Raw genomic sequence first — 57,671 nt, 5'->3', positions numbered from 1 at the left:
GATTAATGTATATATTACAATTATCTGTAAGTAACTGATAAAAAATACAAAATTTTTATTATGCAAAGGAGATGTAAAAAATTGTTTGAAGAATTAAAAACATTTGTTGCTGTTGTTGAATATAAAAACTTCACCAAAGCTGGTGAATACCTAAATTTATCACAACCAAGTGTAAGTAAACATATTAAAAACTTAGAAAATTACTTTAAGGTTGTACTTATAAATAGATCTATTAAACAGAAAACTATTTTTATTACAGAAAGTGGACAAATATTATATAAAAGAGCCAAGGAAATACTAAATCTTTTAAGTGTTACATATCACGATGTAAATCAGGTTTCAGATGCTATAACTGGGCGTTTAAAGATTGGCGCAAGTTTAACTATTGGAGAATATATTCTTCCTAATTTTCTTGCACTATTTTCTCAAAAGTATCCTGATATAGATGTAGAAATTTTCATAGAAAATACATCCATTGTATCTTCTCATGTTAAGGATTATATTTTAGATATTGGACTTATTGAAGGGACTTGTTCTTCTCCCTCATTTATGCAAGAATATTTTTTTGAAGATAAGATGGTTTTAGCACTTCCGTATAATAGCCCTTTATTAAAAGATTTTAGTTTTGATAAGCTTCAAAATCAAAAATGGATAGTTAGAGAAGATGGTTCTGGAACTAGAGATTATTTAGATATGTTTTTAAGCATTAAGGAAATTATTCCAAAAAGTATGATGGTCTTTGGAAGTAATTATGCTGTCAAAGAATCAGTTAGAAATAATTTAGGAATTACAATAGTATCTAATCTCGTAACAAGCTTACCTGTTTTAAACAACGAACTGTCTGTCATAGAACTTGGAAGCAACTATAACAGACATTTTTCATATATCTTTCCAAAAGATATAACTTTATCAAAAGCAGCAAGTATTTTCATTGAAGAGTTAAAAGTATTTAGTAATTTAAATAGCATAAAAGATTAATATAATTTAAAGCTAACAATAAATTATAAGTTTTTTGAGAATGTTTATAGATTTGTGTAAATATATTTTTTCTTACTCAATATTACTGGAAATTTCTAATTCCAGTAATATTTTTATTCTCAAAATATTAAGTAAGTAATTATTTATAAATTTTTTGTTTCTTTCCTATTCATATTTAATTATTGTTTAAATAAACTTTTCATAAAGAACTGGATAGTATTTTCAATCATGTAACATTATTCAATAACTATATTTTTTAATGTTTCCATTATGTTTTTTTTATATAATCCACCATGACTAAAAACTATTTCCTCTATATCATAGTTACTTAATTTTTTAATAGCTTTTATCAATTCTTGCTTATCACTATGCATTACATCAACTGGTCTAAGTTTACCATCTCTTATATCTAATAAATCTCCAGCAATAAGTACTTTAGATTTTTTTAAATAAAGACATATATGACCCCTAGTATGACCTCCTGTGTGTATAACCTCTACTTCTTCACTTAAATTTAAAACTTCATGATTGTTTAAAGATACATCTACTGTAGTATATGATGACTTAAATCCAAATTTCATAGCATTTAACATATCAAGCATTTTATCATTAAGACTATCTATTTCTTGTTCTAACATGCAAAGTTTAAATGGGGTTTCTTCCCCTGTTATATAGTTGACTTCACTTTTGTATGCATATACCTTTATATCATTTTTAGATTTTTCTCTTAAATATTTTATATTTCCTATATGGTCTATATCATGGTGAGTTATTACTATATTTTTTAATTTATTAAAACTTGTATTACTATTATTAAGAGCATCAATTATTAAATCTCCTTGACCAGGAAGTCCAGTATCAACAAGAGTTACCTCATCTTCTGTATAGATTACTGGAATATATATAACTTTATCTTTGCCTAATATACTTGATGGAATTTCTAAAATATCTAATCCTTTTTTTAAATTCATAATATTTCTCCTTATAAGTATTGAGCTAGAGGTAAATTTAATCAAAAAAATTAAAAAACATAGATTGTCCTCTAGTTACATTATATTTATAAAAAACTATTAAAACCTAGTATATCACTGAAATAGAGAGATTACTCGACTTGATTTTTTTGTTATTTTATGATATAGTATTTAATATAAAAATAAGTAATCCCAATAGTTGTAGCTATTAAAAATATTTTTTAATTCGCATTTGATATATTATAAGATGGATAGTTCTAAAATTAAATTAACATTGAATTTCAAACCACTCTTAGTCATATTTGGGTGTTTTTTATTTTAGATAAAAGATAATTTTTATTTTAGACATCAAATATGTTGTTGGGAATCCTAACATCTGACAGAACCCTACTCCAAAAGCAAGAGGTTTAGAACCAATGATTTTCCAACCTGGAAGCACCTTCATCATAATGAATATATCAATAATAGAAACTGCAAACATACCTACAATTGGTACAAAAAGACTGATTAAACCTGTCAAAGAAACTTTTGCTAAAGAAGGAATAACAGCTGCGAACACAACCAGGTTGATAAAACCTTTGATTTTTCCTTTTTCTAAGATGTCTTTTGGTACAATACCAATACGAGTTACAAGAACACCAACAACAAGACATACAATAGAATAGTTCACATGGATAACCTCTGAAAACTCATATCCTAAATAAGAGAATATAGCTATAAGAAATATACAAATATTTGTAGAATAATATTTATCATATTTCTCACAGAATACTTGTTTTACTTTTGCTTCATGATACTCTACTAAAAGACAGTTTGCTTCCATTTTTATCAATTATGTCTACTAAAAAAGCTGTAGATAAATTTGTTTTGCACAGATTTACTTACAGCCTCAATTTTTTCTAAAAATTTTCTAAAATCTACTTTCAATTACTTTTATCATATAAAAAAAAGTCTGATTTATAGGAGTTGGTATGTTATACTTTCTTCCAAGCTCACAAATATTCTTAGAGAACATATCTACTTCTGTAAGTCTATGAGCCTCTACATCCTGAAGCATTGATGTTCTACCTTCTCTTGAATGTTCTAGTATTCTATGTAATGAATTTTCTACATCATCTTCCGTAAGGCATATACCTTTTACTTGAGCTATATCAACCACTTCTCTCATTGCAGATTTTGCTAACTCTCTTAGATATTCAGAATCTTGAAATACTCCATAAGAAGCGCCAAGTATAGCTGAAGTTTGATTCACCCCAATATTAACCATGTATTTCCACCACATGTCTCGTTGAATATTTTTTGATAATACATATTCTATATTTACACTATCAAAAACTTCAGTTATTATATCTGTTTTTCTATCTTCACTATTATCTTTATTTCCAAATACAATTATTCCATCTGTAGTATGTATAATATTATTTTCTATTTTTTTTGCATCTATATTTGTTACATATGAATATACCATTTTTTCAATTCCAAATCTTTCTCCTATTATCTCTTCACTATTAACTCCATTTAGTAAAGACATTAGTACTGTATCTTTTCCAACTAATCCATCTAACTCTTCTATATTTTCTTTTAGGTTATTATATTTTAAACCTATAATTATAAAATCAGCTTCTTGTTTATATTCATCTTTAGTTATATAATCGAAGTCATATCTTTTTCCATTTATTATAAAACCCTCTTCTAAATATCTTTTTTTTCTTTTTTGGTCACAAAGAATTTTAAAATCATATTTAGAATTTAAAAATTGTTCTGCAAAGGTAGCTCCAACAGCACCAACACCAAAAAATACAACCTTTTTTTGATTTTTCTTTAATTGATTACTCATACCGAAACCCTCCCCAATATATATAATAATTTTTTATCTTATAATTATATTGTACTGCTACCAGCTACTGTTTTGTAAATATATTTTTAACAAAAAACAGCTAGCTTTTTAAATGAAAGCTAGCTGTTTATTATATCTTATTTATATATTTAAATTGATATTTATTTAGTAAAAAAATTTGTATTTACTAAAATAATGTTAAATTTAATTAATTGGTTATTACATTCCTAATTCTTTAAATTCTCTACTTCCAGGTTTAACAACTGGTAATTTTCCTTCTTTACATAAAGGACATTCATCAGCTTCATAAACTTGAATATCAAGTTTTATTGCACTATATATAGGCATACCTATGTCATGATTAGTTCTATCAGCTATACAAGCGACACCTATAACTTCGCCACCTAACGCTTCTAATACTCTTTTTGTTTCCATAGTTGACTTACCAGTAGTAACAACATCTTCAGCAATTATTATCTTTGCACCTTTTTTAACTTCAAATCCTCTTCTTAACTCCATTGTATTATCTTTTCTCTCAGTGAATATAGCTTCTTTTCCTAATTGTCTTCCTAGCTCATAAGAAACTACTACTCCACCCATAGCTGGACCAACTACTAAGTCTATATCTAAATCTTTTATTTGTTCAACAACTGTATTTAATACCTCAGCTGCATACTCTGGAAATCTTAATAGCTTTGCACATTGCACATATCTGTTACTGTGCTTTCCTGAAGATAATAAAAAATGTCCTTCTAATAATGCATCACTTTTCTTTAATATATCTACTACATCTACTTTACTCATATTATTTTTTCCTCCATGTTAAATATTATAAAATTATATTTATTTTAATTTATATTCTTTGCTTTAATTGTACTTATTTGTCATACCTGTAACCTATATAATTCCTCTTATTTCTTCTAAATTCTTTATTCCTTCTCTATCCATAAATTCATTGATTCCATCTATTATCTCAAGCCCAATTTTAGGATTCATGAAATTTGCAGTTCCAACTTGAATACAAGTAGCTCCTGCCATTATAAATTCTATCGCATCTGTAGCTTTAGTTATTCCACCCATTCCCATTACTGGTATATTTACATTTTTACAAACTTCATGTACCATTCTAAGAGCTATAGGCTTTATAGCTGGTCCAGATAATCCAGCATATACATTTTCAAATACTGGCTTTCTATTTTTTATATCAATTGCCATTGCTTTAAAAGTATTAACTAAAGATACTCCATCAGCACCTTCTTCTTCACAAACTTTTGCCATACCCACAATATCTTCAGCATTAGGTGATAATTTTATTACTAGAGGTAGTTTAGTTGCGTTTCTTACCTCACGAACAACTTCTCTTGCCACTTCATTTTTTATACCAAAAGCCATTCCTCCTGCTTTGACATTTGGACAAGATATGTTCAATTCAATAATATCTATAGGTTTATCATTTAACAGCTTAACCCCAAGTAGATAATCTTCTAATGTTCCACCTCCAACATTAGCAATTCTAACTAAATCTAACTCACTGAAGAAAGGAAGTTCACTGTCTATAAATCCTTGAACTCCAGGATTTTCAAGTCCAACACTGTTCATCATACCTGATGGCGTCTCATGAACTCTCATACCATTGTTACCAGGTTTTTTATTTAAAGTAAGACCTTTACTACTTATACCACCAAGTTTTTGTATATCATAAATTTCATTATATTCTCTTCCAAATCCAAAAGTCCCAGACGCCATTATTACTGGATTTTTAAAATCAATATTTCCAAATTTTACGTTTAAATTAGCCATTAAAAATCACGTCCTCTCCCCAAAATACTGGACCGTCTTTGCAAGTTTTTTTATTTCCTTTAGTAGTCTTACATGTACATACTAAACACGCTCCTACTCCACATGCCATATGATTTTCAAGTGACACCATAATCCTTGTTTTAGTACCTTCTACCATTTTAACCAATTTTTCCATCATTGGAGTTGGCCCACATGTTAATATATAGTCATATTTTTCTACATCAATTATGTCTGTTACAAACTTATTTCCTACTGTTGTATATACCTCATTGCAAACTTCTCTATATTCATTTTCTAATATAACATCTTCTCTAAATCCAAGATAAGCATCGCAGTCTTTTATGTTTTTAGCAACTAAATATAATGGTGCTATACCGATTCCACCACCTACTAGAGCTACTTTTCCATCAACTTTACTATATCCATTTCCATAAGGACCCTCTAGTTTTATAGTATCGTTTACTTTTAAATTACTAATAATTTGAGTTCCTTCTCCTACTACTTTATAAAGAAAAGTTATACCTTCTTCATCTATATCATGTATACTTATAGGTCTTGAAAGGACTGGATAAGTATCCCATGCTCTTAGCATATAAAATTGCCCCATCTTACCTTCAAAAGCGCCTTTTACTTTCATTCTATACATATCTTCACCTATGTATATATTTTCTAGAATTTTATACATCCCAAAATCTCCTTTACTTCACTATTATATAATGTAACTACTAACCTTCATTTACACCTAGAAGCTTTATTATTAATGCCATTCTAACGAACATTCCATATTTAGCTTGCTTAAAATAAACAGCTCTATCATCTGTATCTACATCAACATCTATTTCATTTACTCTTGGTAGTGGATGCATTACTAACATACTTTCAGATGCTTTTTCTAATTTAGCTTTATTTAAAATATAATAGTTTTTTAGTCTTTCGTATTCTGATTTATCTTCAAATCTTTCTTGTTGAATTCTAGTCATATATAAAACATCCAAACTTCCTATAACATCATCTAAATTATTAGTTTCATAGTAAGCATGTCCCTTTATAGCTTCTTTTATATAGTCTGGCATTTTTAGTTCTTCAGGTGCTATAAATACAAACTTAGTATTTTTGTATCTCGCCATAGCCTTAACTAAAGAATGTACAGTTCTTCCATATTTTAAATCACCACATAATCCTATTGTGTGATTTTCTAAAGTTCCTTTTAATGATTTTATAGTAAGTAAATCTGTAAGTGTTTGGGTTGGATGCTGATTTCCGCCATCTCCTGCATTTATAAATGGTACTTCTGTAAATTTTGATGCTTCTGTAGCTGCACCTGATTGAGGGTGTCTCATAGCTATTATATCAACATAACTAGATACTATCCTCATCGTATCACCTAAAGTTTCACCCTTTGATGCAGATGATGAATTTGGCTCTGAAAAACCTACGACACGACCTCCTAGTCTGTTCATAGCAGATTCAAAACTTAATCTTGTTCTTGTTGATGGTTCATAAAATAATGTAGCTAATAGTTTACCTTCACATATATGAGAATATTTTGACAGATTGTCAATTATTTTTTGAGCTAATTCTAATATTTCATCTATTTCTTCTATAGAAAAGTCTTCTGGTTGGATTAAATTTCTTGATTTTAACATCTTTCGTCCTCCTTTTTTAGCCTCTCTGAACTAAAATTAAAAGTATTTTTGTACTGTTAGTAGCTTATCACCTTTACCTTATCCTGTCAAGGTATTGCGCAAATAATCATTATCTGGAAAGAATACTATTTAATAGTAATATTAATATAAGTCCACATCAAAATTTAAGATAATACAAAAACACTCTATATTGCATTTAACATATAATCATTTTATATTTCCTGATTAAATTAAATATAATATAGAGCATTTGTATTTATGTATTTATCAATTTGTTATAGTACAAATCGATTATAAGATTCTTTTTGCTGTAACAAATCTCGCTGTATAGTATGCTGAATTTATACTAGTTACACGGACTGTTTTTCCTGTTGATGGTGAATGTATCATATTACCTCCACCTACATATATACCAACATGACTAACAGAACCAGAACCATTAGTTGTAAAGAATACTAAGTCTCCTGGCTGTAAATTTGCCTTACTTACAGTTTGTCCATAATTAGATTGTGCCTTAGATGTTCTTGGTATCTTCTTTCCTACTGCATTTCTGTATACATATTGTGTGAATCCTGAACAGTCAAAAGTATTTGGCCCTTCTGCTCCCCAAACATATGGGCAACCTTGCTTAGAATAAGCCAAATTAAGTACAGCTTGAACTGCATTAGAGTTAGCTGTTGGCACATTTGAATTATTATTTTGTTGATTATTATTTGTGTTGTTTTGTTGAGTGTTATTTGTGTTTGTAGAATCTCCATTTTGAGTAACATTTTGGTCTACTTGCGGTTCTTCTATTACTGGAGCTTTATCAGTTACATAAGATGATTTTACATATCCTTCTGTTTCTCCATCTTTAACTTTCAACCAATCTCCATTTTCCTCTAAAACCAATAAAGAGCTTCCTTTTTCTAGCTCTCCAATTACTTCTGAATTTTCACTTTTATCTTTTCTTAAGTTTACTTTATCAGCGTTAGTATATCCTACCCCTTCAGATATATCTACATATCTAGTAGCTAACCAACCTTCGCCATCTTCAACTTTAACTTTAACCCATTCTCCTTGAATTCCTAGAACTGTAAATTCGTCTCCAGAATAAGCTATATTTTGAACTTGACCTTCTTCTCTTATCTTTATAGCTACTCCATCTTTTATTCTTGCAACTTTATATTTTACTTCTTTATATTCGCCTAAATTTAATTCAGTATTTGTTTTATCATCTTTATTTTGAGATGAATCATTTATTTCATCTGCATTTACAATTGAACTTACTGATAATGCCATAACTGATGCAAATACTGGTATTAATATCTTTTTCTTCACGATAAACCTCCTAAAATTTTCCCATAATTATCTTATGATTCTATTTTGTAGGTGAAGAGTACCTAAGGATAAAATACTAATACACAATACATTAATAAAAGCTCTATCTGTAACTTTTTTGTAAACCTCTTTATATAACTTTTATAGTATCATTATATTAATAAATAATAATTAATTAGTTTATCCAATATGTCACCTAAATATACATTATTTACTTCATTATATAATATGAGTTTGTAAAAGTAAAGAATTTTGTACCTTTTGAAGCTAAAGTACGCATAAATATTGTTTTATGTGTTTTTTTGTGCGTTTTTATGCATCGTATATTTTTTAATAAAACTTCTATAAAGTTAGAAATATAGTGAATTTTTTAACTTATTCTAAGTAAAAAGTCACCTTTATAAAAGTGACTTTTAGATTATAATTTTTTTAAATTTGATTATGGTTCTACTAGTATATCATAAAATTCTACAACAATCTCCATTCTGTCAGAATCTTTAGGAGTTAATCCTATACTTTCACAGTTTTCTTTATGTTCTCTTCTCATACTTTCAGGAGCATCTGCATATGTAAATGGTATGGTTGAAACTGTCATAGAAAAAATGTTTCCTGTAACTTTTACATCTTTAGGCAATATATTCAAATCAATGATACTAGTTAAGCTAATCTTTAAAAAAGTAATAGAAGATAATAAGCATAAAATTAATGCTATTAAAATACCATTTTTATATTTTTCATTAAACATATTCATTACTCTTTTTCTAATATCAGATTGTTTATGTAATCCAGCCACAAATTTATTTGAAGTATTTGAACCTCTTCTCATTGCATTTATAATTGTTAAAGCATAGTCTTGTTTTTCTTCTTCACTACGGTTCTTTAAAACTCTCTCATCACAATAAAGTTCACAGTCTAAATCTATATGTTTATCCATTATATATACAAATGGATTAAACCAATATACTATTTTCAAAAATATCATTACATACTTTAGACAAAGGTCTTTACTCTTAAAATGCATAAGCTCATGCCTAAAAATCCAGTCGAGTTCTTTTAAATTATAGTCATGTGGTGGTAAAAGTACACATGAATCAAAAAATGCTGGTGTTTCAACTTCATAAGAATATTTTAATTTTATATCTTTTGTTATATCAAATTCTTTTAATATATCTTTATAAAGATTTATTATTTCTTTATCCTCAACATCATAGGATAAATCATTTATTAAATTTTTAAGTTTTATGTATTTAAATATAGTATAAATTAAATATATTACTACAGTTATAAGCCAAGTATATAATAAAATATTATTCTTTAAATTTGAAATATTATTAAAGCCTTCTAAATTTATATTATTAATATTGATATTTTCTTTGTTTCTCAAGATGTTTATTGTAAATGTATAGTATGTAAAAGGTAACAACAACTTAATAACTATTATCATCCATATGTAATAATTAAATTTTTTACTAAATCTTTTGAATACATTTTTCTTAAAAATCAATATCAGAAAAATACTTAAGCTACTTACTATAGTAGTTCTAAAAATCCCATTTAGAATTAAGTTAGTCATTAATTCTCACCCATCTTATTTTTTAATATTTTATATTTAAGTTTAATTATTTGTTAAATTTTTCATAAAATGTTTTTAAATTTTCAATTTAAATGTTTATTTAATAAAATTATTTTAATATTTATATACATTTAATAGCATATTAAATATATATTATTTCTTGTTTTTATTAGATATTCTTTACTCTTTAATATATCTATTTCTTATTGTTTTGAATTATCATAAGTTATAATAATAAATAATCTTTGTTTAATTATAACTTAGCAAGAATTAGCTCACAATTTTCATTAGTTAATTAAAATAATTATCTATAAATTTTATTTTTAATATTTTATCATAATATTATAAATAACAGTTGAAAAATGTCTTAAATAATTTTGATTCATCTAATTTTTAATGCTTGTACACAATACAATTTTTTTATACCTTGGATAATTATATTTTATTATTTGATATGGATAAATTCCTATACCCATATCATAATTGAGTATCTATAAGAAGGTTTAATTGATGACTCTAGACAATTTAACTATTGCATTAATACATCATTATATTGTATGGGAGTATCTATAATATCAGAATCTTTAGGAATCATGCCCAATGCTTCACAATTTTTTTTATATCTTTCTCTAACTTTTTCAGGAGCATCTGCATATGTAAATGGTAAAGTTAAAACTACTGTACTACCAATAATTTGTGTTTCTTCCATATTTTTAGGTAATACATTTAAATTAACAATACTGGTTGAACTAATTTTCAGAAAAGTAATAGAAGATAATAAGCATAAAGTTAATGCCATTAGAATACCATTTTTATATTTTTCATTAAACATATTCATTACTCTTTTTCTAATATCAGATTGTTTATGTAATCCAGCCACAAATTTATTTGAAATGTTTGAACCTCTTCTCATTGCATTTATAATTGTTAGAGCATAATCTTGTTTTTCTTCTTCACTACGATTCTTTAAAACTCTTTCATCACAATAAAGTTCACAATCTAAATCTATATGTTTGTCCATTATATATACAAATGGATTAAACCAATATACTATTTTCAAAAATATCATTACATACTTTAGACAAAGGTCTTTACTCCTGAAATGCATAAGTTCATGCCTAAAAATCCAATCAAGTTCTTTTAGCTTATAGTCATGTGGTGGTAAAAGTACACATGAATCAAAAAATGCTGGTGTTTCAACTTCATAAGAATATTTTAATTTTATATCTTTTGTTATATTAAATTCTTTTAATATATCTTTATAAAGATTTATTACTTCTTCATCCTCAACATCATAGGATAAATCATTTATTAAGTTTTTAAGTTTTATGTATTTAAAGATATTATAAATTAAATATATTACTACAGTTATAAGCCAAGCATACAATAAGATGCTATTCTTTAAAGTTGAAATATTATTGAATCCCTCTAAATTAATATTATTAATATTGATATTTTCTTTGCTTCTCAAGATGTTTATTGTAAAGGTATAGTATGTAAAGGGCAATAACAGCTTAATAACAACTATCATCCATATGTAATAATTAAATTTTTTACTAAATCTTTTAAATACATTTTTCTTGAAAATCAATATCAGAAGAATACTTAAACTACTTACTATAACAGTTCTAAAAATACCATTTAGAATTGAATTAACCATATATTTTCACCTAACTTATTTATTAGTATTTTGTATTTGAATTTAATTAGCTCTCTAAGTTCTTTCTATGACTTTTTATGTAATAATAAATGTCCATCTTACTTCAATGTGTATTGATTCTATATAAACATGGAGATTTAACTAAAGTTAAACTAGTTTTTGATTTCCTTTACAAAACCTCTTTTATTTAAATCATATTTATTTTAGAAATATATTTATTTTTATTTAATATTTTTTCAATTAAGTTTATAAAACTATTTTTATTTAATTATAGCTTATTCATAATTAGCACGTCAATTGACAAGAATTAGTTTAAGTCATAAATATAGACTCTATCTAAAACCCATTAATATTACATTGTAAATGTTTTGAAAGTAAATAATTTTAATTGCATCAACTTTAGTTTTATTGCTTCTAATTGTATTTAATTTTTTTCATAAGTTACACTAATATGTTCTACAAAATAAAAAATGACCCAAATCACTTTGAGTCATATAACTTTTAAGGACTGTACATAGTACAGCCCTTTTTATATATTAAATAATTATATCCTATTATTTATTAAGAGTAAATTCTAGTACCATCCTCTTAATTTCATAGCTTCAGCAACTCTCTTAATTGAATGCATATAAGCAGCTTCTCTCATTGTAACATTGTACTCTTCTTTGATTTTCCAAATAGATTCAAATGCTTTAACCATAGCTACTTCTTCTTTTTGCTCTACTTCTTCTTCTGACCAGTAGTATCCATATAAGTTTTGTACCCACTCGAAGTAAGAAACTGTAACTCCACCAGCATTAGTTAATATGTCTGGAGTAAGAACTATTCCTCTTTCAGCAAATACTTCATCAGCCTCTGGAGTAGTTGGTCCATTAGCAGCTTCACAAACTAATTTAGCTTTTATAGATTCAGCAACTTCTTTAGTTATAGAGTTTTCTAATGCAGCTGGTATTACTATATCAACATCTGAAGCCCAGAACTCTTCTAAAGATATTCTCTTAGCTCCTGGGAAGTTTAATAAGTTACCATGCTCTTTCATATGATCTAACATAGCTTGACCATCTAAACCATTTTCATTGTATATAGCATAAGAACCTTCTGATTTACACCATTCAGCCATAGCTACAACAGTACCACCAAGTTTTTCACAGTTAAGAACTGTGTAAGAACCAACGTTTCCTATACCTTGAACAGCTAATTTAGCTTTTTTCATATCTATTCCTAATTTAGCAGCAGCTTCTCTTGCAGTTACAGCAACACCAAATCCAGTAGCAGCTGTTCTTCCTAAAGAACCACCAAATTCAACTGGTTTACCAGTTAAAACACCTATAGCACTTTGTCCAGTTAATTTATTATATTCATCAACCATCCAAGACATTATTTGTCCATTAGTGTTTACGTCTGGTGCAGGAACGTCAACTTTTTCACCTATTAATTTATATATTCCATCTATGTATCCTCTACTTAATCTTTCTAATTCACCTTGAGATAAAGTTGATGGATCTACTATTATTCCACCTTTACCTCCACCATATGGTATACCTGTTACAGAACATTTGAAAGTCATCCATATAGATAAAGCTTTTACTTCGTCTCTTGAAACATTTGGATGGAATCTTATTCCACCTTTTGTTGGCCCTACTGCATCATTATGTTGTGATCTAAATCCTTTAAAAGTTTTTATAGAACCGTCATCCATTTTTACTGGAATTGAAACCTCAATAACTCTCATAGGTTCTTTTAATAATTCATAAACTGCTGGTTCCATACCTAATTTATCACATGCATTTTTTACTTGAGATTGCGCCATCTCGAAGACATTTACATCTTTTCCTGACATTTGAAAGCCCCCTTATAAATACGTTATAATTATGTATACTCCATTTAGAAAAACCATTTCCTAAATTTACAGTTTAATTATAGCACACTTTATTGCAAATTAGTATATCATTTTTTCAGTTTATTTTTTAACATGGGAGGAAGTTTATTTTTTTAATTTTATGAATGTTAATATCTATTTTTTGTACATTAACTAAAGTCATTCTCTCAATAGACTTTTTTATTATCTGTTGCATACTTTCAATTTTTTTTATAATTTCTAAATCATTGATATTTATACTTACAAAAATATTCATAAAATTATTGCAATTCTCTATATTGATTTTATTTATTCTATCAATGCTTCCAAAGTTGTACACTTCATATTCAATTATTTGTTTAATTACATCTGCATCAATATAAACTTTGCCAATATAACTAAAAGTAGGTCTTATAATTGTCTTTTCTAAAACGACCATATTTATATTATTTCCTTTTCTAAAAAGCCTTTTTAATGGATTTATACTAAGACCACTTGTCATATTTTTTATTTCAACTGCTGGAACAGGAATTACATGATTTCCTTCTTTTCTAGATTGTTTTGCTATTGCTATTTCATATTTAGTACTTATATCTTGAATATTTATAAATTTATAAACTTTTCCGATTGATAATCTATCTACAATCTGATTAATCATTTTTTTTGAAGTTCCTATAACAAGAATCTTATTTATATTTTCCTTCTCTATTACCTCTCTAACCTTCTGCCGATGTTCTAAATTATAAAAAATAGCTCTTTTAACTGCCTCAACAGTAGTCTTTGCTTGTTTTGCTGATATACCTGCTAAAACTTTATTTCTATATATTAAAATACCATCATCAATTATATAATCTATGTCATTTTCATATGCAAACTCTAGTGCCTTATAACTTTTTCCTGTACCACTTGACCCAACTAAAGCATATACTTCCATTTGATATCTCCTTTATTAAATAGTTTCAGACTAATTGCTTCAAAACTTTATTATTAATTAAAGTTATTATATCACTACTAATTGAATATTATATCCAATACTAAAATTTATAAAATAAATAAAATACTAAAAGATAAGATTCCTTTATAAAGTAAAAAGTTGATTCAACGAAAAATCAACAAAAAAAATTTTACTTTTTAAAAAAAAGGAATATAATATACTTTAAAGCAAGGAAAACTTACTGGATTTACATTAAAAGGAGCTGGTAATATGAACATTACAAAAAATTTTTTAAAAGACTATTTAGAAAAATTTAATGAAACACCATTTCTAGTTAGGCTTAAAGATGGGGAAGAATTTCTAGTTGGAGATAGCTCTCCTCAATTTAAAGTTATTGTAAATAATGATATTAGCAAATCTGAATTATTAAAAAGTACATCTTTAGCACTTGGAGAGGCCTATATAAATAGAGACATTGAAATTGAAGGAGATTTATTTTTAACCTTAAACCTACTTCTAAAACAAATAGACAAATTTAGTATTGATAACTCAGCTGTAAAACATTTGCTACATTCATCTAATTCGATGAGACATCAAAAGAAGGAAATACACGCTCATTATGACATTGGAAATGATTTTTATAGTTTATGGCTAGACAAAACACTTAGTTATTCTTGTGCATATTTTAAATATGATAATGATAATCTTTACGAGGCTCAGGTTAATAAAGTTCATCACATATTAACTAAACTAAATTTAGAAGAAGGTATGAGTCTTCTTGATATTGGTTGTGGATGGGGATTTCTATTAATAGAAGCTGCAAAAAAATATAAAATTCATGGTGTGGGAATTACACTTAGCGAAGAACAATTTAAAGAGTTTAATACTAGAATTAAAGAAGAGAATCTTCAAGATTACCTTGAAGTAAAACTTATGGACTATCGAGAACTTAAAGAATCAAACCTTACATTTGATAGAGTTGTTAGCGTTGGTATGCTTGAACATGTTGGCAGAGAAAACTATGAACTTTTTATTAAAAATGTAAATGCTGTCCTAAAAGATAGTGGATTATTTTTGCTTCACTATATAAGTGGCTTAAAAGAATCTTATGGAGACCCTTGGATAAAAAAATATATTTTCCCAGGTGGAGTTATCCCTAGCTTAAGAGAAATGATACATATTTGTAGCGATTATAACTATCATACTATAGATGTTGAAAGTTTAAGATTACATTATGTAAAAACTTTATTATCTTGGCATGAAAATTTCTATGATAATCTTCCTAAGATTAAAGAAATGTTTGATGATAAATTTATAAGAATGTGGGATTTATATCTTTGTTCTTGTGCTGCTGCTTTTAATACTGGCATTATAGATATACATCAAATACTTTTCACTAAAGGCATAAAAAATGATTTACCTCTAACTAGAGATTACATGTATTCTTGTTCAAAATAGATATTTTTATAAATTAATCAAATTTTGAACTTAATTATAAAAATAGAGCTATCTTTAAGTAAAGATTTTTATAAAGTAAAAATTCTCTATATTAAAATAGCTCTATTTATTATATTCTTATAAGCTTCTATTCAGCTATGTATTATACACTATAACAAAACTCTCCATTTTCTTTTATGTTAAAGAAGTCTGCATAACACACATCAAATATCCTATTTTCTAAATCAGATATTTCAACCTTATTTTTTATCAAATAAGTTAATACACCTACATATGAAATATCTCCTTGTATAACTGCTCCATAGATTATATTATCTTTAAAAATAAACTTTTTATAACAATCATTTCCATGTCTAGTTAATACTTTATAACTATCATCTACAGGTGTATTCATGCCTATAGAAATGGTTGGTATATCCATAAAATTCATACTATTTTTAAAAGCAAATTCATCTTCTACCTTTTTATCTTTTCCAACCATATTGTGTGCAGCTATAATTCCTTGTTTTACAGCTATAGGCCAGATAGCATTTTTACCTACAACATCCCCTGCTGCATAGATATCTTTTTGCGTTGTTTGGCATCTATCATCTATTATTATGCCTCTATCATATTCTATTCCTGTTTCATCTAAAAAGTCAGCATTAGGTTTCACTCCTGTAGCTACGATTACCATGTCTGCATCAAGAATTTCTCCATTTGAAAATGCAACGCCTTTAACATCTTTACTATCATCTAAAACAATTTCTTGTATTGATGCACTTGGATAAAATTTTACGCCTTTTTCTTTAAATTTATTTTCGTATACTGATGCTGTATATTCATCTAATTGTCTATCTAGAATATATTTTTCCATAAAGGCCACTGAAATATCCAGCTGTTCATATTTAAATAGACCAATTAAAGCATCTATTCCAACTAATCCTGCCCCTATTATAACAACTTTCTTTGATTTTTCTGCCTTCTCTTTTATTTTATAAATATCATCTATGTTTCTTACAGAGTATACAAAATTTCCTTCTCTTAAATTCTTTATAGGAGGAATAGCAGAAGATGCACCTGTAGCTATTAAAAGCTTATCATAATTTACAGCGATGTCTTCCATTTGAACTAGTTTTTTATCTGTATCTATTCCTTTAACCGTTTTACCTGAAATCCAGTTTATGTTGTTTTTCTCCATAAAGTCTTCATCAACAAAGTTTATTTGCTTTAAAGTTCTGTGTTCAGATATAACATGATGTAGCATACATCTTGAGTATATATTTTCATCTTTAGAAATTACCACTATATTAGAATCTTTATCTAATTCTCTCAATGTTTTTGCTGCATTTATACCAGCAGCACTAGCCCCTAACACTACATAATTCATCATTTTCCTCCTTCTGTAATTCAATTGCACCACTTGGACAATTAGCTACACATCTAGGATATTCTTCATCTTTACATAAATCACATTTAAGTATGTTTTGCTTGCTTCTATCATCTGGTTTTAATAATCCATATGGACAAGACATTACACACATATAACATGAACCACATTTTTCTTCATCATATGAAACGATTCCACTCTGACTATCTTTATGCATTGCACCACTCATACATGCTAAAGCACATTCTGGCTCATCACAGTGTCTGCAAAGAATTGGAACTGGATTATTATGTTTGCTATCTAGTTCTATATGCCCTCTACTATCATTATCTACATTTTCTAAATCAAGAGTATACATGTTATAATCTTTATTATGCTTTAACATACAAGCTAATACACAACTTTTACAGCCTGTACATAAATCTTTATTTATAAAAATTCTATGCATTACATTCCACATCCTTTAACCCTAAATTTTTTCTTCTGTCTATTATTATTTGTTCTAATTGATCAGCTGAAGATTTAGGATCTGGATTCACTATAACATGTCCTCCTGTTAAGTCTTTTAATTTTTCTGTTAATACCTCTGTTACTAACTTTCCTCCTGTTATAAATGGAGGTAATGCTAAATGAAGAGGTAAACCAAGAGCAAGTCCAAAAGCTCCATCAGCTAATGCTTGTTCTTCCAACCATTGTGGAGCTGAAAGCACTAATGGTAATTGTGGTAAATCTATTCCAAGCTCAGCCGCTAACTCTGTTGCTACTATTTCAAGTCTACCTATAGCTAAACATGGCCCGAAATTTAATACTGGTGGTATTCCTAAAGTCTTACATACTTCTTTTAAGTTTTCCCCTGCTAATTCTTCTGCTCCAGGTGACATAAGACCAACATTTTCTAATCCTCCAGTAGAACATCCTGCTGAAAGTACTATAATATCTTTTTTAATTAACTCCTTAGTCAATTCAACAGTATTTATATCATGACCTCCTGCTGTCATATTTGAACATCCTACAACAGCTGCAACCCCTTTAATTTTTCCTTCTGCAATTAAATTAATAAGAGGTTTCCATGAATCTCCTAAAAATGCTTTTAAATTCTTTTCACTTACACCAGTTAAAGACTGCTCAAATCCATGGTCTTTTGGTATATCTATTTCAACACTTCCTCTTCTCTCCTTATAAGATTCTAGTGATTTTTGTATTAATGAATTACTAAGTTCATCTAAATTACTTCTATCTAATTCTATATATTCTGCATTTGCTTTTTTAGCAACATCATCTAAGCAAACCATTTTTACTTTATACTTATCTGCTATTGGCTCAAGTCCAGGTATAGTACAGTTAAATTCAGAAAGAACTATATCTATTGCTCCAGTTGATAAAACAGCTTCACTTGTAAAGTTATTACCCGCATGACCAGCAAATACTTCTTGATAATGTTCTCCTCTTAATTGTAAGTCTTGACCAACACATGTACATCCTACTAACTTAAATCCTTTTGCCCCAACAGATTGAGCTAACTTTATAACATCTTCATCTTTTAATCTATCTTGGAAATTTGCAAATGTTGAATGTTGATGACCTGTTATCATTATATTTATGTAGTCTGGATCTATTACATTAAATCCTACAGGAGCCATTCTTATAACTGGTTCTCCTAACATAACATCATTTAAAAGATTCGTTAGAGTAAGACCATATAACCCTGTTGATATTCCTAAATTTAAACAGTTAACTAACATGTCTACTGGGTCACTGTTTAAGTTTGTTGATGATTTTACTATTGCATCAAATACTTCTGATTTTGCACCACCAGGCATTATGCCTAACTCTTTCCATTTTTTTACTCTAGGTGCATAAGCTATTTTTTCTACTAATTCCATCTTGTCATCTCTTGATTTATATAAATCATTTATAACTTTATCAGCTACTTTTATACATTTATCGTATTTTTCATCACTTTCTATTCCAAACATCTCTGCTAATTGATTTAATGTTTTTTCTCCCTTAATAACACCTTTAGTTATTCCAACATTTTTTAAATTCTTAGCTGTATTTTCTACCACATGTAAATAACAAGCTGCTCCTGATGCTACTGCTCTTAAAAAGTTTCTTGCTACTATAGTATCTGCATCTGCTCCACATACACCTCTTGGTGATTTTGGAGTTACTCTACATGGTCCATTTGAACAGAGTCTACAACAGACTCCTTGAAGTCCAAAACCACATTTAACCTTTTGATCTTCTGTTCTATGAAATGCTGTTTCAACATCCTTTGAAGCTACAAAACTTTCTAATTTCTTGTCCGCACTTTCGCACATTTTACAAGTGTTACAAGCCATTACAAATTCCCCCTTATATTTTTATATTAAAAAAGTAGATTTGATAGTATTATAGCAATTGACTATAATTTAACTATTAAAATCTACTTATTTAATACCACGTTTTCCCAACTTTAAAACAAAATATAAATTATTAAAATAAATATATATATTTATTTTTTTTTACACTTTTAATTATTTAAATCTTTACTTATTTTTTCTAGCTTATTTAAAACTCTACCTTTCTCACTTCCATCTAGTACTTTTGGTTGATAATTATTCCTAGAACTACTAGATGTTATTGCTGTTGGTATTATATTTGGCTCTTTAATTGAAGATAGTTTATTATCTGAGAAGGTAAAAGTTTGTTGATATATATAGCTATCTGTATCAGAAGGATTCTTATTTCCTCCAAAACAAAAATTTCCTAAACTGTAAGCTATATACTTATCTTTATACTTTTCTATACCTTGAACTACATGAGGATGAGAACCTATAACCAGGTCTGCACCCTTATCTATTGCATAATGAGCAAAATCTTTTTGTTTTTTATCTGGATAATATTCCAGTTCTATTCCCCAGTGAAAATAAACCATAACAACATCTGACTTCTCTTTTATGGCTTTAATATCATCTTCCATTTGTTTTAAGTTTTTTTCATTGTATTCAGTTGACAATCCATTATATCCCAATAAACCTACTTTAATTCCATTAACATCTATTACTGCGTCTTTACCTAAACCAAAATAATTTATCTTATTTTCATCCAGTATGAACTTTGTATCTTTCATACCTTCCTCAAAATAATCCTCTGAATGGTTATTTGCAACACTTACTGCTTCTACACTTCCAGACTTCAAAATGTTTATATATTCTGGTTTGCCTTTAAATGCAAACTTCTTCTCTTTCGCCTTTGATGCATTAGTAAGAGGACCTTCTAAATTAACTACTGTTAAATCATCTTTTTCAAATATAGATTTTACATTTTTAAGAAAATAATCATTATCTTTTCCTTGTCTTTCAAATTCATGGTCGAAACTACCATAGTATGATGAACCTTTATAGTTTCCCATAGTTACATCACCAGCAAAACTTATAGTTATATCTTGTTTTACAGGCTCTCTTTTTTGTTCTTCAACCTGACTTTGATTATTATTAGAATCTTTTTTAATGTTATTTTCCTTCTCAGAATTATTAGAACACCCTACTACAAATAACAATAAACTCATAATACATATGTAAACTAACTTATTTTTCATGTTAAATCTCCTTTAAAGCAACAAATTCTTAATAAAATATACTCTTTTAAAAGTATAACATTTTTAAATGTACTCCATACATAACTTTTAAACTTTAATTTTATTTTTAAGGTAAACTTCTCTAAGATAAATAAAAATATAAGCAGATTAAACTTTATTGTAAAACTTTAAAATAAGAATATCATAATAAAGTTTTTGTTGTAGAATTAATTTAATTGTTATATTCAATAATATTTGTTATAATGTTATTGAATTACAATACATATAAAAGGGAGGATTTCAAAATGGCATATAAAATTACTGACGCTTGTATAAGCTGTGGTGCTTGTGAGGCTGAATGCCCTGTTAGCTGTATATCAGCTGGAGACGACGCATATGTTATAGATGCTGGTTCTTGTATAGACTGTGGTTCTTGTGCAGGAGCTTGTCCTGTAGATGCACCTCAACCAGAATAATAATTGGTTATTCATAAAGAGACTGGCTTAATTTGATTTTATCAATATTAATCAGTCTCTTTTATTTATAGCTTAATTGTATTTTATATTTTAGAATGATACTCTGATATATAAATAAATCAGTTTTAAATTATTCGTTAAATATGACTCATTTCTAAGCTATTAATTTTAATATCACCTATATACCATATTCTATTTTCACAAGTTATATCTTGTTTTGCATCAAAAAAATTCAAATATAATCTATGAATATTACTATAAGTTTCTTTACATATGTTTATTTCTCAAGTCCACAGGATTCTTATTTTCTACTTTTCTATAAATAGCATATAATATGGAGTTAAATATAAATCTAATATTTTTAAAAACTATTTTATATATTCAATACTCTTATACTTTATTTCTAAAAATATACACCGTACTCTCATTACTCAAAACCTGATTTTTTATTATTTTAAAATATTTTTTAGTTTATTTGTTTTAGTTTTTTCAATAAAAAGGCATTGAACAGATATGTTATTATTTAAATATGTGTATTATCACAAGCTTATCTATTACAGGATGCTTATTTTGTATACTAAAAAGAGAGGCTCTATTGCATGATCTTTAAAACCATTTTGGAGCACTCTCTTCTTTATCCAATACCACATTCATATTCTTGTTCATTTAAAAAACTATAATAATATTTTCCAGTATTTATAAGTTCCTCATGAGTTCCCTCCTCTACAGATTTTCCGTCCTTGATGACATATATCTTGTCTACATTTTTTATTGTCGATAGTCTATGTGCTATAATTATAGTTGTTTTATTTTTCAAAAACTCATTTATATTTTTTAATATATCTCTTTGTGATATATTGTCCAATGCTGATGTTGCTTCATCAAATATCAATATTTTAGAATTGCTTAGCAACGCTCTTGCAATAGATATTTTCTGTTTCTGTCCCCCAGATAGTTTTACACCTTTCTCTCCAACTATAGTTTCAAAACTATTCTCAAGGTTGCTTATAAAATCATACACATCGATTTTTTTACAGATATACTCTACATCGTTTTTAGATATATTTTTATTCCCTAAAGTTAAATTGTTGAAAATTGTATCATCAAATAATAGTAAGTCTTGAGTTATAACAGATATCTGTTTTCTTATATCCACTAAATTATAATCCTTTAAATCAACATCATCTACTTTTATACTTCCTTTATCAATATCCCAAAGTCTAAATATCAACCTAGCTATTGTAGATTTACCACATCCGCTAGATCCAACTAATGCAGTTGTTTTTCCATTTTTAAACTCTAAAGTTAGATTATCTATAGTCTTAATCTCATTATCATAGGAAAATTCAACATTCTTAAATTCGATATTGCCTACAAAATTTTCTTTACACCTATTTCCATTATTATTTTGTTTTATAATTACTGGTTCATCCAATGCATTAAATATCCTATCTATGGAGACTGATGCCTGTTGAATTCTAGTATTAGACTTAATTATACTTGTGCAAGGCATAATCAGCATACTTGTATATTGTTGAAATGCAATAAGTTCCCCTATACTCATTTCCCCCTTTATTATTTTTATTCCTCCATAACAATAAATTGATATTGTTATTAAACTGCTCAATATCATTGCTATTGAAATATTTGTTGAAATTATTGTATTGAGCCTTATCCATTTATCTACTATTCCTTTTTCTTTTTTTACATATGTTCTAAAAAACTTTAATACTGATTTTGATATCACTATATTCATCATATTAGAAACATATTCTTGAACTAAGTTTGACACATCTCCTGAATCTGTTCTTATTTCTTTTGTCTTAAGTGCTATTTTTTTTGTAAATTTCGATTGACTAAATATTATTACTATCTGAATTACTAAAACTATAAGTAATAAATCAAATCTAATATTAACTAAAAATACTAATGCCGAAAAAGCTGTTATAACATTTACAATCAAAGAAAATATCATTTCTATCCCAAAATTCTCAACTATAAATATGTCATTTTCTAATATGGTTAATATATTTCCAGATTTTATATTTGTGTAATAGTTGCCAGATAGTTTTGATAGATGTTTTAGTAGCTTTAATTTTAGATTTATTGTTATTCTTTTTTTCATCTTTGAATATATATATTGTAGAGCTATTTCAGATAATGCCACGGTTATCTTTATTACAGAAAATACTATAACAAGCTTTATCAGCAATTCTACATTCCCTAGTTGTATAGCATCATCTAATATAATTTTTATCACTTGAGGAATTACTAAATCCAAAGCAGATATTGTCAATACGATAATAAATGCCATCATAATAACAACTCTATTATTTTTAAAAACCATTCTTAGAAATTTCTTTATATTTTTTTTATTTTTCAAAAGTTTACCTCCCAAGCATCTAAACATAACAAAACTTCATAAATAAAATATTATTCACACTTGTCCATTTATATTTAACTCAACAAGTTTTGTTAGAGTATGTACTGACACAAAGTCATATCTTGAGACATTTATGTATTCAATTTTTATATTAAATTTCTCTTCCATTTTTCTTATTACACTGAAACAATTATGATCATTTAAACCAACTCTATTACTAAACAAATTATAATCATATATATCTTCACTCTTATTATCTATTTTTAATACTTCTTTCAAAGTTTCCTTTACACTTTTTAAAATATAATTATTACTGTCATATGGTTCAACTTTATTATCATAATATCTTTTACTTGATAATAAGTCACTCTCAGACCATCTATTTTTTAATGCTAAAGATTCAAGTTCTTCATTCAAACCTTCCAATTCTATTTTGGGATATTTTGACATAACCTTAGCTATTTTTCCTGTTAATCTAGCTGTAGCTTGGCTGTTGCTTTTCCCAAATAATTGATATGAGTTATTTAAACTACAACTTAAATAAGAATTGTTGTCTATTACACATTGTATGTCATAATCCTTATTGTACCAAAATGAATCCTTATTCTCTAAGATAAATCCTTTTACTCCTATTACATTATCAAATATACATGGATAACTTGATTTATATCTATTTGCAAGTGAGCTTACTATTATTTTCCCATTTAAAAATAATTCTTTACATATACTATATAAATCACTTTGAAATTTATTTTCCTTTATTGATAAGCTTAAATTTATCAACCTTATATCTGTTTTCAATATAAATTTTAATGCTTCTTCAAGAACTTGTATATTGCTTCTTCCTTGACTATCCAATATTTTAATTGCAAATATATCTATATCTTTAAATTCTTTTTTTATTAGAGATGCACAAGCACTCCCATGACCATTATCATCACTGTATTCATCTCCAATTAATATATTTTTATCATTTAATATAAATGACCTTCCTCCAATTATATTTTCTTTTAAATAGTCATGTTTAATATCTATTCCAGTATCTAATATTGCTACTTTCACTCTGCTCATTGTAAAATCACCTATTCTTTTATTTTCCCATCAATTATAGAAATAACTCTATCTGAAATTTTGGCAATATTATTATCATGAGTTACAAGAAGTAATGTTTTATTAAGCCTTTTAGTAGACATCTTTAAAAGATCTATAACTATATCGCTATTTTTACTGTCTAGATTTCCTGTAGGTTCATCTGCTAATATAATGCTTGGAGATGTAGATAATGCTCGTCCTATAGCAACTCTTTGCTGTTGACCCCCAGATAACTGACTTGGAAGGGATTTCCTCTTATCTTTAAGCCCAAGCATATCTATTAATTCGTTTATATAATTCTCATCAACTTTTTCTTTTCCCATTAACAGTGGAAGTTTAATATTTTCTTCAACTGTAAGTATTGGGATTAGATTATACTGTTGAAATACAAAACCAATTTTTTTCCTTCTATATTCTGACATAGTTATATCTGAAAATATATTTATATCCTTATTATCAACAATTATTTTTCCAGAAGTAGCTCTCTCAATACCTCCTAATAAATAAAGCAATGTGCTTTTTCCACTTCCACTTGGACCCATTATTGATACAAATTCGCCTTTATCAATTTCAATATTTATATTTCTTAGAACTTCAACTCTTGATTCCTTTCTCCCATATATCTTGCACAAGTCTATTGTTTTTAATATATTCATTTTTCCTCCTGTAACTTTATTCTACTCCATTTATACATTCAACCACACGTTTGCTTTTAATTTGCTTGAATTGCAAATGAGCAGTTACAGCTCCTATAATTATATTTACTGCTGTAATTAATATATAATCCCAATATAGTAGGCTAAATTCTATTCCTAAACTTGATACTCCACTATTGAGATATATTCTTTTCTGCAAAATACATGATAATATAACGGTAACTAAACTTGACAATACTCCATAAGATATACCTTCATATACTATCATTTTATTTAAAATCTTTTGATTTGCTCCTATTGCTATTAATATTCCAAATTCATTGATTCTTGAGATTATGCTATATCCTATATTATTTATCACATTTATAATAGTAATTATAAAAATTATAAATACTATTCCTGTATTATAAATTTTGATTTTTTTATTTAATATCTCAACATCTTGTTTCTGCTTCACTATATTTGTCAATATTATTCTTTTAGCATTTGATTTTGATATGATTTTTGATATTTTATCTTCTATATTTTTATCATCTGCGCCTCTATCTAAGTTGATATTAACAGAATAATAATCATTTATACCTGTGCTAGCTTTAAATGTTTCCTGGTCGACAATAACATCCACGCTATTACTAGTTGTATTATACGCTTCATGCATATAATCATATGATACTATAGCTCCAACTTTAAATTGTTTATATACATATTCTGAATCGTAATCAGTTAATTTATAATACTTATCATCTATAATATTATCTTTCCTAAATTTTATACTAATTTCGTCACCAGGTTTTATATCTACAACACTTTTTCCATTTACTTGTGGAACAGGATTTTTTCCATTTATTTGAGGGATATATACAATAGCCAAATTATTTTCTTTAATTTTATTTATATCTATATTTCCTTCTATAATATAATCTTTCAATCTATTAAGAGCATTATCATTATATCCTCTAAAGTTGTTCTTTAAAATAGTCTCTTTTATTAATTTATCATTCATCAAATACTCTTTTTTAGGAGTATCTTTATTATAATAATTTAAATCATTAAAATAATCTTTATTCAAAATTTTTATATTATTCATTATTAACTTTGAATATGTAACTTGAGATGACTCTATATTTTTTACACCTTCAATTTTTTCTATCTCTTCTAAAATACTTTCATTTATTCCACTACTCTTATTATCATTGTATATATTCATCATAAAATCAGAATTCATATGTAAATTAGAAAAATAAACTGGATATCTCTTCTCTTTTAGATACCCATTATAGTTCAATAGAACAAACATAGTTCCACAAATACACATAGAAAGGATTATCATAAAAAAAGTTTTTTTATTTCTAAATATATTTTTAAGAGAAATTGCCTTAGAAAATTCTACAAACCTATTAAAGAAACTAAAACTAACAAAATTTCTTTCAAATACATTATCATTGCTTCTTTTTATCAAACTTATAATAGTATTGTTCATAATATTCCTACAAGTTAAAAAAGCTATTAATATTATAATAACTCCAATTGATAAGATTGATAAAATTATTATGTCTGCTGGAAAAATCAAACCTATTTTTATGATTTCACCATTTAATATAAATTTTGTATTTATATTTTCACCTAATTTATAAAAAATTTTAGCTCCTAAATATCCTGTTATTATACCTATAGGTATCGAAATAAAATATAAAATTCTTAGTTCTTGTAATATAACTTTAAACATGCCATTTCTATTAGTTCCTATTGCTCTTAATACACCATATTCTCCCATTCTGTTATATATAGATATATTGAATATTCCATATATAACAATTCCACATATTAAACTTACTACTAAAACTATTTTAAACTTATTATAAATTTCTTTATTTTCTGATGTTTCTAAACCTATTAAATCATTATGAGGTCTGATATTTTCCTTAGGGATGGAATTTTCTTTTGCTATTTTATTTATTTCATTGTTTATATCAATATTATTTTTAAATGCTATATATGTATTTATTTTATCCATATTATACAAATCAAGTGGTAACATTAGTTCCATATTAGCAATTGCCTTATGACTCTCTCTATCTTTAATAATACCAACTATCTTGAATTTTTCTTTTTTAAATCCTTTTTTATCATCTTTAACTTTCAACTCAATTTCTTGATTAATGTCAGGTTTAATACTTAAATTTTTCAATACCCAACTTTCAGCAATCATTTCATTTTTTTTATTTGGAAATCTTCCTTTTATTATTTCGGAGTCGCTTTTTATATAATCTTCGTTTACTAAAGTGAGCTCAACTAATTGCTTTTCTTCTTTTGATGTTGAAGCATTGTATACTTTCAAACCCATGTTAGCTATATTAGCTTTATCTTCAATCCTTTTAATCTGTTTTTTATTCAAATCACTAAATATTACATGATAAATTCCTTGAGTATACCTCATATTTTGTATTTCTGCATATCTTGTTGTCTCTAATAAACTTCCGATACCAACAATGAGAGCTATAGAAAGTATCATGCTTAGTACTATTGATATAGATCTTTTTCTATACATTTTTATATATTTTTTACTTAAATTAAAACAATCTTTATTCATTCAGCATCATGTCCTCCTTATGTCTCATATAATTAATATCATTTTGCATTTGATAAAAGTAATCATCTTATATAAAGATGATTACTTTTGTCATTTAAAATTTAATTTTACCAATATTGACTTCCAAAATATGCTGGTTTATCGTCAGCTGTACAGTCATCCCAACAAGGTGCATAATAATTACCATCTGGATCTGCTTGTGTTGAGCAATCTCTACTTTGAGATAAAACTTCTACCTCTTGTTTGTCCTGTATTTTTTCTACCTTTAACATATACATTTCCCCCTTTTATAAATTTATAATTTATCTTAAAATACTATGTGTATTTCAAAATCATAGCTATCAAATTTATCTATATAAAGATATTTTTTATATTAAATTTATATCTCATTTTCTCCATAGCACATTGCATAGGAGGTGGTAAAAGATAATCTCCTGTAATTATTTTATTAATTATCTTACATCTAGCTCCATCACAGTACTGGTATAAATCGCATCCATTACACTCTGGATTTATCTTTTTAGAATAGCTCAATATTTTTTCTAGTTTATTTTCGTCCATCCCATCCTTCAAATTCCCTATACAAAATTCATTAATACCAACTGATAAAATACAAGGATATAAGTTTCCATCAGGATCTATATCAAAGCCTGACCTTCCTCCAACACAACAGCTTTTTTTAAAGTGTAAATCTTTATCAAGTATACTGACCACTACATTTTCTTTGTGTTCTAAATATTCTTTCAATTTTTTAACTTGAGCTTGTAATATATATAATGATTCCTCATCCCAATTTTTATCAAATAAATTTGGAGCTGGCACTATACATTTAAAGCCACCTTCAATCAGAAATTTAACATCTTCATATAAAGTTCTAACACTTTTACTATCAAATGTAGTTCTTATTCTCATATTAGGAATATATTTAAGTATTTCATTTGCATTTCTTAATACTATATGATGAGTTCCATTCCCATTTTTAAACTGTCTGTTCATATCATGTGTTTCCCTAGCTCCATCAATGCTGAAAGTTATATTTTTAATATCTTTTATAATAAACTCTTTTATTTTTCTATTCATAATTGTTCCATTTGTAGTAGTTGCAAATGAAATATTTATACGGTTTTCATCCACTTGTCTTCTAAAACAATTTACTATATATTCAATTATTTCAAATGCTAAAAATGGTTCTCCTCCATGTATTGAAACTATTAATTCATTTGTATTTAATTTTTTAATGTAGTTCAACGTATAATTTATAGCCTTATCAATAACATTTTTAGACATGTATTTTTTAGCTTTATCCTGGCCCTCATAGCAATAATTACACTTCAAATTACAGTCATTAGTTACCCAAAATTTAACTATCACAACAAACCTTCTCTCCCCAAATTTCTTCAAATAATATTGGTCTGATTTTTTTACACCTTTTTTCAAAAACTCTTTCATTCTTAATTATTCTTTTAAATTCAGACATACAAGACCAGCAAAATAAACTAACTTCACAATTAATACAGTTTGATTGACTAATGTTATACAATTTGCTATTATCATATTTATTAGTTGTATCTTCTAAATTTTTGATTTCATTTAAATTACCTAGTCTATATTCTGACTTCATAAAAGATGGACAAGGATATATATCTCCATTGTATGTTATGAAAACTTCTCTTTTAGCTGCAGCGCAACTGAAAAATTTAATAGGTCTTCTGCTTTCTCTCTTTAAAAATTTGTCTGGAATCTTAAATTCTGAATCATTAGTTGTCAAAAATATTTCCTTACTATCTTTACCTCTTCCAATACTCATAAATCTTCTTATAATAGCTTTTGTTTTTAGTTTATCGCTTAATTCTCTGAACTTCTCTTCTATGTATTCATTTTTATCACCTGTTACTATAGATAAACTTATTTGATGAAATCCATTGTTTTGTAGAAGTTTTACACTTTCAATAACCTTGTTAAAAATACCTTTTCCTCTTATAATTGAACATGTTTTTTCATCATATCCATCTAAACTTATATCAATTTGAGATGCACATTCAGCTAATATTTCTACATTTTCATTATTTATAAGAGTCCCATTAGTTGATATTATTATTTTTCCTTTGTAATGATCTTTTAAATATTTTAATAGTTCTATGAAATCATTTCTAATCATAGGCTCCCCACCACTTAACATTATTCTTTCTGGATTCCATAAAATTAATTTGTCTAATATATCTTTCAATTCAGAAGTTGTTAAGTCTTCCTTTGTACTATTTTTCATACTATCTGCATCTATTCCACAATGGATACAATTTAAATTACATTTATGTGTCATCTCAACTGAAGCTATTTTATTAGTGAACTCTGGTTTATTTTTTCCATCATCAAGTATTCCCATAAAAATTAGCTTTTTATATAGATTTTCAATATAATTCTTGTCCTCATCATCATACAGATTTAATTTTAATTCTTCTAATGAGATTTTATTCTCTATAGATGAATCCAATATATTGAAAACTTCTTGTGATATCCTTATCCATTGACCAGTTTTTGTATTCCCTAATACAACTTTATTGTTATATATAATTTTTTTACTATACTGACTAAATTCATATGTCATAATATCACCCTTTCAATAATTTAAAATTTTTTAAACTTATAAATGTTTGTTGGTACTTTTGATTGATATAATGTCTAAGCACAAGTTGAATTTGCTGATAGAAATATAATTTTGCCACTGCTAATTTACCAATATTTCTTATATATCATATTTGATAATTTTTTCATACTTTAAAATTCTCCACATTACTTTAAATGCCTAAGATTAACATTATAAAAATCCACATTATTGCTGATGATATATAAAAAGAATATTTATAAATTCGCTTTATATTTATACCTACAATAATAAAAAATAAAGATACAACCAATACATAAGTGCAAATTTTACAATTCTCATCGTTTATTGAGTTATTATAAAGCAAAATAGATGTTATCTTTTCAGCACATAATTTAATATTTTTTCTTCTCAATTAAATTATTTTTATGCTTAAAAGATAACATCTATTATTAACTATTTCAATATCTATGCCCTAACAGGTCAATTTAAAGCCCCAACAGGTATTTTTCTACATATTTTTTAACAGATTTTTCTACACTGTTTATACCTATTCCATGTGCAAACTCTTTTTTTTATTTCTTTTTGTATACTATCATCATCTATTTTTTTACATGCTTCTATTGCATTGTCACTTATATTAGAAATATTAAACTAACAATAATTCTCATAAATAATTTTATATTTATAGAAGTACTTATAACATTTGACATGTTCACATAATTAAAAATAGCGCACAAAGACATAAGTATTAAAAAGGAAATTAGTACAAACATTTTGTTTTTCTAATGTAAAAAATTTCATCTAATAAAAATTTAAATACCAAACATTCTATTACTATTGTCAAAATATCTATTGTATTGTCAGAATAAGTCATTCTCTAACATAGCGTCTCCTCCAATACATAAGATAACTTATCTTTTAATTTCTTTAATTATGCTTACTTACAGGTATATTATCACTATAAATTGAAATCACACCTTTTTTTAAATACTCAATCTGCTTTAGATTGACTAAAAAGCTTTTATGACATCTAAAAAAATTATGAGTTTCTAATTCTAGCTCCATTTTCCAATACTTTTCCTAATCTTGTAGTCCTTATATCTAGTATGTATTGTTAAATTTTTTCTATCAATTTCTATGTATGTGTTATATCATTAATAAAAATTTTATTTATTTCTCCATTATTTGTAACTACTATAAATTTTTGCAAATTCTCTCTTATCTTTTTAAGACAATTTAAAAGATAAGTCTCTAGTTCATCATCACATATAACTATTTTATACATAAAAAGTTTCTCTCCCCTTATTTCAATCTATAAACTAATCTTAATAATAATTATGCACAAATTATATATACTTTTTTAAATTTAAGTTATTCTATATCATAAATATTTTTCAAAACAAAAATGCTATCTAATAACGTTAAAAATTTAAGTATCCATTTAAATTTTTTGCTTAATGTTAAAAATATAGCATCTTATCTTTTATACATAATTTTAAATTTTTTTATTAATCTTCTTCATAAAACCTTTCATATTTACTAAAACAATCAAGACATACTTTTTTTGTATTTTGAATTCTTATATATTGCTCAGGTGCAAACTCTCCACACACTTCACATTTAAGAGACTTAAATATTCTTGCCTTTTCTGGAAGTCTTAATTTTGTGTCTGTAATTTCAAATATATCTTCAAATTCACTTTCCAATAAGTATTTTTTATACCCTTCTCTATCCATATCAAATGGTTTTGACTTTACATATATTCTTATAGACTTTCCATTTTCCCTATTAAAAAAATGGTATACTGATTTCCCTGTCATTCTAAGCAGCAAATTCCCTTTACCCATTGTACAACTTAATACAACTTGTATACCATCTATTCCACATGCATCATTTTCAGAAATACATACAATTTCCTCATCTCCTGATTGTTTACATCCTAAATATTCTCTTGCTGCAAGTGCCGCTTTAAATCCTATAGCTAAACCTGGACATTCATGACCATGAAATTCAATTGCTTTTTTCCATAATTCCTCCACAAAACTCACGCTCCCTAATATTATTTATTTGCATACATTATTTAAACTTTTATCCTAATATTTTAAAAAGCCAGATGATTTAATATTAAATCTTCTGACTTTCTCAATACTCTTCATAGTTACTTATTATTAATATGTTTAAGTTGTCTACTTTCCTTCTTTCATCAAATATGATAAAGTAAATAAGCTTTCTGTTAGGTTTACATTTTCAACTATAACACCTTTCGGAACTTCTAAATCTAATGGTGCAAAATTCCATACACCTTTTATTCCAGCTTTTACAACTCTATTAATAACTTCTTGTGCTCCATTTTTAGGTATACATAATACAGCAATATCTATATCATTGTTTTTTATAAACTCTTCTAAAGTGTCTGAATCTAACACTTCAAATTCTCTTATCTTTAAACCTATCATTCTAGGATTTGCATCAAATAAAGCTTTTATCTCGAACCCAGCTTTTCTAAATCCTGCATAATTGGCTATAGCTTGTCCTAAGTTACCTGCTCCTACAAGAACTGCATTATATGGTCGGTCTAATCCAAGTATTTTACCTATCTCAGTATGAAGGGCCTCTACATTATAACCATACCCTTGTTGTCCAAATCCACCAAAGTTGTTCAAATCTTGTCTTATTTGAGAAGCAGTAAAACCTATTATATCACTCAATTCTTTAGAAGATATTCTTTGTATATCCCTATCTAATAAGTCTCCAAGATATCTATGATATTTTGGGAGCCTTCTTATAACTGCCATTGATATATTTTTATTTCCCAACATTTTCACCTCCTAAAAGTGTCCTCTTTTTTGTTTGATTCACAATAAAATATTTCTTTTTCAAAACTAATACATATAACCTTGATTATATTATATCAAAACATTATAATTTTAGATAGTTCAAGGAGGTAGAAATTTATGATTGTTTTGTCATGTAACAACTTAAATAAAAGTTTTGGTATAGATTCTATATTGGAAAATATTAGTTTTACAGTAAATGAAGGCGATAAAATTGGTATAATTGGCATTAATGGTACTGGAAAAACTACTTTATTTAAAATAATATCAGGAATTTATGGCTATGATAGTGGAGATATTTACACTTCTAAAGATTGTGAAATCGGATATTTAGAACAAAATACCAATTTTTATTCGGATAATACCATTTTAGAAGAAGTGTTGGAAGTTTTTAAAGATTTGATAGATATGGAGTCCTATTTAAGAGAATTGGAAGTTAAAATATCTGAGGAAAGCACAAAAACAAACTCTCCAATTTTAGAAAAAATCATGGATGAATATTCACATAAGTTGGAATTATTTTCAGATTTAAATGGATATGGATATAAGTCTGAAGCTAAGGGAGTTTTAAAAGGATTAGGATTTAGTGACAATGATATGGATAAACCAATAAGTATACTTTCTGGTGGTGAAAAAACTAGGGTTCTTTTAGGAAAATTACTTCTTAAAAAACCAACTTTATTATTACTTGACGAGCCTACTAACCACTTAGATTCTGAAGCAATAGAATGGTTAGAAGTATTTTTAAAACAATACAAAGGTACTGTTATGCTAATATCTCATGATAGATATTTCTTAGACCAAGCTGTAAATAGAATTTTTGAAATTCACAATAAAAGACTTAGAGTATATAATGGTAACTATTCTAAATTTGTTGAACTGTCTAAAATAGAAAAAGAACTAGAACTAAAAAAATTCGAAGACCAACAAAAAGAAATAAAAAAACAAGAAGAATCTATTGAAAGACTAAAGGCGTATGGTCGGGAAAAGCACCTAAAACGTGCAAGAAGCAAAGAAAAAGCATTGGATAAAGTGGATGTTTTAGATAAGCCAGAAGCTTATAGAAAAAAAGCTCGTATACAATTTACTCCATCTGTTCAAAGTGGGAATGATGTCCTTCAAATTAGAGACGTCTCTATGGGATATGGAAAAAGAATACTTTTTAAAGATTTAAACTTAGACATATATAGAGGAGAGAAAGTTGCTCTCATAGGTGCAAATGGCATTGGTAAGTCTACATTATTTAAAATAATAACTAATGAGCTACAACCTATTAATGGTAATATTAAATTTGGAACTAATGTCCATGTTTCTTACTTCCATCAGGAACAAAAAACTCTTAATTTGGATAACACTATAATTGATGAAATTTGGGAAAACAATAATCATCTTACTCAAACCACTTTAAGAAATATGTTAGGAGCATTTTTATTTGTTGATGAAGAAGTTTTCAAGAAAATTTCTACATTAAGTGGTGGAGAAAGAGCTAGAGTGGCTATACTTAAACTTATATTATCAAATGCAAATTTCTTATTGTTAGATGAGCCTACTAACCATCTAGATATTGATTCTAAAGAGGTTCTTGAGGAAGCATTAACTAATTATGATGGTACTATATTTACAATATCACATGATAGATATTTTCTAAATACTGTTGTAGATAAGATTCTTGTTTTAGATGAAGATGGAGTTACTGAATATTTAGGTAACTATGATTATTATATTGATAAGAAAAGACAAGTTCAAGAAATGAGTATTGTTGAAGAGAAAGAAGAAAAAACAAGGACTCAAATAAAAGATGAAAAAAGAAAAGAAAGAGAGCAAAGAGAATCAGAAAAGAAAAATAGAATAAAAAGGCAAAGTATAGAAAAAGAAATTGAAAAACTAGAACTTAAAATTGAAGAATTAGATGTGCTATTGTGTCAAGAAGAAGTATACTCTAATCCTGAGAAAGCTAAAGAAGTCAGTCAAGAAAAAATCAGTTTAGAAAATGAACTTTCCTCTCTATATGATGAGTGGGAAGAGTTTATGTAAAAAGGAGAGGATTATTTGCAAGCATTGTTTTCTTTAAAGGATGAAAATAAAAGGTTTTACAAGATACTTCTATCTTTATGTATACCTATTATCATACAAAACTTAATTTCTACATCTGTAAATGTAATAGATACAGTTATGATAAGTAGTTTAGGTGAAGTATCTGTAGCTTCAGTTGGAGTTGCAAACCAATTTTTCTTTCTTTTTAATATGTCTCTGTCTGGTATTACAGGCGGGGCTGGAGTTTTTATTTCACAGTTTTATGGAAAAAAAGATATTAGTAATATAAGAAAGGTTACAGGTCTTACCTGTATATTAGCACTTGCTTTAAGCTTTGTATTTGTTATCCCTGCTCTACTAACACCAAAACCAATAATACACATATTTTCTTATGATTCAGAGGTTGTAAGACTTTGTATAGACTATTTTAGTATCGCAGTATTTAGTTATCCATTGATAGCTATAAGTACAGTGTTTAGTACTGGTTCTAGAGGTGTTAGGAATCCTAAGTTGGGTATGATTTGCAGTGCATTTGCTCTTGTAACAAATGTTATTTTAAATTATGGATTTATATTTGGTAATTTAGGGCTTCCTGCATTAGGCGTAAAAGGAGCTGCTTTAGCAACTGTAATTGCAAGAATATGCGAATTAATTTTAATGCTTACTTATGTGTATTTTTATAAAAAAGACTATATATTAAAATTTGGGTTGAAAAATCTAAAGGCTATCGATAGGATTTTTATCAAATCTTTTTCATCAAAGAGTTTCCCTATATTTGTAAATGACTCTGCATGGGCAGTTGGAACTGTCCTATATTCTGTTGCTTATTCAAGAGCAGGTACATCTGCTATAGCAGCAAGTCAAATAGCAACTAGTACAGGTAACTTCTTTATAATGACTGCTGTATGTATTGCATCTGGTGCATCTATTATGCTTGGTAATGAACTTGGTGCTGACCATATCAAAAGAGCCATTGAATATGCTAAGAAATTTTCTATACTAGTGTTTTTAGCTGGTTTAATACTTGGAGTTATTTTAATTTTAAATATCCCATTATTATTAAAGATGTTCAGTGTTTCTGATAGCTTGTCTTCTGATATAACTAAAATATTTTTTATAATGGGTATACTAATGGCTCTAAAATCATTTAATACATTAATTATAATTGGTATTTTGAGAAGTGGTGGAGATACTAAATATGCTCTATTTTTAGAATTAGGATGTATGTGGTTAGCTTCACTTCCTTTAACTTTTATAGCTGCATTCAAAGGTGCACCTATATTTATCCTTGTTCTACTCACTTACAGTGAAGAAGTTGTAAAATTTATATTTGGGGTACCTAGAGCATTATCTAAAAAATGGGCTATTAACATAGTTAAGGAAATTGATTAATAACAATAGTGTATTTTAGTAGTATATAATACTTTAAAATAGTATCACTGAAAACAGCTAAATTATTTCTAGTTTTCAGTGAAGCTATTTTTTATTTTTTATATAAATTATTATATTATATTTTAATTAAATAATAATAATATTAATAACTATTTATCTTCTAAAAATTCCTTTACTTCAAAGGCTAATCTATGTAATTTATCATAATTCAAAACTTCATATGTGCTATCTATTTTTTTAATTATACCCTTTTCAATTAAATTCAATAGGGAGTGGTATCTACTTTTTCTACTGATTGAATAAATTTCACTAAAATTACGAATATGCTTTGCTTTACATATACTATGCTCTTGTTTTTTTAGGATACAATAAGCAATAACTTCCGTACAAGAAAATAATTCTCTTACCATTCTAGTTTTGTACAACTCATATATTCTTCTTGTACATTTACTGTGAAATAATTCAATAAAATCTCTTTTAAGATATAACTCATCAAATACATCTTTTTTAAATCTAAATAATCTTATATTAGTTTTTGCAAATATATCACATTTCAAGTTATGTTCATATATATAACTAATTTTACCTATAAATTCATTTTCTGGTACAATATCAACAAGAAATTTATTTCCTCCTCTAGTGGAACATTCTACTAATGCAACTCCCTCTATTATAAAAAAGACTTCTTGCAAATCTTCATCTGATGCTACAAATCTTTGCCCTTTTTTATATTCAACAATGGATACTTGATTTAAATTATTTTTAATAATTGGGTATATGCTCGTCTCTTCTGCTTTCATTAAATTCTCCTTTTATGATATATTGTATAAAATATTCTATTCATATATTTTAATTTAGATTAATTTTTAACAAAAGATAATATAACAATTAAATTAATCTTGACAAATCTATTCTACTCAAGCAGAATAAACTTATACATATATATTTTCATATATTATTTATTTTAATATAATTCTATATTTATGAAATTGTATTATCAATAGAATTTGTTAAAATAAATTTTTTAGATGTATATTATAATTTAATCGAATAGAAATGAAAAATATACATACATTTTGAATTTTAAGCAACAATTAGGGGGATTTGGTGACAAGATTTAATTATAAGGAAGAAGGTTTCTATGTATGATTCTCAAAAAATCATATCTAGGCACCTTCTTTTTTGTATAAAACGCTATTAAATTTAAAATGTTATATATAAAGTTATTGATGTTATATAAAAAAGATATTAAAATTAAATTATTTTATAGTATTAATAATGTTTAATAGTTTAAGTATTAATATTATATAAGTTTTGTACAATTTTAGATACAATAAGATATATTGATTATGGAAATAACCTTCCTGTAAATATTATTAAAAACTATTTATTATATAAATAAGGAGAAATCAATGAAAAAATCAGTAGCTTTGGTAAATGATAGCAGAAAAGATTTAATAGATTTTTTGGAAAATAACTTAAAGTTAGTTTTTGGAGATTACATAAAAATTAACAGATACTTTATAGATGAAATAAATAATGATGATATTATAAATGATGATGTAATATTGGTAATGTCTGTAGAAAGATTAGACAAAATTATAAATAATATATTAGACAAGAAAAAAGTTATTGTAATAAGAAGAACTTTTAAGGAAGATAAAGTATATGATTTATTATCCTTACCACAAGGTACAAATGCTTTAATTGTAAATGATTCTGATGAAACTACTTTAGAGACTATAAGCTTATTTTATAAGATTGGAGTAACTAATATTAGACCAGTTCCATATATGAACGAAAATAATTATAAAGATATAAAGATAGCTATAACTCCAGGAGTTCCAGAAAAAGTCCCTAGTTCTATCTCAGATATTTTTGATTTAGGTCATAGATATATAGATATTTCTACCTTTATAGAAATAATAAACTTATTACAAATCGACTCAAAAGAAATACAATCTAATCTGGTTAAATACTCAGAAGAAATAATAAGTTTAGACACAGGTATAAAAGATAAATATAAAGAACTGTTTTTAAAGATAGAAGAATTAGATACAATATTGAACTTATCAAAAGATGGAATATTATTTACTTCAAAAGATGGTGTAATAAATACATATAATAGTAAAGTAAAAGACATCTTAAACATAAAAGAGGATATCTATGGTAAATATATTCAAGAAGTGTTTATAGATAGTTTAAAGGTTTTATTAAGTGAAAAAGAGATATTGGACAAGGTTATTATATTTGATAAAAAGTATATAAATGTAAATAAAAAAAACATATACAATAAAGATGAAAAAATGGGTACATATTACAGTTTACAAGAAATAACATACATAAAAAAGCTGGAACAAAATTTAACTAAAAAATTAAGAGAAAAAGGGCAAATAGCGAAATATACATTCAAAGATATAAAAACAAATAGCCCAAAGATGCTTGAATGCATAGATTTAGCTAAAAAAGTTTCTAAATCTGATTTAAGTATACTTATTAGAGGTGAAAGTGGAACTGGTAAAGAACTCATAGCCCAATCTATACACAATAATTCAACTAGAAAAAATCAGCCATTTATAGCAGTAAATTGCGCAGCTGTTCCTGAAAACTTACTAGAAAGTCAGTTATTTGGATATGATAAAGGTACTTTTACTGGGGGTCTAAAAGAAGGAAAACAGGGATTATTTGAATTAGCAAATAATGGAACTATATTCTTAGATGAAATTGGCGACATGCCCTTAGAACTACAAACAAAGCTACTTAGAGTTCTCCAAGAAAAACAAATAATGCCTGTTGGTTCTCATAATATAATTAACATAGATGTTAGAATCATATCGGCTACTAATAAAAACCTAGAACAAATGATTGATAATAGTAGATTTAGAGAGGATTTATATTATAGATTAAATACAATTCCAATAAATATACCTCCTTTAAGGGAGAGAAAAGAAGATATCTTAATTATTATGGAAGATTTAATTAATAAAAAGTTATTGATTACACCAGAGGCAAAAGAACTTATACAAAACTATAAATGGAAAGGTAATATAAGAGAACTCCAAAATGTAACCTCTTACTTAAATATTATGTGTGATGATATTGTACTTGAAAAGGACTTACCTCCAAACTTAAGGACTTTAGATAATAAGAATTCCCCATTAAAACTAAAGTATAATAAAAATGATATTTTAAATATAATAGAATTGTTGATTTTAAATAAAGAATCAGATGTTGGTATTGGTAGAGGACTAATTTTGCAAAGATTACTAGATAAAAATATTCAAATTACTGAAGGTAAAATAAAAAAAATATTTGAATATCTAAAAAAAGAAGAATTTATAATTTGTAATTCGGGAAGATATGGAAGTAAAATAACTCAAAAAGGAGAAATCTTTTATAGTAAATTAAAGTATGAAACTCTATAAGTTTATCAACTATTAAATAAAGAATCTATTAGGGAATAGTTTGTCTCCTTAGTAGATTTTTTTGTTTGCTAAATACATCAAAATTATAGTCTATTTTTATCTAATTAATAGGAATTAATAGGAATAGGATAAATAACAATTTTCCTATTTTTTTTATAAATACTCATATATAGTGCAATCTTTATCTAAAACAAAATTTTTTACTGAAAATTGCAATATAATATTTATTTTTCATACTTTCCATACAATATAATGATTTTTTTTATTCAATATTTTTATAAAAAACAAAATTCTTAAGTAAAAAAACATGGCATAATAATTGCTTAACTATATTAACAAGACAATAAAAAGTAATTGGAGGAATAAAAATGCAACCAGCTTTAAAATTAAAAAATCAAGTTAAAGAATTGGAAAAAGATTTTGTAATAGAAAGTTGTAATTCTATAAAACCTTGGTTAATAGATGTTAGAAGAGAATTACATAGAATACCAGAATTAGCTCTTGAGGAAAATCTTACAAAACAAAAAGTCATTTCTTATTTAAAAGAAATAGGAATTGATTATATGGAATTTACAAAACACAATGGAATTATGGCATACATTTTAAAAGAAAATGCAGATAAAACTATTTGTATAAGAGCAGATATGGATGCGCTTCCTATAGAAGAAGAAAACGATATACCTTATAAATCAATACATAATGGAAAAATGCACGCTTGTGGTCATGATGCGCATACAACAATGTTACTTGGAGCATGCAAAGTACTCTATTCAATGAAAGATAATCTAAATGTAAATGTAAAATTTTTATTTCAACCAGCAGAAGAAGGTTTTGGTGGAGCAAAGTTCTTGGTTGAGGATGGGTGTTTAGAAAACCCTAAAGCTGATTATATATTTGGGCTTCATGTCATGCCACACATTAAAACAGGATTTATTGAAACGAAATACGACACATTAAATGCAAGTGTTGATACTATAGAAATAAGTGTTAAGGGTAAAAGAGCTCATGGTGCGTATCCTGAAAATGGTATTGATGCAATAGTCACAGCTTCACAAATTGTTACATCACTACAAACCATAATAAGTAGAAACCTAGAACCAAATAATGCTGCAGTTTTGACTATAGGCAAAATATATGGTGGTGATGCACATAATGTAATATGTGAAGATGTAAAATTAGAGGGTACATTGAGAACTTTAAATAGCGAGACAAGAGATTTTGTAATTAATAAGATTACTAAAATTGTTGAAGATACAGCATCTGCATTTGGATGTATTGGAACATTACACGTGAGCGATGAAAATTACCCTGCTGTTATAAATGAAAGGGAATTAGTAGATACTGTTATTTCAAGTACTAAGGAATTACTTGGAGGAGAAAAATTTATACTGAGAGCAAACCCTTCATTAGGTGGTGAAGATTTTTCTTTTTATACAGAACATTGCAAAGGAGCATTCTTCCATTTAGGGTGCAAAAACGAGGAAAAAGGACTGACTTCACCTCTTCATACCTCTAAATTTAATGTAGATGAGGATTGTCTTCCAATAGGAGTTATGATGCATGTAATGAATACTTTATATTTTAATTAATATGGTAATTAATAAAAGAATAGGAGATAAATTAATATGGAAAAAGCTAAAAAATTAGGGTTATTTAGTATGATATTATTAGGAATTAATAGTATCATAGGTTCAGGTATATTCTTACTACCAGGTAAAGTTTACAATCTAGCGAGCCAAAATAGTATATTTATATATATTTTTGCTACACTTCTGGTTCTATCAATACTTTTATGTTTTGCAGAGGCTGGAAGTATATTTGACAAAAATGGAGGTGCATATTTATACTCCAAAAAGGCATTTGGTGATTTTATAGGTTTTGAAGTTGGTACAATGTCTTGGGTTATTAGAATCATATCATGGTCTACACTAGCAGTAGGATTTGCAACAGCTTTAGGTGCATTTTGGCCAGAAGCTGCTACTGAATATAAAGGATATATCGCAGTGGCATTAGTAACATTACTTTCAATAAATAGCTTATTTGGAATTAAAAGTACAAAGATAATGAATAATGTAATAACCATAGCTAAATTAGTACCATTAATAGTTTTTGTAATAGTAGGAATATTCTTTATAAAATTTGGTAATGTTGTTCCTTCAGGCAATGTTGTAAATTCTAGTATAGGACCAGCTATAATATTAGTATTTTACGCGTTTACTGGATTTGAATCATTTGTTGTAGCAAGTGGAGAAATGGATAATCCTAAAAAAAATCTTCCAATAGCATTAATAACTACAATATTTATATGTGCAATAATTTATATCTTAATTCAAGTTGTCTGTATGGGTATACTTGGAGACAAATTATTTGAAAATAGTATTCCAATCGCAGACGCTTCAAGCGTATTTTTAGGCAATTATGGTAAAGTATTTATATCTGTAGCAACATTAATATCTATATTTGGAATAAATATAGGTTCTTCAATAGTAACTCCCAAGTGTGGTTCTGCTCTAGCAGAAGAAGGCTCTCTTCCAGCATTTATAGGAAAAACAAATAAATATGATGCTCCATATGTAGCAATAATAATATCTTTAATCTTCTGCATACCACTTGTATTAACTGGAAGTTTTGAACAGCTTGCAGTAATGAGTGTAATTGCCAGATTTGCTCAATACATACCAACTTGTTTAGCCGTAATAGTTTTAAGAAAAAGAGCAGATATCCAGGCTTCATTTAAAATTCCTTTTGGCCCTGTTATACCAACAGTAGCTATATTAGGTAGTTTATGGCTGTTACAACAAGCTTGGGTTGAAGATATGTCAAAACCTATAACTCAAAATAGGGTTTTGATAGGATTAGGAGCAATGTTATTGATAGTACCTTTATATGTACTTATGAAAAAAAATAAAAAAATTGAATGTGAGTGCAAAGATAAGTCAGAAGATTCAAAATTATATATTCCAAGAGAAAAAATTCAGTAATATTTTATAGATTGCTTGACATTCTTTTTTATTTAAAATCTATAGAAAAAGTTAATAAAGACCTAAACTTTATTATTTACACAAAGTTTAGGCCTTTATTTTTTCTAATAAGTAACATATATCAAATACTATAATCAAACATCAAAATTCAAACAAGTTTCAGGTTCATCTTCTATTTTTGCTATTTTAAACTTACATGCAATTAATGCTAGAGATACCAATGGATTTATGATATTTAATAATGCATATGGACCATACGTTAATGCAGATACACCTAATGTTGCTGTTATATACGCTCCACATGTATTCCATGGTACCAATGGAGAACTTAAAGTTCCACTATCTTCTAAAGCTCTTGATAACATCTTAGGATGTATACCTCTCTTTTTATATTCCTTATTATACATTCTTCCTGGTATAACTATAGACAAGTATTGTTCTCCTGCTATTATGTTAGTAACTGTGCAAGTTACCATTGTACATAATACTGTTCCAAATACACCCTTTGCTAACCTTAGTAAAGAAGAAGCTACTGCTTCAAGCATGCCTGTTTTTTCTAAAATACCTCCAAGAGATAAGGCACATATTGTTAAAGATACAGTAGACATCATATTCATAATCCCACCTTTAGACAATAAAGCATCTACCTCTTCTACTTGTGTTGATGAAACATATCCATTTTGTGCTGCATCTAATATTACATTCATAGATTCTCCTTGGAAAACTACTGCAAACAATACTCCTAATACAGCACCTACTATAAGCCCTGGTATAGCAGGAACTTTGAATATAACCAATCCAATTACTATTGCTGGAGCTAATAATAATACTGGTGATAAAGTATTAAATGTAGAATCTAATGTAGACCTAATTAGCTCTATCTGTTTTATATCTAATGCTTGACCTGAATACTTCATTCCGATTACACCATAAATTACTAGGCAAATTAATAATGATGGTATAGTTGAATATAACATATATTTTATATGTGTAAACAAATCTGTTCCTGCCATTGCTGGTGCTAAGTTAGTCGTTTCAGATAAAGGTGATAGTTTATCTCCAAAGTAAGCTCCAGATATTATAGAACCCACTATTAATCCAGTTGGCATACCTAAACTTTGCCCAATTCCTAAAAGTGCCACGCCTACTGTACCCATTGTACTCCAAGATGACCCTGTTGCAAGAGACACTATTGAGCAGACTAATGTGGATGCTACTAAAAAAATATTTGGTGATAAAATTTTTAGTCCCCAGTAAATCATACATGGAACTACTCCACTTACTATCCAAGTTCCTATAAGCACACCTATTATAATTATGATTAAGATTGCTTGCATTGCCATCTTTATACTATTAAACATACTTAATTCTAGGTCTTTCCATTTAAATCCAAGCCTATATACAGCTACAAGGCCTGCTACTGCTGCAGCTCCTATTAGTGGTACATGAGGTGATGAGCCATACATTAATACCCCTAAACTTAAAAATAATATCAAGCAAGTAATTGGTATCATTGCATCAAACAGATTTGCTTTTCTACATTCTCGCTCTTTCATAAAATAATTTCCTCCTAATTATTTGAACACTATACTATAATTTTCTTTGAAACATATTCGCTTGTACTAGATGACATGATACCTCCATAAGTTAATAAAAAATCTACATTGTCGCCTAATTTATAATCACATTTTGTATTACTTACATCTAATATCATGTGGTCTGAACTTGCCCCTAATATCTCTATATCAGTGTCTATTGGAATTAAAGAGTCAATATTTATGTCCTGCTTACCTATGGCTATAATTGCCCTTTTTAAGATTCCTTTATCTTCATAAACAGGTTTATTTCTAAACGCATCAACTCCTATTTCTCCAATAGGAACTGATGGTTTTTCTTTACATTCAACTATTTGACATATTAATTTGAATACATCTTGATATGTCCCATTTATATTTTTACCGTATGCCGTTTCTCTACCAAGTAAAATAGATTCACCTATTCTCAAATTATTAATACCTTCTGGCATATTATTACTTGTCATTAAATGTATAGAACTTGAATTACCTCCTGATACTATTTCTAGATTTATTCCAAATTTACCTTCTATCTTTTGAGCTATACTTACTAGCCTACCTGTATTTTCTTTAGATGGTATAATAGCTCCATAACAAGTTAAGTTTGTAGCTATACCAATTATTTTAATATTTTTTAGTTTTACTATCTCTTTTATACTATTAAAGAGGTCTTCTTCATAAAAATACCCTTCTCGTAAATCTCCTAAGTCAAACATAAGAACTATATTATGAATAATATTTTTACTTTCACATAATTCATTTAATTTCTTTATAGTTTCTAATTCTGAGTTAAAACTTATATCACAATAATTGATAACTTCTTCTAGTTCACTTATCATGGGTATTCTAATTAGTATTTTAGGTAAATTTATATTTTGTAACTTTTTTAAGTTTTGTATTCTTGAATCTGCTATATGATCTATTCCTTCATTATATACTGCTTCTACTATTTCTTTTCGTGCACAAAATGATTTAGTTACGAAAGATACTTTAATGTTTCTTTCATGACAACTCTGTAAAATTACTTTAGCATTATGTCTTAATTTTTCTATATCTATTTCTAATCTAGGGTACATAGTCCTTCCTCCTTGAAGTTTAAACTTTTTAGTAGGAGCTTAAGAGATGCTTCTTCGTATTTTTTAGATAAAACCCCTATAGATGCCATAATATAGTCATTATCTATCAATATCTTTGTTTTTTCCTTTGGAAATAGTAATTCTTTATTTTTATTGTATTTAGTTATACCATCTAATATTTTAATTCTACTAGGGAGCCTAGTAAGTGCTCCCCCTGTACCCACTATATATCTTACTTCTGTTAAATCTTTTCCTTCTGCAATTTTGGTTTTTCCAGTTGTTCCATAAATATTTCTTATTTTCCCTGAATGCCTTAACATAGCTTTAATAACAGCTTCTTTTGTCAATCTCTCCACAAATAATATTTCTTCTTTTGATTTTGGTATTGGTGGATAATTATCTATTACTTTATCAATATCTATAGATAATTCATTTTGTAAATTTTCTTTACCTATAACTTCTACTATATTTTTCATATTTACATATACACCTAAATCTCCCTCAACACTTCTCTTAGCTACAGGTTCAGGATTAACTAATATTTTATTAATATAGTCACTCCCATATGTAACAGAATGCACATCAGTAGTTGCTCCACCTACATCTAGAGTTAATAAATCTCCAATATTTTTATATAAAAGTTTAGAAGCTTCCATTACAGCCCCTGGAGTTGGGGTAATATTTTCATTAACCATTTCTTTGATATACCTCATTCCTGGCGCTGTAGTTATGTGGTCTTCAAACACACCTTGAATGATTTTTCTTGTAGGTTCTATATTCAATAAATCTATTTTAGGGTATACATTTTCTGTTATATAAAGCTTATAATTCGTATCTTCAAATATTAACCTTACTTCTTCTTGATTTTCAACATTACCAGCATATATAACTGGTATACCTAAACTCATAGAAGCTATCATTTCAGCATTATAAATAGCTGTATCTCTTTCTCCATAGTCAACTCCACCAGCTATTAAGATTATGTTGGGATTTATTTCTTTTATTTTCTTTAAATCAGTTCTTTTAATTCTACCTGATGTTACTTGACGAATAACAGCTCCAGCTCCTAGAGCAGCTTCTTTAGCTGCTTTTACTGTCATATCATACACTAATCCATGAACAGTCATTTTTAATCCACCAGCTGCACTAGAAGTTGCAAACATATCATTATACTTTATATCATCTACAGATAATTTATTAGCTAAATCTTTAATAGCACCCGATAAGCCATTTCTTACATCGCCACCTTCAAATACTGTTGTTGGAGCCTGACCTTGACCCGAAAATACAGGATTATCAGAATCAATATTATGGAAAGCGTTTACTACAGTGGTAGTACTTCCTATTTCAGCTACCAACACATCTATTTTTAAAGAAACTTTTTTATTCTCCATTATTTATTATTCATTTCTCTTCTTTTTTCAACTAAGAAAGTGGCTACATGTATACCTTTGCTGTTTCTTCCAAATCCAGCATCTATTCCTTGTTCAATGGCTATTTCAGGTGTTACCTGTGTTCCTCCACAAGCAATCATTACTTTATCTCTTATACCTTTTTCTACACAATAATCGTGTAATTTCTTCATATTTTTATAATGAATATCATCATGACTTATTATTGTAGATGCAAGTATTGCATCTGCATTTAGCTCTATTGCTGCGTCTACTAATTTTTCTACAGGTACAGAAGTTCCCAAGTAATGACATTCTATACCATATTTTTCAATACCACCATGTTTTATATCTATTATTTCTCTTAAACCAACTGAGTGTTCGTCTTCTCCAACTGTAGCTGAAACTATTTTCATAGGCTTTTCTTCTATATCTGCTCTTATTTCTTCATCAGTTAGTACTTTAGGTTCTTCTGGTATTACTAAGTCATTTAAATCTATATCAAATGGAACTCTTCCCTTCACTTCTATCCTAGTGCCTTCGGATTCATGCATAACTTCTCTACTTATAACTTCAACTTCTTGTAAATTCATTTTTTTGACAAATTCCAATGCTGCAAACTCAGCTGTTCTTTTATCAGTAGGAAGCATCATTGTTATCATCACAATTCCATCTGCACACCATTCCATTTCAGGTTTGATTTTAGTTCCACCTCTGTATTCCTCTGATTCTTTTAGTCTATTTTCTACATTATCAAAATCATCAAGTTCATCGATATATATTATTTTGTTTGGATTTTCAAATGTACATCCATCTATTAATATTGATGGATTATCTATAGCTTTTTCATCATATTGAGCTACATTATTGTATCCAAAGTGAGCAGTTACAGGTGCTAAATAATCTTTATCTCTTTCATAAACAGTACCCTCACCAACTCCGCCTTTTATTTTTCTAGATATACCATCACCATTTCTTTCTGGATAATTTCCTGAGTCAACGAAGAATCCTTGTTCTACTGATTCAAAATATCCTCCAACTTCAAAGATTTCTTCCATATATAGTACAGCTCTTTCTTTAAGCTCTCTTGCTTTGTATCTTAATTCTCCAACATCCTTAAGTTCTATCATATCCATAAGACCATCCATGCCAACTAAAGCTTGCTTTGCTGTATCACATGCTTCTATGTTGTATATATGCCAAGGTACATTTCTACCTTCGTCAGGTGTTATAGTTGATTGTATGTCAGCTCTAGTTAGTACTGATGTTAATAAATTTAATACATGAGTAACTGTTGCTTCTCTAGTTGATGATTCCATATATTTAGTATTCATTTGAGCTCTCATCTTATAATCACTAAATAATTCTCTAAGTGCAACAGCATAAGGTAAGTCTATTCTTAAACATGGTGCTGGAGGGGCTGTTGGTGGCACTGTTGATAAGCATATATTACTTTTATCTATTCCTATTTTTTCTGAAAATATAGAATTTAAAGCGTGTTGAACCATAAGTTCAGGCATTACCTTCCATGCTTCTCTAGCCGTAGCATTAGCATTATGTGCTCCATCTATTTGAGCTATATTTGCAAAAGCCATTATTTGCTTAGCTTCACAAGCATCTACAAAAGATCTTACCATGTTTATATTTCTATATAGAACATTATATTGTGGGTCTTGATGTGCTCCATTGACCCCTTCTTCAGCAAACATTACTGCTACTTCAGGACCCGCAACACCACTTACATATGAATGGTAATTAATAGGTCTACCAACTTCTTCTTCTATAAAGTCAAGAGCTTTTCTTTGAGCTCTTACTTGTTTTCTTGTTATTGGAACACCTCCTATACCTTGAGGGGTTCCTTCTATAAGTCCGTCAAAATGTGATTGCCCAGCAGTTCTAATGACCATTAAGTGGTCAGCACCGTGATGAGCTGCCATCCTCATTCTTCTTATATCATCTTCAAATCTTCCAGAAGCTATTTCAGTAGTAATAATTGGGCTTGGTTGAGGGTCTATATTATTAAAATATTTAGATGATGGTAACCCTACACTCTTCTTTAAAGGTTTTGTACAGTCTTTATATTCAAAAGGTCCCATTTCAAGATTTTCCAAGTGTTCTCTCCAAACCCAACCTCTTCTTTTTGGTTTATATTTATCCAAATCTTTTAATATATAGTCTATATCTAATTTTTTATTTTCCTTTAACATGATTCTACCCCTTCTCTAAATAAACATGTAACTTCATCCCAATATTCACCATTAACTAATAATAAACCAGCTTCTCTAACTGATATATTTTTAGATTTAGCAAGCTTATAAACTACATGCCCTGCTCCCTTACCTATAAGACCTCTTTCCATAACACCTTCTAAAATAGGTTTTACCTCAAGAGAAGAAAATCCCATTCTTAACAAAACAGACCTTTCTATTGATGGCGTTGTATTCTTTTTGCCAAGGTCTATCATTGGTTCTACTATCTGGGCAGCTAAACTCCAAAATCTTTCTTTTAACTCATCATCGCTCAATTTCTGAAGATGTTTTCTTCTAACCTCAAAATCATCCTCTCTTTTTTTCATGAACATTCCCCCATTCATATTAATTTAAGTGAATTTTCCAACTATTCATTTCATGTTAAATTAAAAAATAGTAATTATTATAAATTATCTAACGTATCAATAACAAAATCTCTTGAACTTTTTACTTCTTTCATTAGAAACTCTATATCTTCATTACTTAGACTATTAACATTATCAATACCATTATGAGATATACAATTTTTTATAAATGATTTTCTTATTTTATTTATGTCGATATCAACACATTTTAATAATTCTGGTCTTTCTGGTAATATTAAGTTTACTCCTGCAATTTCTTCTCTTGGATTTCCAAATTTTATATCTATTCCATTTTCTTTTGCAAATGTAAGCTGTGGACATATGTGTTTACCTGCACCTGTATACTCTGTCTCTTGTACTACTACAACTTTATCTTCATCCAATTCTTGTGCTAAGGAAAATGCTGCTGCTAAAGATGTATTTCCAGCAGGTCCTCTTTCTATACCTTCCAACTGTGCCAATAATTCAGTTGTATAGAAAACTTCTCCTTGTTTTACTAACACATATCTGTCCATATATCTAAGTGGTCTAGCTGCAGACCTAGGTACATCTGACCTATCAGGCCATGTACAGAATGGTATACCAAAACCTGTATGTCCTGTTGTAAATGATTTTTTATTAAATTGACTATCACTAGCCATGTGTAATCCTTTTAAATCAACACTTGCTCCAACTACTTTTGTGTTAAGAGAACCAGCTTTTATTAGTCCTCTTGCTGTTCCAGTGAGATTACCTCCACCTGCATTTGTACAAACAACTACATCAGGGTCTTTTTTATATTTTTCTCTAAATTGAATAGCTAGCTCATATCCTAAAGTTTCTACACCTGCAATTCCAAATGGTGAATATAACGATGCGTTAAAATAGCTTGTTTCTTCTAGTAGGACTAAGAATGTATAAAATAATTCTGGTCCAACAGTTAATTGAATAACTTCTGCACCATATGCCTCACATTTTCTTGCTTTCTCTATAATCTCAGGTTGACCTAGACCATTAGAATCATAACATTCTTGAACTATTATACATTTTAAACCCTGCATTGCTGCCTGAGATGCTACAGCTGCTCCATAGTTACCACTAGTAGCTGCTATTACACCTTTATATCCCATTTTTTTAGCATGATATACTGCAGTAGCTGATCTTCTTGCTTTAAAACTACCAGATGCATTCATTGCTTCATCTTTTACAAATATTCTAGCACCTTTACCTTCTGGAGCACATCTTCTGGCCAACTTAGTTAAATTTTTAAGTTCTATTATAGGAGTATTTCCAACAGCATATTGTGATTGAATTGCTTCAATATCTTGTAATGTATATCCTGTTTCACCCATCATTTTTTCATAGTCAAATCCTATTCCTTCTTGTTCAAAAGATGAGTAATCCAATCCAATTGCGTTTTTCATTATTTCATTGTTTCTTCCCATGACAGCTTGATAGCTCATATCTTTCATTGATGCTGCATTATTCATTATATACACCTCCAAATAATATTTCTTTAGCCTGTATTCCTATTTGGAGTAACTCAGGTATACATTTACCATAATCATGAGTATAATATGGATTTACTTTAAGTAAATCACCTTTTACAAGTCTACCCGTAATTGTTTTAACTTCTACTAAATCACCTATAGAGGCATCCTTTTGTATAAACCCTTTAACCCACATTTCTAAGGATACTTTCTTAGTATCCTCTGGAACTTGTGGAGCTCTTTCTTCTGGAGTCAACACTATATTGTGTATAATAACCCAATCATTAATTTTAGCATCCATTTTTTCATCCCCTTATCAGCTAACTGTTATTTTATTAATTTGCTTTTGACTCTTCTTCTAACTCAATTTCTATCTGATTTCTTATATCTCCCATTATTGCTCTAGGTACTGGTATATCCAACATAGTTTTAAGGCCTGGTCTAGCATTTATTATTAATGGAATAGAGTTTACTATCATTGCATAAGTACCTACCCCTCCAGGTATTTCAGGATTTATTTGTAAATCAATATTTGGTATCCCTTTTATTGATACATAGTCTCCTGTTTTAATACCTTCTGCTTCAGGTATTATCTGTTGTGGATGCTCCATTTCAATTAAAACATCTCCATTTACATATCCATATCCACATTGTCTACAACCAGCAACATTTCCAGCCAATGCCTCTCCGTACTTAGATTTTCTATCTACTGTAGTCATTATTGGTTCTTTTGTTTGTTCTATCTTATCTAGTTTCCATCCTAATCCATCAGCTATCATATTTATTGATTCTACAAATCCTACATGACCTGCTATAGTATTATTTTCTACACCTTTTATGAACTCTTCTTTTGTTACTCCAACACCTTGTTCTACCATAACAGATTTTCCAAATGGTGATAAATCATTTACCCTCTTCGCTTTTATACCATTAACTTCTTCACAAGTACCTGAAAGCGCTAATACTAGTAAATCTAGTACAAACCCTGGATTGATTCCTGTTCCAAGAATACTTACTCTATTCTCTTTTGCAACTTCATCCATTTTCTTAGCCAAGTCTGCATCATCAGCTTGTGGATATGCCATTTGTTCTGCTGTTGATATAACATTTATTTTTCTATTTAATAAGAACATTATTTTATCAAAAGCCTTTTTAGTAAATGAATCAGTTGCTAATAAAACAACATCTACACTTTTTTCTTTAAAAACTTCTTCATAATTTCCATTGATAATAACTTCTGTTCTTTCTCCTCTTTCAATTCCTAGGACATCATACATACTTTTACCTGAAGTACTTCTACTGCAAACAGATACTATTTCTATACCTTCTTTTTTTAAAATCATATTAGCCATGCCTATCCCCATAGCTCCAAATCCCCATATACCAACTCTTACTTTTCTCATATATACACCCTCCTAAAAATTTATATTCTTAATTATTAGTTAAAGCATGAATCGTGCCAACTTCAAAACAAAAATAAATATTTATTAGAACGTTGAAACTATAATTATCTTGTTATGTATTTTCATAAATAAAAAATAATATTTTTTCTGAGAAATAAAAAAAGAGCAAAAAAATTTGCTCTTTTATAATAATTTTGCGCCTTTATTTTACTTCTTTATAGGACTTTAATATTATATTTTTTTATTTTATATTGTAAATTTTGCCTATTCATACCTAAAATTGATGCAGCCTTAGTTATATTATATGATGCCTTTTCTAATGATTCATATATATACTTCTCTTCTATCTCACTGAGAACATTATTAAGTGTCTTATTCTCTAAATCATTTAAAGAATAAGTATTCCCCTCTTTATTCTCTTTAAGATTGTAATAGTCATTTAAATTAATCATGCTTGTTTCTATTTGTATCTCGTTTTCCATCATACTCATAGTACAATAAATTATGTTTTCTAGTTCTCTTATGTTCCCTTGCCAGTCATAATTTTTTAAAACCCTGATAGCTTCATCTGAAATACCTACTACTTTTTTATTTAACTTTTTATTATACTTTGAAATAAATTTTTTGCATAATACAGATATATCCTCTTTTCTATCTCTAAGAGGAGGAATTTTTATATCTATTATGTTAAGCCTATAATATAAATCTTTTCTCATTTTATTCTCATTTAAAATAACTTTTGGACTTTCATTTGTTGTTGCAATAATTCTTACATCAACAGGTATATCCTTAGTCCCTCCAACTCTTCTTACATAACCTTCCTGCAAAACTCTTAGCAATTTAGCCTGTAACATAATAGGCATGGAGTTTATTTCATCTAATAATAATGTCCCTTTGTTAGCTTGCTCAAATAAACCTGGCCTGTCTATTGCCCCTGTAAATCCTCCCTTAGCAGTTCCAAATAGTATTCCTTCGAATAATGATTCTGGTAAAGCTGCACAATTTTGTGCTATAAATGGATAATTTTTTCTATTACTTCCATAGTGAATGGACTGGCTAAATAGCTCTTTGCCTGTCCCAGTTTCACCATATATAAATACTGAGGCATCAGACTTACAAGCTTTCTTAGATTTTGCTATTGCCTCTTTAATCAGATTACTTTCCCCTAAAATATCATCAAATTCATAGCCCTTTTTTTGTTTATTGTCAACTTTATTAATTAAATTTTTTTTATAGCTTCTGTTTAATAAATTTTCTATAGTTGTCATATTCTTTGATATTTCAAGTGCCCCTACAAATTCTCCTTTAATATCAATTGGTATCGTAGTATTTATTGCTGTTATTTCTTTTCCATTTTTATCTAGATATTTTTGAATATTGTCTTTAATAATTTCCCTTTTTTCCAAAACTTCTACTAGTGTACTTCTATTTATTTTCATTTTGCTGACTATATCAAAAAATGAATTAGTTAAAACATCATGTCTATTCATTTTTTCCATTTTTTGTACAGAATCATTGTAGATTATAGTTTTCCCTTCTTTATTAACAAAATGTACCCCTTCATCAATATTTTCCAATATTTCATTCATTACTTTAAAAAATATTTCTTGGTTCAACTATATCACCCCAGTACCTAAATATATAACAACCCAAAAATAAGTAAAATATTTCTATATATTTATCTTATCACATATTTATGATATTTTTTATGTCCATTATATTTTTAATTAATACTTGATGAACTACATAGTAAAGCATGAATAGTAATGGTTATATTCTTAGTATTTTCCCTTTTGTTGATATTTCCTTATTAAAAAAAATATTCTAAATATATTATTTATACTCAAATATTATCTAAAAAAGAGTATTTGTATACCTTTATTCTCGTACATATTTTTAACTTAAAATATAAACTTTATATAAAACAAGTTAAAATATACTTAATTAAAATACGTAAAAAAGAGCTATCACAGAACAAATTTAATTTACTCATGCGATAACTCGATTCTACAAACTAATATTTAATTTTCATAATATTTATTTCTAAAAAGCAGTCTCATGCCCAACATAACAGGCTATGCCATTATCTAAAAATATGTCCTGTAATTCTTCAAGATGCTCTTCATCAACATCTCCTTTATCAGAATACTCATATTCTTTACCTAATTGAATCCATTTTGACTCTCCTAGTCTATGAAATGGTAACAGATTAATTTCTACTAAATTATTTTTATGCATAAAAGATATAATATCATTTATATTTTCTATACTATCATTAAATCCTGAAATAACTGGTACTCTAAGTACTAATCTTCCACCCCAGTCAGAGTTTACAAGATTTGATATGTTTTCTAATACTAAATCATTATACACACCTGTTTGTTCCTTATGCTTTTCTCTATCCATATGTTTTATATCAATAAATGCAAAGTCGATATCCTTAAATATATTATTAAAAATTTCATTTGAAACACATGCACTCGTTTCAATAGCAGTGTGCACATTTGTTTCATGACATTTTAATAGCACTTCATGTAAAAATTCATGTTGAAGTAGTGGCTCTCCTCCACTAAATGTTACTCCTCCATTACTTCTCCAGTTATTAGAATCACGCTTAATCACCTTTACAAGTTCCTCTACAGTATATGGCTTTGCACATAATTTAAACGCATTATAATAACACGAGTTGACACATTCAAAACTCTCACAATTCTTACATATGCCCCAATCTATGACTGGCTTATTGTCAAGGTCAAAACTCAATGCACCATTTTTACATTTACCATGACATACAGTACATCCATTTTCATATTGACAAGACAACTCACTAAACATCATATGTGGTCTAACAGTCCAACTTTCAGGATTTGCACACCACTTACAACTAAGTGGACATCCATTTAAAAACACAGTTGTTCTACAACCTGGCCCATCATGAACTGAAAAGCTTTGTATATCAAAAATCATTCCTTCTAATTGTCTTTGACTATTCATTAAACACATGCCCTTCACAAGTAATTGCGTTTAATGTTGAGTATACCCAATCTTCATTCTCTAGCCCAACACATTTACCTATACCTTCATCATTAGCATCAACAAAATTTTTACAATTTTTACATTTTGGCATTACTTTTATTTCTGAACATGCTTCATCATCTAAATTAATCATTTGTTTTGATAATCTACAAATCCCTTTAGTCGCATCTACTGCGCAAAAATTCATACAATCACTATGTTTTCTCATATTTTACACCCCTTCATACTCTGTTCTAGCAATTACTTCATCTTGTATTGGTTTACCTAGTTCACACCAGTATTGAGTAAATCCAGCAACACGTACCATTAGTTGACGATAATTATCAGGATTTTTTTGTGCGTCTTTCAAAGTTTCTGAGTCCACAACATTGTATTGAATATGGAATCCACCTTTTCTCAAGTAACTTCTTGTTAAATCTAACAGTTTTTTTGTTCCTTGTTGTCCTCTAATAGTTGTAGGATGAAGTTTTAAATTCATTTGAGAATTTTGAACTACTGCTTGATCCCAAATAGTCGCAGATTCAAATAATGCATACACACCATTTTTATCTGTTCCTGCATATGCAGAAACTGAACCATCTGAATATGTTGTTCCACTTAATCTACCATCTGGGGTAGCTAAAGTAGCAGCTCCTTGTGGTCCATGTGTAGATACAGAAATTTGACAAGGATACATTTTTTTAGCATATAAAGATTGTGCTTCTTCACACACTTTTGCTAGCCATATTTCATAATTTTTAAGAATCATATCTGCATACAAATCATTGTTTCCATATTTAGGTGCATCAAGACAGGCCTTATAAATAGCATCATATTTGCCAGTCTTATCCACTTTTACTTGGTCTGCCATAGAATAATTACCAACTTCTAATGCATCTTTAAATCCAAAATTATTTAATACAGCATCCTTCATTTCTTCAACTGTAAAAGCTTTGTCATCATATACAAGTTTTTTAAGTGCAGCAAATGAGTTAACCATAGTAACAGTTCCACAAGTTTCTACATTTAATGTTGCATTATAACGATATCCCATATTTCCTATATGTTGACCTTTATCTAAACAGTCTGGTTTTAATAGAGAATTTATTATAGAAGTATCAAACTTTCTCCATATATCTAACTCAATATTATTTGCTCTCTCAAGAACATTTATTGCTTGTTTATAATAGTCTTTAAATACTTCTACAACTTCTTCATAAGTATCTAATGGCTTATTATGAGGTTCAAATACTTGTATATTCATACGATGGTCTTTACCATTCATAAGAACAAGTTCTAATATTTTAGGATTAGCAATAAAGTGAACTCCAGAACCAGCAGATTGTCCTGCTCCACCTGCAATAGAATATGTCTTTCCATTTAAAGTCAGTTGTTTCCAGCATCCTGGAGATGTTTCCAGACATCCACCTAATGCAAATGCTCTAGCTTCTTCAACAGTCATTCCTTCATCAGCAAATTGCTTCATCATAAATGTTGTCCCATTTGAATTGTTTACCCATGCTGGATAACCAGAACCAAGTTTTGTACATTCAACAGCTTTCATTAAAAAATCTTCTGGAAGTTTTTCATCATATAACATAGTTAAGCTAGGCTGAGGAGTTCTACATCTCATACTTGCCTCTAATAATAATTCTTCTAATTCATTAGCTCCTGTAGAACCATCTTCTCTTAACCCAC

At 27.8% G+C, this 57,671-nt stretch carries 48 protein-coding genes (1 of these 48 only partly in view); 8 read left to right on the top strand and 40 right to left on the bottom strand.

The genetic code is table 11. From position 1 onward, the window contains the following. Positions 1-81 precede the first annotated feature (81 nt). The gene (locus tag IC213_RS11790; RefSeq protein WP_227483533.1) at positions 82-978 is read left to right on the top strand and encodes a LysR family transcriptional regulator; all 897 of its coding nucleotides are present in this window, start codon (positions 82-84) and stop codon (positions 976-978) included. A 236-nt stretch (positions 979-1,214) separates the two neighbouring features. Here the strand turns inward: IC213_RS11790 and IC213_RS11785 are convergent, their stop codons facing one another. The 12 genes from IC213_RS11785 to IC213_RS11730 form a co-directional block, all read right to left on the bottom strand. Further along, positions 1,215-1,949, bottom strand: coding sequence for an MBL fold metallo-hydrolase (locus IC213_RS11785; RefSeq protein ID WP_227831435.1), 735 nt, complete (start codon positions 1,947-1,949; stop codon positions 1,215-1,217). 313 nt (positions 1,950-2,262) lie between these two features. Next, positions 2,263-2,772, bottom strand: a complete 510-nt coding sequence (locus tag IC213_RS11780; RefSeq protein ID WP_227863099.1) for a hypothetical protein — start codon at positions 2,770-2,772, stop codon at positions 2,263-2,265. 87 nt (positions 2,773-2,859) lie between these two features. Next, positions 2,860-3,786, bottom strand: a complete 927-nt coding sequence (locus tag IC213_RS11775) for a ketopantoate reductase family protein (protein ID WP_227831437.1) — start codon at positions 3,784-3,786, stop codon at positions 2,860-2,862. Between the two features lie 219 nt (positions 3,787-4,005). Then, a complete protein-coding gene (gene pyrE / locus IC213_RS11770; RefSeq protein ID WP_227434610.1) occupies positions 4,006-4,590 on the bottom strand; it encodes an orotate phosphoribosyltransferase in 585 nt (194 codons plus the stop codon). Positions 4,591-4,683: 93 nt separating this feature from the next. Continuing rightward, positions 4,684-5,586: a dihydroorotate dehydrogenase gene (locus IC213_RS11765; RefSeq protein ID WP_227434609.1), complete on the bottom strand. Its 903-nt coding sequence runs from the start codon at positions 5,584-5,586 to the stop codon at positions 4,684-4,686. Beyond that, complete coding sequence (locus tag IC213_RS11760; protein WP_227434608.1) at positions 5,579-6,271, bottom strand: dihydroorotate dehydrogenase electron transfer subunit; 693 nt, start codon at positions 6,269-6,271, stop codon at positions 5,579-5,581. The genes IC213_RS11765 and IC213_RS11760 overlap by 8 nt, the downstream gene beginning before the upstream one ends. 40 nt (positions 6,272-6,311) lie before the next feature. Next, the gene (gene pyrB, locus IC213_RS11755) at positions 6,312-7,232 is read right to left on the bottom strand and encodes an aspartate carbamoyltransferase (protein WP_227824859.1); all 921 of its coding nucleotides are present in this window, start codon (positions 7,230-7,232) and stop codon (positions 6,312-6,314) included. Positions 7,233-7,523: 291 nt separating this feature from the next. Next, complete coding sequence (locus IC213_RS11750; RefSeq protein WP_227483535.1) at positions 7,524-8,552, bottom strand: NlpC/P60 family protein; 1,029 nt, start codon at positions 8,550-8,552, stop codon at positions 7,524-7,526. A 439-nt stretch (positions 8,553-8,991) separates the two neighbouring features. Continuing rightward, positions 8,992-10,125: a M56 family metallopeptidase gene (locus IC213_RS11745; RefSeq protein WP_227824861.1), complete on the bottom strand. Its 1,134-nt coding sequence runs from the start codon at positions 10,123-10,125 to the stop codon at positions 8,992-8,994. A gap of 529 nt (positions 10,126-10,654) precedes the next feature. Continuing rightward, positions 10,655-11,785: a M56 family metallopeptidase gene (locus IC213_RS11740; RefSeq protein WP_227831438.1), complete on the bottom strand. Its 1,131-nt coding sequence runs from the start codon at positions 11,783-11,785 to the stop codon at positions 10,655-10,657. A gap of 574 nt (positions 11,786-12,359) precedes the next feature. Beyond that, entirely contained in the window at positions 12,360-13,625 is a 1,266-nt protein-coding gene (gene gluD, locus IC213_RS11735) for a Glu/Leu/Phe/Val family dehydrogenase (RefSeq protein ID WP_227434603.1), read from the bottom strand. 127 nt (positions 13,626-13,752) lie between these two features. Then, on the bottom strand, positions 13,753-14,577 hold the full coding sequence (locus IC213_RS11730) for an ATP-binding protein (protein WP_227863098.1): 825 nt from the start codon (positions 14,575-14,577) through the stop codon (positions 13,753-13,755). A 270-nt stretch (positions 14,578-14,847) separates the two neighbouring features. Between IC213_RS11730 and IC213_RS11725 the strand changes: the two genes are divergently transcribed. Further along, complete coding sequence (locus tag IC213_RS11725; protein WP_227824863.1) at positions 14,848-16,035, top strand: SAM-dependent methyltransferase; 1,188 nt, start codon at positions 14,848-14,850, stop codon at positions 16,033-16,035. Between the two features lie 142 nt (positions 16,036-16,177). On the opposite strand, the gene IC213_RS11720 is transcribed toward IC213_RS11725, so the two are convergent. From IC213_RS11720 to IC213_RS11705, 4 genes are all read right to left on the bottom strand, one after another. Continuing rightward, on the bottom strand, positions 16,178-17,404 hold the full coding sequence (locus IC213_RS11720; protein WP_227434600.1) for an NAD(P)/FAD-dependent oxidoreductase: 1,227 nt from the start codon (positions 17,402-17,404) through the stop codon (positions 16,178-16,180). After that, positions 17,379-17,852 (bottom strand): 4Fe-4S dicluster domain-containing protein, encoded by a 474-nt coding sequence (locus IC213_RS11715; protein ID WP_227434599.1) that lies wholly within the window; start codon positions 17,850-17,852, stop codon positions 17,379-17,381. Before IC213_RS11715 ends, IC213_RS11720 begins: the two co-directional genes overlap by 26 nt. Continuing rightward, positions 17,845-19,746, bottom strand: a complete 1,902-nt coding sequence (cooS, locus tag IC213_RS11710; RefSeq protein ID WP_227434598.1) for an anaerobic carbon-monoxide dehydrogenase catalytic subunit — start codon at positions 19,744-19,746, stop codon at positions 17,845-17,847. Before cooS ends, IC213_RS11715 begins: the two co-directional genes overlap by 8 nt. 170 nt (positions 19,747-19,916) lie before the next feature. Then, positions 19,917-20,984, bottom strand: a complete 1,068-nt coding sequence (locus IC213_RS11705) for a CapA family protein (protein WP_227434597.1) — start codon at positions 20,982-20,984, stop codon at positions 19,917-19,919. A gap of 284 nt (positions 20,985-21,268) precedes the next feature. Between IC213_RS11705 and IC213_RS11700 the strand changes: the two genes are divergently transcribed. Continuing rightward, on the top strand, positions 21,269-21,439 hold the full coding sequence (locus IC213_RS11700; RefSeq protein ID WP_009888017.1) for a DUF362 domain-containing protein: 171 nt from the start codon (positions 21,269-21,271) through the stop codon (positions 21,437-21,439). Between the two features lie 634 nt (positions 21,440-22,073). Here the strand turns inward: IC213_RS11700 and IC213_RS11695 are convergent. The 11 genes from IC213_RS11695 to IC213_RS11645 all read right to left on the bottom strand — a co-directional run bounded on the left by IC213_RS11695 (position 22,074) and on the right by IC213_RS11645 (position 33,584). Further along, a complete protein-coding gene (locus tag IC213_RS11695) occupies positions 22,074-23,822 on the bottom strand; it encodes an ABC transporter ATP-binding protein (protein ID WP_227834955.1) in 1,749 nt (582 codons plus the stop codon). Between the two features lie 54 nt (positions 23,823-23,876). Further along, positions 23,877-24,893: a S8 family serine peptidase gene (locus tag IC213_RS11690; RefSeq protein ID WP_227824865.1), complete on the bottom strand. Its 1,017-nt coding sequence runs from the start codon at positions 24,891-24,893 to the stop codon at positions 23,877-23,879. Between the two features lie 11 nt (positions 24,894-24,904). Further along, on the bottom strand, positions 24,905-25,570 hold the full coding sequence (locus IC213_RS11685) for an ABC transporter ATP-binding protein (RefSeq protein ID WP_227434593.1): 666 nt from the start codon (positions 25,568-25,570) through the stop codon (positions 24,905-24,907). A 16-nt stretch (positions 25,571-25,586) separates the two neighbouring features. Further along, on the bottom strand, positions 25,587-28,160 hold the full coding sequence (locus IC213_RS11680) for an ABC transporter permease (protein WP_227834957.1): 2,574 nt from the start codon (positions 28,158-28,160) through the stop codon (positions 25,587-25,589). 107 nt (positions 28,161-28,267) lie between these two features. Beyond that, positions 28,268-28,432: a hypothetical protein gene (locus tag IC213_RS11675; protein ID WP_153885192.1), complete on the bottom strand. Its 165-nt coding sequence runs from the start codon at positions 28,430-28,432 to the stop codon at positions 28,268-28,270. Between the two features lie 79 nt (positions 28,433-28,511). After that, entirely contained in the window at positions 28,512-29,531 is a 1,020-nt protein-coding gene (locus tag IC213_RS11670; RefSeq protein ID WP_227824868.1) for a radical SAM/SPASM domain-containing protein, read from the bottom strand. After that, complete coding sequence (locus IC213_RS11665) at positions 29,521-30,765, bottom strand: radical SAM/SPASM domain-containing protein (RefSeq protein ID WP_227824869.1); 1,245 nt, start codon at positions 30,763-30,765, stop codon at positions 29,521-29,523. The genes IC213_RS11670 and IC213_RS11665 overlap by 11 nt, the downstream gene beginning before the upstream one ends. Positions 30,766-31,692: 927 nt before the next feature. After that, entirely contained in the window at positions 31,693-31,830 is a 138-nt protein-coding gene (locus IC213_RS11660) for a LytTR family transcriptional regulator DNA-binding domain-containing protein (RefSeq protein WP_227824870.1), read from the bottom strand. 70 nt (positions 31,831-31,900) lie between these two features. Beyond that, positions 31,901-32,050, bottom strand: coding sequence for a hypothetical protein (locus IC213_RS11655; protein ID WP_227434588.1), 150 nt, complete (start codon positions 32,048-32,050; stop codon positions 31,901-31,903). A gap of 223 nt (positions 32,051-32,273) precedes the next feature. Continuing rightward, entirely contained in the window at positions 32,274-32,804 is a 531-nt protein-coding gene (locus IC213_RS11650) for an FmdE family protein (RefSeq protein ID WP_413926674.1), read from the bottom strand. A 147-nt stretch (positions 32,805-32,951) separates the two neighbouring features. Beyond that, entirely contained in the window at positions 32,952-33,584 is a 633-nt protein-coding gene (locus IC213_RS11645; protein WP_227434586.1) for a redox-sensing transcriptional repressor Rex, read from the bottom strand. A gap of 135 nt (positions 33,585-33,719) precedes the next feature. Here IC213_RS11645 and IC213_RS11640 point away from each other — a divergent pair, with 135 nt between their 5' ends. Beyond that, positions 33,720-35,633, top strand: a complete 1,914-nt coding sequence (locus IC213_RS11640; RefSeq protein WP_227483540.1) for an ABC-F family ATP-binding cassette domain-containing protein — start codon at positions 33,720-33,722, stop codon at positions 35,631-35,633. Positions 35,634-35,648: 15 nt separating this feature from the next. After that, a complete protein-coding gene (locus tag IC213_RS11635; protein ID WP_227834959.1) occupies positions 35,649-37,025 on the top strand; it encodes an MATE family efflux transporter in 1,377 nt (458 codons plus the stop codon). Positions 37,026-37,174: 149 nt separating this feature from the next. On the opposite strand, the gene IC213_RS11630 is transcribed toward IC213_RS11635, so the two are convergent. Then, the gene (locus IC213_RS11630) at positions 37,175-37,825 is read right to left on the bottom strand and encodes a Crp/Fnr family transcriptional regulator (RefSeq protein WP_227434583.1); all 651 of its coding nucleotides are present in this window, start codon (positions 37,823-37,825) and stop codon (positions 37,175-37,177) included. A gap of 612 nt (positions 37,826-38,437) precedes the next feature. Here IC213_RS11630 and IC213_RS11625 point away from each other — a divergent pair. The 3 genes from IC213_RS11625 to IC213_RS11615 all read left to right on the top strand — a co-directional run bounded on the left by IC213_RS11625 (position 38,438) and on the right by IC213_RS11615 (position 43,431). Continuing rightward, positions 38,438-40,450, top strand: a complete 2,013-nt coding sequence (locus tag IC213_RS11625) for a sigma 54-interacting transcriptional regulator (protein ID WP_227863097.1) — start codon at positions 38,438-38,440, stop codon at positions 40,448-40,450. Between the two features lie 368 nt (positions 40,451-40,818). Continuing rightward, positions 40,819-42,039, top strand: coding sequence for a M20 family metallopeptidase (locus IC213_RS11620; RefSeq protein WP_227863096.1), 1,221 nt, complete (start codon positions 40,819-40,821; stop codon positions 42,037-42,039). Between the two features lie 36 nt (positions 42,040-42,075). After that, entirely contained in the window at positions 42,076-43,431 is a 1,356-nt protein-coding gene (locus IC213_RS11615) for an APC family permease (RefSeq protein WP_227863095.1), read from the top strand. A 134-nt stretch (positions 43,432-43,565) separates the two neighbouring features. On the opposite strand, the gene nhaC is transcribed toward IC213_RS11615, so the two are convergent. The 12 genes from nhaC to hpdB form a co-directional block, all read right to left on the bottom strand. Further along, entirely contained in the window at positions 43,566-44,987 is a 1,422-nt protein-coding gene (gene nhaC / locus IC213_RS11610; RefSeq protein ID WP_227434580.1) for a Na+/H+ antiporter NhaC, read from the bottom strand. 29 nt (positions 44,988-45,016) lie between these two features. Beyond that, on the bottom strand, positions 45,017-46,081 hold the full coding sequence (orr, locus tag IC213_RS11605) for an ornithine racemase Orr (protein ID WP_227483545.1): 1,065 nt from the start codon (positions 46,079-46,081) through the stop codon (positions 45,017-45,019). After that, the gene (locus tag IC213_RS11600) at positions 46,066-47,475 is read right to left on the bottom strand and encodes a GlmL-related ornithine degradation protein (protein WP_227831443.1); all 1,410 of its coding nucleotides are present in this window, start codon (positions 47,473-47,475) and stop codon (positions 46,066-46,068) included. Before IC213_RS11600 ends, orr begins: the two co-directional genes overlap by 16 nt. Further along, positions 47,475-49,679, bottom strand: coding sequence for a D-ornithine 4,5-aminomutase subunit OraE (gene oraE / locus IC213_RS11595; RefSeq protein ID WP_227831444.1), 2,205 nt, complete (start codon positions 49,677-49,679; stop codon positions 47,475-47,477). Before oraE ends, IC213_RS11600 begins: the two co-directional genes overlap by 1 nt. Continuing rightward, entirely contained in the window at positions 49,673-50,047 is a 375-nt protein-coding gene (locus tag IC213_RS11590) for an ornithine aminomutase subunit alpha (protein ID WP_227434576.1), read from the bottom strand. The genes oraE and IC213_RS11590 overlap by 7 nt, the downstream gene beginning before the upstream one ends. Before the next feature lie 77 nt (positions 50,048-50,124). Further along, the gene (gene ortB, locus IC213_RS11585; RefSeq protein ID WP_227863094.1) at positions 50,125-51,555 is read right to left on the bottom strand and encodes a 2-amino-4-oxopentanoate thiolase subunit OrtB; all 1,431 of its coding nucleotides are present in this window, start codon (positions 51,553-51,555) and stop codon (positions 50,125-50,127) included. After that, positions 51,548-51,856 carry a 2-amino-4-oxopentanoate thiolase subunit OrtA gene (ortA, locus tag IC213_RS11580; protein WP_227831446.1) on the bottom strand — a complete coding sequence of 103 codons (309 nt, stop codon included), beginning with the start codon at positions 51,854-51,856 and terminating at the stop codon, positions 51,548-51,550. Before ortA ends, ortB begins: the two co-directional genes overlap by 8 nt. 34 nt (positions 51,857-51,890) lie before the next feature. Next, a complete protein-coding gene (gene ord, locus IC213_RS11575; RefSeq protein WP_227831447.1) occupies positions 51,891-52,958 on the bottom strand; it encodes a 2,4-diaminopentanoate dehydrogenase in 1,068 nt (355 codons plus the stop codon). 215 nt (positions 52,959-53,173) lie between these two features. After that, positions 53,174-54,547 carry a sigma-54 interaction domain-containing protein gene (locus IC213_RS11570; RefSeq protein WP_227824889.1) on the bottom strand — a complete coding sequence of 458 codons (1,374 nt, stop codon included), beginning with the start codon at positions 54,545-54,547 and terminating at the stop codon, positions 53,174-53,176. A 454-nt stretch (positions 54,548-55,001) separates the two neighbouring features. Beyond that, positions 55,002-55,952: a 4-hydroxyphenylacetate decarboxylase activase gene (gene hpdA / locus IC213_RS11565; protein WP_227434572.1), complete on the bottom strand. Its 951-nt coding sequence runs from the start codon at positions 55,950-55,952 to the stop codon at positions 55,002-55,004. Beyond that, positions 55,945-56,202: a 4-hydroxyphenylacetate decarboxylase small subunit gene (gene hpdC / locus IC213_RS11560; protein WP_227434571.1), complete on the bottom strand. Its 258-nt coding sequence runs from the start codon at positions 56,200-56,202 to the stop codon at positions 55,945-55,947. Before hpdC ends, hpdA begins: the two co-directional genes overlap by 8 nt. A gap of 3 nt (positions 56,203-56,205) precedes the next feature. Continuing rightward, positions 56,206-57,671, bottom strand: partial view of a 4-hydroxyphenylacetate decarboxylase large subunit gene (gene hpdB / locus IC213_RS11555; RefSeq protein WP_227434570.1) — the 3' portion only. 1,243 nt of this gene lie beyond the right edge of the window; 1,466 of the gene's 2,709 nt are visible here — the last part of the coding sequence; the start codon falls outside the window, past its right edge — the gene reads right to left on this strand; its stop codon occupies positions 56,206-56,208.

This window comes from Clostridioides sp. ES-S-0049-02 (genome assembly GCF_020658465.1).
Lineage (GTDB): Bacteria > Bacillota > Clostridia > Peptostreptococcales > Peptostreptococcaceae > Clostridioides.
The sequence above is the reverse complement of the archived record's forward strand: the minus strand, read 5'-3'. Positions and strand labels throughout refer to the sequence as shown.

Bases quoted from the DNA above. Each gene is read 5' to 3' on its own strand.
- IC213_RS11705 (WP_227434597.1), bottom strand. From the start codon at position 20,984: ATGAAAAATAAGTTAGTTTACATATGTATTATGAGTTTATTGTTATTT.
- hpdA (WP_227434572.1), bottom strand. From the start codon at position 55,952: ATGAATAGTCAAAGACAATTAGAAGGAATGATTTTTGATATACAAAGC.
- IC213_RS11660 (WP_227824870.1), bottom strand. From the start codon at position 31,830: ATGGAGCTAGAATTAGAAACTCATAATTTTTTTAGATGTCATAAAAGC.
- IC213_RS11730 (WP_227863098.1), bottom strand. From the start codon at position 14,577: ATGGAAGTATATGCTTTAGTTGGGTCAAGTGGTACAGGAAAAAGTTAT.
- gluD (WP_227434603.1), bottom strand. From the start codon at position 13,625: ATGTCAGGAAAAGATGTAAATGTCTTCGAGATGGCGCAATCTCAAGTA.
- IC213_RS11645 (WP_227434586.1), bottom strand. From the start codon at position 33,584: ATGTTGGGAAATAAAAATATATCAATGGCAGTTATAAGAAGGCTCCCA.
- IC213_RS11685 (WP_227434593.1), bottom strand. From the start codon at position 25,570: ATGAATATATTAAAAACAATAGACTTGTGCAAGATATATGGGAGAAAG.
- orr (WP_227483545.1), bottom strand. From the start codon at position 46,081: ATGTACCCTAGATTAGAAATAGATATAGAAAAATTAAGACATAATGCT.
- ortA (WP_227831446.1), bottom strand. From the start codon at position 51,856: ATGGATGCTAAAATTAATGATTGGGTTATTATACACAATATAGTGTTG.
- IC213_RS11715 (WP_227434599.1), bottom strand. From the start codon at position 17,852: ATGCATAGAATTTTTATAAATAAAGATTTATGTACAGGCTGTAAAAGT.
- ortB (WP_227863094.1), bottom strand. From the start codon at position 51,555: ATGAATAATGCAGCATCAATGAAAGATATGAGCTATCAAGCTGTCATG.
- IC213_RS11600 (WP_227831443.1), bottom strand. From the start codon at position 47,475: ATGGAGAATAAAAAAGTTTCTTTAAAAATAGATGTGTTGGTAGCTGAA.
- IC213_RS11625 (WP_227863097.1), top strand. From the start codon at position 38,438: ATGAAAAAATCAGTAGCTTTGGTAAATGATAGCAGAAAAGATTTAATA.
- oraE (WP_227831444.1), bottom strand. From the start codon at position 49,679: ATGTTAAAGGAAAATAAAAAATTAGATATAGACTATATATTAAAAGAT.
- IC213_RS11760 (WP_227434608.1), bottom strand. From the start codon at position 6,271: ATGTATAAAATTCTAGAAAATATATACATAGGTGAAGATATGTATAGA.
- pyrE (WP_227434610.1), bottom strand. From the start codon at position 4,590: ATGAGTAAAGTAGATGTAGTAGATATATTAAAGAAAAGTGATGCATTA.
- cooS (WP_227434598.1), bottom strand. From the start codon at position 19,746: ATGGCTTGTAACACTTGTAAAATGTGCGAAAGTGCGGACAAGAAATTA.
- IC213_RS11640 (WP_227483540.1), top strand. From the start codon at position 33,720: ATGATTGTTTTGTCATGTAACAACTTAAATAAAAGTTTTGGTATAGAT.
- IC213_RS11785 (WP_227831435.1), bottom strand. From the start codon at position 1,949: ATGAATTTAAAAAAAGGATTAGATATTTTAGAAATTCCATCAAGTATA.
- ord (WP_227831447.1), bottom strand. From the start codon at position 52,958: ATGAGAAAAGTAAGAGTTGGTATATGGGGATTTGGAGCTATGGGGATA.
- IC213_RS11615 (WP_227863095.1), top strand. From the start codon at position 42,076: ATGGAAAAAGCTAAAAAATTAGGGTTATTTAGTATGATATTATTAGGA.
- IC213_RS11590 (WP_227434576.1), bottom strand. From the start codon at position 50,047: ATGAAAAAAAGAGAGGATGATTTTGAGGTTAGAAGAAAACATCTTCAG.
- IC213_RS11740 (WP_227831438.1), bottom strand. From the start codon at position 11,785: ATGGTTAATTCAATTCTAAATGGTATTTTTAGAACTGTTATAGTAAGT.
- IC213_RS11675 (WP_153885192.1), bottom strand. From the start codon at position 28,432: ATGTTAAAGGTAGAAAAAATACAGGACAAACAAGAGGTAGAAGTTTTA.
- IC213_RS11570 (WP_227824889.1), bottom strand. From the start codon at position 54,547: ATGAATGAAATATTGGAAAATATTGATGAAGGGGTACATTTTGTTAAT.
- IC213_RS11725 (WP_227824863.1), top strand. From the start codon at position 14,848: ATGAACATTACAAAAAATTTTTTAAAAGACTATTTAGAAAAATTTAAT.
- IC213_RS11680 (WP_227834957.1), bottom strand. From the start codon at position 28,160: ATGAATAAAGATTGTTTTAATTTAAGTAAAAAATATATAAAAATGTAT.
- IC213_RS11700 (WP_009888017.1), top strand. From the start codon at position 21,269: ATGGCATATAAAATTACTGACGCTTGTATAAGCTGTGGTGCTTGTGAG.
- nhaC (WP_227434580.1), bottom strand. From the start codon at position 44,987: ATGAAAGAGCGAGAATGTAGAAAAGCAAATCTGTTTGATGCAATGATA.
- IC213_RS11655 (WP_227434588.1), bottom strand. From the start codon at position 32,050: ATGTATAAAATAGTTATATGTGATGATGAACTAGAGACTTATCTTTTA.
- IC213_RS11765 (WP_227434609.1), bottom strand. From the start codon at position 5,586: ATGGCTAATTTAAACGTAAAATTTGGAAATATTGATTTTAAAAATCCA.
- IC213_RS11620 (WP_227863096.1), top strand. From the start codon at position 40,819: ATGCAACCAGCTTTAAAATTAAAAAATCAAGTTAAAGAATTGGAAAAA.
- IC213_RS11720 (WP_227434600.1), bottom strand. From the start codon at position 17,404: ATGAATTATGTAGTGTTAGGGGCTAGTGCTGCTGGTATAAATGCAGCA.
- hpdC (WP_227434571.1), bottom strand. From the start codon at position 56,202: ATGAGAAAACATAGTGATTGTATGAATTTTTGCGCAGTAGATGCGACT.
- IC213_RS11630 (WP_227434583.1), bottom strand. From the start codon at position 37,825: ATGAAAGCAGAAGAGACGAGCATATACCCAATTATTAAAAATAATTTA.
- IC213_RS11775 (WP_227831437.1), bottom strand. From the start codon at position 3,786: ATGAGTAATCAATTAAAGAAAAATCAAAAAAAGGTTGTATTTTTTGGT.
- IC213_RS11690 (WP_227824865.1), bottom strand. From the start codon at position 24,893: ATGAGCAGAGTGAAAGTAGCAATATTAGATACTGGAATAGATATTAAA.
- pyrB (WP_227824859.1), bottom strand. From the start codon at position 7,232: ATGTTAAAATCAAGAAATTTAATCCAACCAGAAGACTTTTCTATAGAA.
- IC213_RS11665 (WP_227824869.1), bottom strand. From the start codon at position 30,765: ATGACATATGAATTTAGTCAGTATAGTAAAAAAATTATATATAACAAT.
- IC213_RS11780 (WP_227863099.1), bottom strand. From the start codon at position 2,772: ATGGAAGCAAACTGTCTTTTAGTAGAGTATCATGAAGCAAAAGTAAAA.
- IC213_RS11745 (WP_227824861.1), bottom strand. From the start codon at position 10,125: ATGACTAACTTAATTCTAAATGGGATTTTTAGAACTACTATAGTAAGT.